51 protein-coding genes (2 of these 51 running past the window's edge) are annotated in these 57,671 nt (G+C 37.8%); 29 read left to right on the top strand and 22 right to left on the bottom strand.

Annotated elements, in window-relative coordinates:
- On the bottom strand, positions 1 to 140 hold the 5' end (the start) of the coding sequence (locus tag DRF60_RS09540; RefSeq protein ID WP_116011861.1) for a pyridoxal phosphate-dependent aminotransferase. 1,057 nt of this gene lie to the left of the window's left edge; only the first 140 of its 1,197 coding nucleotides appear in the window; it begins with the start codon at positions 138 to 140; its stop codon lies beyond the left edge, outside the window.
- A 224-nt stretch (positions 141 to 364) separates the two neighbouring features.
- Between DRF60_RS09540 and DRF60_RS21830 the strand changes: the two genes are divergently transcribed.
- From DRF60_RS21830 to DRF60_RS09515, 6 genes are all read left to right on the top strand, one after another.
- A complete protein-coding gene (locus DRF60_RS21830) occupies positions 365 to 673 on the top strand; it encodes a hypothetical protein (RefSeq protein ID WP_317125824.1) in 309 nt (102 codons plus the stop codon).
- Complete coding sequence (locus tag DRF60_RS09535; RefSeq protein WP_317125823.1) at positions 622 to 1,707, top strand: M20/M25/M40 family metallo-hydrolase; 1,086 nt, start codon at positions 622 to 624, stop codon at positions 1,705 to 1,707. Before DRF60_RS21830 ends, DRF60_RS09535 begins: the two co-directional genes overlap by 52 nt.
- 97 nt (positions 1,708 to 1,804) lie before the next feature.
- Positions 1,805 to 2,440 carry a 16S rRNA (guanine(527)-N(7))-methyltransferase RsmG gene (rsmG, locus tag DRF60_RS09530; RefSeq protein ID WP_116011860.1) on the top strand — a complete coding sequence of 212 codons (636 nt, stop codon included), beginning with the start codon at positions 1,805 to 1,807 and terminating at the stop codon, positions 2,438 to 2,440.
- 62 nt (positions 2,441 to 2,502) lie between these two features.
- Positions 2,503 to 2,907, top strand: coding sequence for a hypothetical protein (locus tag DRF60_RS09525; protein ID WP_116011859.1), 405 nt, complete (start codon positions 2,503 to 2,505; stop codon positions 2,905 to 2,907).
- Between the two features lie 6 nt (positions 2,908 to 2,913).
- Positions 2,914 to 3,450, top strand: coding sequence for a DUF922 domain-containing protein (locus DRF60_RS09520; protein WP_116011858.1), 537 nt, complete (start codon positions 2,914 to 2,916; stop codon positions 3,448 to 3,450).
- Positions 3,447 to 6,140, top strand: coding sequence for a PD-(D/E)XK nuclease family protein (locus DRF60_RS09515; RefSeq protein WP_116011857.1), 2,694 nt, complete (start codon positions 3,447 to 3,449; stop codon positions 6,138 to 6,140). The genes DRF60_RS09520 and DRF60_RS09515 overlap by 4 nt, the downstream gene beginning before the upstream one ends.
- Before the next feature lie 61 nt (positions 6,141 to 6,201).
- Here the strand turns inward: DRF60_RS09515 and DRF60_RS09510 are convergent, their stop codons facing one another.
- The 4 genes from DRF60_RS09510 to DRF60_RS09495 all read right to left on the bottom strand — a co-directional run bounded on the left by DRF60_RS09510 (position 6,202) and on the right by DRF60_RS09495 (position 11,612).
- On the bottom strand, positions 6,202 to 8,145 hold the full coding sequence (locus DRF60_RS09510; protein ID WP_116011856.1) for a T9SS type A sorting domain-containing protein: 1,944 nt from the start codon (positions 8,143 to 8,145) through the stop codon (positions 6,202 to 6,204).
- A gap of 163 nt (positions 8,146 to 8,308) precedes the next feature.
- The gene (locus DRF60_RS09505) at positions 8,309 to 9,487 is read right to left on the bottom strand and encodes an acyl-CoA dehydrogenase family protein (protein ID WP_111952994.1); all 1,179 of its coding nucleotides are present in this window, start codon (positions 9,485 to 9,487) and stop codon (positions 8,309 to 8,311) included.
- A gap of 126 nt (positions 9,488 to 9,613) precedes the next feature.
- Complete coding sequence (locus tag DRF60_RS09500; protein WP_116011855.1) at positions 9,614 to 10,402, bottom strand: NUDIX hydrolase; 789 nt, start codon at positions 10,400 to 10,402, stop codon at positions 9,614 to 9,616.
- A gap of 22 nt (positions 10,403 to 10,424) precedes the next feature.
- Positions 10,425 to 11,612 (bottom strand): MFS transporter, encoded by a 1,188-nt coding sequence (locus tag DRF60_RS09495; RefSeq protein ID WP_238640140.1) that lies wholly within the window; start codon positions 11,610 to 11,612, stop codon positions 10,425 to 10,427.
- A 175-nt stretch (positions 11,613 to 11,787) separates the two neighbouring features.
- On the opposite strand from DRF60_RS09495, the gene DRF60_RS09490 reads away from it, so the two are divergent.
- The 6 genes from DRF60_RS09490 to DRF60_RS09465 all read left to right on the top strand — a co-directional run bounded on the left by DRF60_RS09490 (position 11,788) and on the right by DRF60_RS09465 (position 22,464).
- Entirely contained in the window at positions 11,788 to 14,706 is a 2,919-nt protein-coding gene (locus tag DRF60_RS09490; RefSeq protein ID WP_116011854.1) for a SusC/RagA family TonB-linked outer membrane protein, read from the top strand.
- An 11-nt stretch (positions 14,707 to 14,717) separates the two neighbouring features.
- Positions 14,718 to 16,268, top strand: a complete 1,551-nt coding sequence (locus DRF60_RS09485; RefSeq protein ID WP_116011885.1) for a RagB/SusD family nutrient uptake outer membrane protein — start codon at positions 14,718 to 14,720, stop codon at positions 16,266 to 16,268.
- A gap of 3 nt (positions 16,269 to 16,271) precedes the next feature.
- The gene (locus DRF60_RS09480) at positions 16,272 to 17,699 is read left to right on the top strand and encodes a glycoside hydrolase family 30 protein (RefSeq protein WP_116011853.1); all 1,428 of its coding nucleotides are present in this window, start codon (positions 16,272 to 16,274) and stop codon (positions 17,697 to 17,699) included.
- Positions 17,700 to 17,708: 9 nt separating this feature from the next.
- Positions 17,709 to 19,931: a beta-glucosidase BglX gene (bglX, locus tag DRF60_RS09475; RefSeq protein WP_116011852.1), complete on the top strand. Its 2,223-nt coding sequence runs from the start codon at positions 17,709 to 17,711 to the stop codon at positions 19,929 to 19,931.
- Between the two features lie 240 nt (positions 19,932 to 20,171).
- Entirely contained in the window at positions 20,172 to 20,981 is an 810-nt protein-coding gene (locus DRF60_RS09470; protein ID WP_116011851.1) for a glycoside hydrolase family 16 protein, read from the top strand.
- Positions 20,982 to 21,024: 43 nt separating this feature from the next.
- The gene (locus tag DRF60_RS09465) at positions 21,025 to 22,464 is read left to right on the top strand and encodes a glycoside hydrolase family 30 protein (protein WP_116011850.1); all 1,440 of its coding nucleotides are present in this window, start codon (positions 21,025 to 21,027) and stop codon (positions 22,462 to 22,464) included.
- Positions 22,465 to 22,542: 78 nt separating this feature from the next.
- On the opposite strand, the gene DRF60_RS09460 is transcribed toward DRF60_RS09465, so the two are convergent.
- Together DRF60_RS09460 and DRF60_RS09455 are read right to left on the bottom strand one after the other, a co-directional pair.
- Positions 22,543 to 23,352 (bottom strand): enoyl-ACP reductase FabI, encoded by an 810-nt coding sequence (locus tag DRF60_RS09460; protein WP_116011849.1) that lies wholly within the window; start codon positions 23,350 to 23,352, stop codon positions 22,543 to 22,545.
- 120 nt (positions 23,353 to 23,472) lie between these two features.
- Entirely contained in the window at positions 23,473 to 23,772 is a 300-nt protein-coding gene (locus DRF60_RS09455) for a hypothetical protein (RefSeq protein ID WP_116011848.1), read from the bottom strand.
- A 140-nt stretch (positions 23,773 to 23,912) separates the two neighbouring features.
- On the opposite strand from DRF60_RS09455, the gene DRF60_RS09450 reads away from it, so the two are divergent.
- Positions 23,913 to 24,473 (top strand): DNA-3-methyladenine glycosylase I, encoded by a 561-nt coding sequence (locus DRF60_RS09450; protein ID WP_116011847.1) that lies wholly within the window; start codon positions 23,913 to 23,915, stop codon positions 24,471 to 24,473.
- 264 nt (positions 24,474 to 24,737) lie between these two features.
- Positions 24,738 to 26,117 carry a hypothetical protein gene (locus tag DRF60_RS09445; protein ID WP_116011846.1) on the top strand — a complete coding sequence of 460 codons (1,380 nt, stop codon included), beginning with the start codon at positions 24,738 to 24,740 and terminating at the stop codon, positions 26,115 to 26,117.
- A 140-nt stretch (positions 26,118 to 26,257) separates the two neighbouring features.
- Here the strand turns inward: DRF60_RS09445 and DRF60_RS09440 are convergent, their stop codons facing one another.
- From DRF60_RS09440 to DRF60_RS09410, 7 genes are all read right to left on the bottom strand, one after another.
- Positions 26,258 to 26,518: a DUF6630 family protein gene (locus DRF60_RS09440; RefSeq protein WP_116011845.1), complete on the bottom strand. Its 261-nt coding sequence runs from the start codon at positions 26,516 to 26,518 to the stop codon at positions 26,258 to 26,260.
- A 206-nt stretch (positions 26,519 to 26,724) separates the two neighbouring features.
- Complete coding sequence (locus DRF60_RS09435) at positions 26,725 to 27,132, bottom strand: hypothetical protein (protein WP_116011844.1); 408 nt, start codon at positions 27,130 to 27,132, stop codon at positions 26,725 to 26,727.
- A 4-nt stretch (positions 27,133 to 27,136) separates the two neighbouring features.
- On the bottom strand, positions 27,137 to 27,787 hold the full coding sequence (locus tag DRF60_RS09430) for a hypothetical protein (RefSeq protein ID WP_116011843.1): 651 nt from the start codon (positions 27,785 to 27,787) through the stop codon (positions 27,137 to 27,139).
- A 19-nt stretch (positions 27,788 to 27,806) separates the two neighbouring features.
- On the bottom strand, positions 27,807 to 29,738 hold the full coding sequence (locus DRF60_RS09425) for a PAAR-like protein (protein WP_116011842.1): 1,932 nt from the start codon (positions 29,736 to 29,738) through the stop codon (positions 27,807 to 27,809).
- Positions 29,739 to 29,749: 11 nt separating this feature from the next.
- Positions 29,750 to 30,022: a hypothetical protein gene (locus DRF60_RS09420; RefSeq protein WP_116011841.1), complete on the bottom strand. Its 273-nt coding sequence runs from the start codon at positions 30,020 to 30,022 to the stop codon at positions 29,750 to 29,752.
- Positions 30,003 to 30,845, bottom strand: coding sequence for a hypothetical protein (locus tag DRF60_RS09415; RefSeq protein WP_116011840.1), 843 nt, complete (start codon positions 30,843 to 30,845; stop codon positions 30,003 to 30,005). Before DRF60_RS09415 ends, DRF60_RS09420 begins: the two co-directional genes overlap by 20 nt.
- A gap of 2 nt (positions 30,846 to 30,847) precedes the next feature.
- Positions 30,848 to 33,037 (bottom strand): type VI secretion system Vgr family protein, encoded by a 2,190-nt coding sequence (locus DRF60_RS09410; protein WP_116011839.1) that lies wholly within the window; start codon positions 33,035 to 33,037, stop codon positions 30,848 to 30,850.
- Positions 33,038 to 33,754: 717 nt separating this feature from the next.
- Between DRF60_RS09410 and DRF60_RS09405 the strand changes: the two genes are divergently transcribed.
- Positions 33,755 to 34,513, top strand: a complete 759-nt coding sequence (locus tag DRF60_RS09405) for a Rossmann-fold NAD(P)-binding domain-containing protein (protein WP_116011838.1) — start codon at positions 33,755 to 33,757, stop codon at positions 34,511 to 34,513.
- 182 nt (positions 34,514 to 34,695) lie between these two features.
- Here DRF60_RS09405 and DRF60_RS09400 read toward each other — a convergent pair whose 3' ends face one another.
- Both DRF60_RS09400 and DRF60_RS09395 read right to left on the bottom strand, forming a co-directional pair.
- Positions 34,696 to 35,550 (bottom strand): nucleoside phosphorylase, encoded by an 855-nt coding sequence (locus tag DRF60_RS09400; protein WP_116011837.1) that lies wholly within the window; start codon positions 35,548 to 35,550, stop codon positions 34,696 to 34,698.
- Positions 35,551 to 35,567: 17 nt separating this feature from the next.
- Positions 35,568 to 36,023 carry a hypothetical protein gene (locus tag DRF60_RS09395; protein WP_116011836.1) on the bottom strand — a complete coding sequence of 152 codons (456 nt, stop codon included), beginning with the start codon at positions 36,021 to 36,023 and terminating at the stop codon, positions 35,568 to 35,570.
- A gap of 231 nt (positions 36,024 to 36,254) precedes the next feature.
- Here DRF60_RS09395 and DRF60_RS09390 point away from each other — a divergent pair, with 231 nt between their 5' ends.
- The 3 genes from DRF60_RS09390 to DRF60_RS09380 all read left to right on the top strand — a co-directional run bounded on the left by DRF60_RS09390 (position 36,255) and on the right by DRF60_RS09380 (position 41,436).
- On the top strand, positions 36,255 to 38,084 hold the full coding sequence (locus tag DRF60_RS09390; protein WP_116011835.1) for a cytochrome-c peroxidase: 1,830 nt from the start codon (positions 36,255 to 36,257) through the stop codon (positions 38,082 to 38,084).
- Positions 38,085 to 38,328: 244 nt separating this feature from the next.
- Positions 38,329 to 40,482: an alkaline phosphatase PhoX gene (locus tag DRF60_RS09385; protein WP_116011834.1), complete on the top strand. Its 2,154-nt coding sequence runs from the start codon at positions 38,329 to 38,331 to the stop codon at positions 40,480 to 40,482.
- A gap of 54 nt (positions 40,483 to 40,536) precedes the next feature.
- Positions 40,537 to 41,436 carry a leucine-rich repeat domain-containing protein gene (locus DRF60_RS09380; protein WP_116011833.1) on the top strand — a complete coding sequence of 300 codons (900 nt, stop codon included), beginning with the start codon at positions 40,537 to 40,539 and terminating at the stop codon, positions 41,434 to 41,436.
- Between the two features lie 2 nt (positions 41,437 to 41,438).
- On the opposite strand, the gene DRF60_RS09375 is transcribed toward DRF60_RS09380, so the two are convergent.
- A complete protein-coding gene (locus DRF60_RS09375; RefSeq protein ID WP_111953039.1) occupies positions 41,439 to 41,762 on the bottom strand; it encodes a translation initiation factor in 324 nt (107 codons plus the stop codon).
- A 120-nt stretch (positions 41,763 to 41,882) separates the two neighbouring features.
- Here DRF60_RS09375 and DRF60_RS09370 point away from each other — a divergent pair, with 120 nt between their 5' ends.
- From DRF60_RS09370 to DRF60_RS09345, 6 genes are all read left to right on the top strand, one after another.
- Positions 41,883 to 43,124: a DUF2268 domain-containing putative Zn-dependent protease gene (locus DRF60_RS09370; protein WP_116011832.1), complete on the top strand. Its 1,242-nt coding sequence runs from the start codon at positions 41,883 to 41,885 to the stop codon at positions 43,122 to 43,124.
- Positions 43,125 to 43,291: 167 nt separating this feature from the next.
- Positions 43,292 to 44,833 carry a 2,3-bisphosphoglycerate-independent phosphoglycerate mutase gene (gpmI, locus tag DRF60_RS09365; RefSeq protein ID WP_116011831.1) on the top strand — a complete coding sequence of 514 codons (1,542 nt, stop codon included), beginning with the start codon at positions 43,292 to 43,294 and terminating at the stop codon, positions 44,831 to 44,833.
- Positions 44,834 to 44,985: 152 nt separating this feature from the next.
- A complete protein-coding gene (locus DRF60_RS09360; RefSeq protein WP_116011830.1) occupies positions 44,986 to 45,966 on the top strand; it encodes an acyl-ACP desaturase in 981 nt (326 codons plus the stop codon).
- A 90-nt stretch (positions 45,967 to 46,056) separates the two neighbouring features.
- Positions 46,057 to 46,488 (top strand): BT0820 family HAD-type phosphatase, encoded by a 432-nt coding sequence (locus DRF60_RS09355; protein ID WP_116011829.1) that lies wholly within the window; start codon positions 46,057 to 46,059, stop codon positions 46,486 to 46,488.
- 178 nt (positions 46,489 to 46,666) lie between these two features.
- Entirely contained in the window at positions 46,667 to 47,476 is an 810-nt protein-coding gene (map, locus tag DRF60_RS09350; RefSeq protein WP_116011828.1) for a type I methionyl aminopeptidase, read from the top strand.
- Positions 47,476 to 48,243 carry a class I SAM-dependent methyltransferase gene (locus DRF60_RS09345; protein WP_116011827.1) on the top strand — a complete coding sequence of 256 codons (768 nt, stop codon included), beginning with the start codon at positions 47,476 to 47,478 and terminating at the stop codon, positions 48,241 to 48,243. The genes map and DRF60_RS09345 overlap by 1 nt, the downstream gene beginning before the upstream one ends.
- Positions 48,244 to 48,310: 67 nt before the next feature.
- On the opposite strand, the gene DRF60_RS09340 is transcribed toward DRF60_RS09345, so the two are convergent.
- Entirely contained in the window at positions 48,311 to 48,637 is a 327-nt protein-coding gene (locus DRF60_RS09340; RefSeq protein ID WP_111953059.1) for a DMT family transporter, read from the bottom strand.
- A gap of 148 nt (positions 48,638 to 48,785) precedes the next feature.
- A complete protein-coding gene (locus tag DRF60_RS09335; RefSeq protein ID WP_116011826.1) occupies positions 48,786 to 49,349 on the bottom strand; it encodes a Crp/Fnr family transcriptional regulator in 564 nt (187 codons plus the stop codon).
- A 300-nt stretch (positions 49,350 to 49,649) separates the two neighbouring features.
- On the opposite strand from DRF60_RS09335, the gene era reads away from it, so the two are divergent.
- The 3 genes from era (at position 49,650) to DRF60_RS09315 (ending at position 53,602) form a co-directional block, all read left to right on the top strand.
- Positions 49,650 to 50,525 (top strand): GTPase Era, encoded by an 876-nt coding sequence (gene era, locus DRF60_RS09325; RefSeq protein ID WP_116011824.1) that lies wholly within the window; start codon positions 49,650 to 49,652, stop codon positions 50,523 to 50,525.
- A gap of 67 nt (positions 50,526 to 50,592) precedes the next feature.
- Positions 50,593 to 51,021, top strand: coding sequence for a DoxX family protein (locus tag DRF60_RS09320; protein ID WP_116011823.1), 429 nt, complete (start codon positions 50,593 to 50,595; stop codon positions 51,019 to 51,021).
- Between the two features lie 178 nt (positions 51,022 to 51,199).
- Entirely contained in the window at positions 51,200 to 53,602 is a 2,403-nt protein-coding gene (locus DRF60_RS09315) for an alpha/beta hydrolase family protein (RefSeq protein WP_116011822.1), read from the top strand.
- Between the two features lie 43 nt (positions 53,603 to 53,645).
- On the opposite strand, the gene DRF60_RS09310 is transcribed toward DRF60_RS09315, so the two are convergent.
- Positions 53,646 to 54,335, bottom strand: a complete 690-nt coding sequence (locus DRF60_RS09310; protein ID WP_116011821.1) for an HAD family hydrolase — start codon at positions 54,333 to 54,335, stop codon at positions 53,646 to 53,648.
- 77 nt (positions 54,336 to 54,412) lie between these two features.
- Here DRF60_RS09310 and DRF60_RS09305 point away from each other — a divergent pair, with 77 nt between their 5' ends.
- Positions 54,413 to 54,979, top strand: coding sequence for a Crp/Fnr family transcriptional regulator (locus tag DRF60_RS09305; protein WP_116011820.1), 567 nt, complete (start codon positions 54,413 to 54,415; stop codon positions 54,977 to 54,979).
- 251 nt (positions 54,980 to 55,230) lie between these two features.
- On the top strand, positions 55,231 to 55,734 hold the full coding sequence (locus tag DRF60_RS09300; protein ID WP_167443721.1) for a GNAT family N-acetyltransferase: 504 nt from the start codon (positions 55,231 to 55,233) through the stop codon (positions 55,732 to 55,734).
- 393 nt (positions 55,735 to 56,127) lie between these two features.
- Here DRF60_RS09300 and DRF60_RS09295 read toward each other — a convergent pair whose 3' ends face one another.
- Together DRF60_RS09295 and DRF60_RS09290 are read right to left on the bottom strand one after the other, a co-directional pair.
- Complete coding sequence (locus DRF60_RS09295) at positions 56,128 to 57,141, bottom strand: terpene synthase family protein (RefSeq protein ID WP_116011819.1); 1,014 nt, start codon at positions 57,139 to 57,141, stop codon at positions 56,128 to 56,130.
- A 491-nt stretch (positions 57,142 to 57,632) separates the two neighbouring features.
- On the bottom strand, positions 57,633 to 57,671 hold the end of the coding sequence (locus DRF60_RS09290) for an MATE family efflux transporter (protein ID WP_116011818.1). 1,323 nt of this gene lie beyond the right edge of the window; only the last 39 of its 1,362 coding nucleotides appear in the window; the start codon falls outside the window, past its right edge; the stop codon is at positions 57,633 to 57,635.

The raw sequence follows: 57,671 nt of genomic DNA, 5'->3' as shown, positions 1-57,671 counted from the left end.
TCCGGAACATCGAAATCCGGTTCGCCAAGTGTCAGACTGATCACATCAATGCCGGCGGCCTTCATTTCTCTTGCTTTGTTGGACATTACGAAAGTCTGTGAGTAACCTAATCTCTTTACTCTATCTGAAAGTTTATCCATGTGGGTCTTTTTGAATTTTAACAAATATATAATAAAAACGTTTTGCCGGGAAATAAAAGTAGGACAGGAAAAAAGATTTTTGTCAGGTTTTTTAAATTTTAATCATTAAAGTATAGTCTTTTATACTTTTCTGCCAAAATATTCAGTTTTTAGAAACATGGAAATGGAAAGCTGTACTCAATATTATGTTTTTGTATATTTAGCTATCTAAATATTCAGTGGGTATGAAATATTCTCTCCTTTTATTGTTGGTTCCTTTTGTAAGTTTTTCCCAAACAAAAACAAAAGATGATGAAATAAAGAAATATGTTTCTGAAGTAAGTTCGGATTCTTTAAAATCCTATATCGGCAAGCTTGTAAGCTTTCATACCAGGCATACTTTGAGTTCTGTTGACGATAGAAATCAGGGAATAGGAGCGGCAAGGAACTGGGTGCTCGGGAAATTTAAAGATTATGCAAAGAATTCCGGAGGAAGAGAAGAATGGATGTTTACCTACAGCAGGAAGACATTCAGCCGGATGGAAAACGAATAGACAAAGTTACCAACCTTGGAAATCCTATAGCTTTTTTGAAAGGTACAGATCCCAACGATAAAAGAATTTTCCTGATTTCTGCACACCTGGATTCGCGGGTTACCGATGTAATGAACAGAACTTTATTTGCGCCGGGTGCCAACGATGATGGGAGCGGAGTGAGTGCTGTTATAGAAGCTGCACGAATTTTGAGCAGATCTTCTTTCCCAGCATCCGTGATTTTCGTTACTTTTTCCGGAGAAGAGCAGTCTTTGATTGGATCTAAGCTTCTGGCAGATAAAGCCAAAAAAGAAAACCTGCAGATAGAAGCAGTCCTGAACAATGACATGATCGGAAATCCTAAAGCAGGAGAATCAGGGGAAATCAATAACCGTATATTAAGGGTTTTTAGTGAAGGGCTTCCTTATGTAGAACTCGATAAAAAAGCAATAGGTATAAGAAATCTGGGACTTGAAAACGACAGTGAATCCCGGCAGCTGGCCCGGTACATCAAAGAAATTGCAGAACAATATATAAGAGGGCTAGAAGTGAAGCTTATCTACAGGAACGACAGGTTTTTACGTGGAGGTGATCATTCAAGTTTTATCAGTCAGGGATTTCCTTCCGTAAGGCTCACTGAATATTATGAAAACTACGACCACCAGCATCAGGATGTAAGAGTTGAAAATAATAAGCAATATGGAGACCTTCCCGAATTTATAGATTATAATTATCTGAAAAGAAATGTAGCTGCAAACATTGCTGTTCTGGCAAGTCTTGCCAAAGCCCCCTCAAAACCCGAACGGGTAGAAGTAATGGTTAAAGAGCTTACCAACTCCACCTCATTGCAATGGGAAAAGCCAAAATCCGGAACACCGGCGGGGTATTATATTCTGGTGAGAGAGACCGACAGCCCCGTGTGGCAAAAAAAGATCTTTACCAAAGAACTTTCCACTAAAATACCACTTTCAAAGGATAACTATATTTTTGCTGTTCAGAGCGTTAATCAGTCCGGAAATTTAAGCGTGCCTGTTATTCCGGGGATTGCGAGATAATATTACTTTACTGAAGCTTAATTTAAAGTCTGATCCTGACAACTTCATTTGAATACAACAGAAATAAAACTTATTTTTGTAGATTATAATAATTCATATGGCAGCACCGTTACTATTAAAATACTTTCCTGATCTTACGGAGAAGCAGATCGAGCAGTTTTCCCAGTTGGAGAAACTGTATAATGAGTGGAATGAAAAAATCAATGTGATCTCAAGAAAAGATATGGAATCGCTGTATGAGAAGCATGTTCTCCACTCCTTAGGAATTGCAAAAATAATGGAATTTGCACCCGGAACAAAGGTGCTGGACATTGGAACGGGAGGAGGTTTTCCGGGAATTCCCCTGGCGATTTTGTTTCCGGAGGCAGAATTTACTTTAGTTGATTCTATCGGAAAAAAGATTACTGTTGTAAAAGCAGTGGCAGAAGGAATCGGGCTAACGAATTTAACGGCCATTCACGGAAGAGCAGAAAAGGTAAAAGAAAAGTTCCATTTTGTGGTAAGCCGCGCTGTAACCCAGATGCCGGAATTCCTGAGATGGCTGAAAGGAAAGTTTGAAAAAGAACAGTTTAATCCCAAACACAACGGAGTTTTATATTTAAAAGGCGGCGACCTTGCAGAAGAATTAGCCGGAATTAAATGTGAAATCTTCAATCTTAAAAACTATTTTGATGAAGAATTTTTTGATACTAAAAAAGTGATTTATGTATCAAAAGGCAATTTTAATTCTTAATTTTTAAATATTTAGGAATAATTTTTGCTGAATTTTTGTTAATAATCAGTAAATTTAAGGTTATGAAAAAACTTTTAAATATTGGGTTTTCTGTATTGTTTTCAGGATTGATTTTTATTTCCTGTGAAGACGACGATTACCAGACTGTACAATCTGTAGAAAAAATCAGGATCGACAGTGTGAAGATTATGCAGGATACTATGGATGTGTATTCAATACAGAGCATTAAAACGTATTCTACCTATTCGTCCCAGTGTGAGGGCTTTTACGGATATGACTACATTCATAACAGCGACGTGGAAAGATCTGTTACTGCTTATAAATATACCACAGATGGGCCTTGTACACAGGGAACCCATGTGAGAGCCAACCAGATCAATTTCAGCCCGCGCCAGACAGGGAAGTATACTTTTAAATTCTGGAATGGCAACAGCAGCTGGATCACCAAAACAATTGTAGTTGAATAATAAATAATGAAATGGATTTCACTTTGCTTTTTTCTTTTTGCCAATGCTCTTTTTGGGCAGAAAATTATCTGGCAGGAAGATCGAAAGCTAGTCTGGGATAATTTTAAAAGCCCAGTAAACAGAAAAAACAGAGCTGATGTGGCTGCTTATACCCATTGCGGCTGGGAATATTCTGTAGTGAAATCTACCAATTCCAAATCCCCGGTTAAAATTGAGGTCACTGCTATTTTTAATGAAGACAGATCCTGGAAAGATGTCAAAAGAATAAATGATTATATCCTGCTGCATGAGCAGAAGCATTTTGACATTGCAGAATTGTTCGTCAGGAAATTCAGGAAAGAAATACAAGAGAAGATTAAAACTTCCGGTGATTATGATAAAAATTTTAACGCAGTTTACAGCAAAATATCAAACGATTACAAAAACTTTCAAATGTCCTATGACAGGATTACACAACATGGGATGAATAAAGAAAAGCAGGCAGAGTATAATGCCATTATTGCTGAAGAACTGGACCACTTAAAAAGCTATAAAGCCTCTTGAAATTTCTCAATAAAATCATTCACGAGCTGCTGGCCCAAAACCAGGATCTTTCGGAGTTCAATATTGTTCTGCCCGGAAAACGTCCCATTGTATTCATCAGGCAGATCCTGGAAGAAAACAATTACTCAGGATTTCTTCCCAATTTCTTTACCATAGAAGAGCTGATTGACAGGATTGCTGACAAACAGCCTGTCCAGGGAATTTCTCTGTGGCTTTTTGCCTTTGATGTCTACCGGAGTCTTGGTCTTATCCCGAAAGATGATTTTGCGGACTTTTTAAAGTGGTTTCCGACTCTTCAGAAGGACTGGGATGATATCCTGAAGTTCTCTGAAAGTGATGAAGCCGTTTTACAGTATATGTTTGATGAGGAAAGGATTAAAGAATGGGCTCAGGATCTGGGGGAAGATGATGATGTTCCCCGTAAAAAATTCCTTAATTTCTGGCGGAATATGAATGTTTTTCTCCCAATTCTAAAGAAAAAACTAGAGGAAAAGAATTGGGCCACTTCCGGGATGATCCATGAAACCGCCAAGGCTAAGATCGCTGATTTTGCTGAAAATACTTCCGAACATTTTGTATTCTGCGGCTTCAATGCTTTTACACCGGTGGAAGAGAAGCTAGTAAGGAGCTTGCTGCGTCGGAATAAAGGACAATGTTTCTTTCAGGCTGATCATTATTATTTTGATGATGAAAGACAGGAAGCCGGAAAATTCCTCAGGAACCACAAAACATGGAAAGAATTTGATGATAACAGGGCTTTTCAGTGGATAGAAGATGATTTTAACCAGCCTAAAAATATAAAAGTTTATGAGGTTTCCGGAAATGTGACGCAGACTAAAGTGCTGCCTGAAATATTTAAGGAAATTGAAAATAAGACTTATTCCAACACTGCTGTGGTATTGTTGGATGAAAATCTTCTCCCGGCAAGTCTGGATGTGATGTATGGCGTTGAAAACCTGAATATTACCATGGGTTTTCCTTTGAAGAATCTTTCTTTTTCCAATGCCGTAAAACAGCTTTTCTATCTTCAGAAACAGCTGGAGAAAAATAAATCTTCCTATTATTACAGAGATATTTTCCCAATCCTTGAAGAGCTTCCGAAATCTGCTGAAGATGAGTTGATTATCAGTAATTTCAGAACAAAAATAGAGGAGAGGAATATCGTTTACATATCAAAAAAGCTTTTAGATGAACTTTTGAGCGGACTTTCCTATTATGGACTTCTTAAAAAAGCTGATCATACGGGCATTTACCTGGATATGCTTATCGCTTTCTGTAAACGGATCAAATGGCTGGAGATAGATGATATCCAGTATGAAAACGTTTCTCACTTTGAAAATGCGTTCAGGATTATTAAAAACCAGCTCAGTCCATATGATTTTGAGATCAAAATGGAAACACTGGAAATCCTGATCAACCAGCACGTTAATTCGGAAAGTATAGATTTCCAGGGGGAGCCGCTCCGCGGACTGCAGATTATGGGTCTTCTGGAAACCCGTCTTTTGAATTTTGAAAATGTAATCATGCTTTCTGTGAATGAAGGAAAGCTTCCTTTGGGAAATTCACAGAATACCTATATTCCGTTCGATATCAGAAGGTATTTTGACTTGCATACATTCCTAGAAAATGACAGTATTTATGCCTATCACTTTTACAGGCTGATCCAGGATTCCCGAAATGTCCATCTTCTGTACAATGCACTCAGCTCCGGAGTCAATACCGGAGAGAAAAGCAGATTTATCACACAGATAGAAATGGAGAGCTCCCATAAGATAGAACACCTCATTATTGAAAATTCTTCCGAGCCTATTGCTTTGCAACCGATAGAAATTCTGAAGACGGAAATCGTGGTGGAAAGGCTTCAGAAATGGAAAGAAAAAGTATCTGCTTCACACCTTACCAGCTATCTTTATAATCCTATAGATTTTTATCTTTCCAAGATATTAAAGACTTCGGAAACGGATGAAATAGAAGAAGAATTATCGGTTAAAAATTACGGGAATCTGGTTCATTATTCACTTCAAGAAGTATATGAATTACTTAAATGTAAAGTTTTAAAAGAAAAGGATTTACAGGATTCAATTAAAGAAATAGATCAATATATAAATGTTGCCATTGAAAAGTTGAAACATCAGCCTGAATTCTATGAAAAAGGGATGAACTTTATTCACAGGGCTATTGCTAAAAAAGTGATTGAAAATGTTCTTAACCATGATCTTGAACTGGTGAGAAGCGGCAATACTCTGGAGATTCTGGACATTGAAAAAAGATTTGAAAATGTAGATTTTTATCTTGACGGCAACGACAAAATTTCTTTCTTTGGATTTATTGACAGAATAGACCGCCTGAACGGGACTTTAAGAATTATTGATTATAAAACGGCAAAAATCAAAAATCTCACAGTAAAAATAGATGAAAATAACGTAGATGAATATTTTCATAACAGCGAAAGAAAGCAAGCTCTACAGCTCTGCATTTATCATTATGTGGTACAGAATCTTCCGGAGTTTTGGGGACTTCCTATAGAAACGGGAATCTGGAGCTTTGCGGAGGCTAAAAAAGGAGTGGTTTCCCTGCAGTTTGACAAAGGAAATATTGATGATGCCATGCAGTCTGTAAAGAACCTTATTCTGGAAATATTGAACCCTGATCTCAGTTTTATTGAGAATATCAAGCCTTATTCCAATTAAAAATGCACTTCATTGCTGAAGTGCATCTCATTTGAAATGAAGATATACTAATACTATTGTCTTACAATTTTACTTTTTTATTCACCGTTTTCCCGTCGTTTCCGGTGAACTGAACTACATAAATGCCTGGTTCCAAGCTTTTTGATTCAAATTCTGATTTATTGACTTCCTGCTGAATAATCAATGCCCCCGAAATATTATAGATGCTGATGTTTTTAATGCCATTGCCTCCTCTGGCGATGATCTGGCGGTTTTTCGTAAATATCTCAGCCTTGTCAGATAATGAGCTGTTTTCCAGTGCTTTTCTGAACTGAAGATTATAAAATTGAGTGACCACTTCAAAAGTGTTCTGATTATTAAGACCTTTTATATCAATTCCATTGTTTTCAGCATATTCTTTCTGGGAAACTGTTCTTAAAAGATTTTTATTGCCATCAAAAATATTGATAGAGATCAATTCTTCCTCTGGTACTTTCAGTTTCAAGATACCGTTGTTTTCAGACTGTACAATTTCATTTTCAGGAACTTCTACGGGTGTGCTTTTAACGAATGGGATTAATTTCTGATTGTTATTTTCCTGTACTTTTAAAAGATAGACACCGTCTGTTAATGATGATAAACTGCCGTCTGTTCCTGATTTGCTTACTGCTTTTTCCTGATTGAAATCTGTAACTCCTACAAGCTGCATATTTCCCAGATCCGGCTTTAACTGGGAAGAATAGAGCGCATGGGTTACAGTTTGGCTGTTTGGCTGCTGTTTTGAAGTCAGTATGGCCCATTCATTCAGAAAACCTCCGCTTCTTAGGGTATTGAATTTAGCATTAGATGCCAGTGTAAAAGGAACAATTCCCCCTACATGTCCTAAAGGTCCCCAAAATAGCGATTCCAGCTTATATTTATTCAGATCCCACCATGCATAATATCCACGCTGCGCATTAATGGTTTTAGAGGTATTTTCCGGTGGGATAGCCAGGTCTACTGAAGAATGTCCTAACGTCATTGGTGTTTTGTTGTACCAGTCATACACATCCTTAGGTTTCATGCATCGTCTGAGGTTATTGTTGGGATTATTGGTAACATCATTGACGAAATTCTGAGTGAAAAGATTCCTCCAGATCACCGGTCCCCAAAGAAGACCTCCGTTGTCCTGAACGACATGATAATTGTATTTATCCAGATATTCCGGAGAAATGACCTCGGAAATACTGTTATTATACGTTTTATAGCCTGTATTGTTGCAGGTGTGCAATACATTGGCCAAGAAAGAGGTGAAAGGATAAAAATCTTTTTCCAGAACTCCTTTATTCAGAGTAACTCCTGAAAAATCATAAGGTCCGTCTCCCATATAAGCATACTTGAACTTCAGATTGGTAGGATTGGAAGCATTCAGGCTTTTTAAAGTGGACATAGCCGCGTGGGCACCTTGTGAATAGCCTGCCAGAAAGTATTCATCGTATCTTTTTATTCCTAACTGACCCAGCACTTTATTAGCTGCCTTTACAAAGTCTATCGTTGCGCCAGCTTCCGTAGCAGCGTCTACATATGGGTGAACGCCGTCTCCGCTTCCCATTCCTACGTAATCAGGTGCCATCAGAATATAGCCGTTGAGTACATATGATAATTCAACTACGAACCCTGCGGTTAAGGCTCCTTTGAAGTTAGAAGGGACATTATCTCTGCTGTCGGTCGTTCCGTGATCAGAGACCACCGTGGAAAGTTTAAAATTAACGTTTGGATACATCAAAAGTCCTGTAGCCTTTACTAAGACATTCTTTTCATTTTTGGTGTAATAAGTGATTTTATAGCCTTTAAGTCCCACATTGAACCCGTTAAGATAGCTGACGAAATCCGGAGCATTCTGTTCGCCCAGACTGTTGGCGATGAAATTGGTAACTCCCTGTGGAGTCAAATCTAATTTTTGTTCAAAACTCACAACATCTCCTGCCTGTTGGGCAAAAAAGAACGGAGCAGTGAAACTTAATAAAAGTGTAGATAATTTTCTCATATCAATATTTTTTGATGTTATTAAATTAATTGTTTTTAATAAAAAATGGATAATGTTAATACATCAATAATTATTCATTGAATATAAGTTCCCTGCAAAGTGAGTAAAAGAAGGAGTCCGGCCATTCGGCCGGACTCCTTTTCAGTATATTTTAAGCTTTTATTTAAAAAGCATTAATGCCTGTAATATCTAAACCGGTGATCAGTAAATGGACATCGTGTGTACCTTCATACGTGATCACAGATTCAAGATTGGCTGCGTGTCTCATCATTGGGAATTCACCCATGATTCCCATGCCGCCAAGGATCTGTCTGGATTCTCTTGCAATATCAATAGCCATTTTCACGTTGTTACGCTTAGCCATTGAGATCTGTGCAGGACTTGCTTTGTGGTCATTTTTAAGGTTTCCTAACTGAAGACATAATAACTGTGCCTTTGTGATCTCTGTTAAGAATTCAGCTAATTTCTTCTGCTGAAGCTGGAAAGAACCAATCGGCTTGCCAAACTGTTTTCTTTCTTTAGAATATTGAACAGCCGTACAGTAGCAGTCAATTGCTGCACCGATTACACCCCATGAAATTCCGTATCTCGCTGAGTTCAGACAAGATAAAGGTCCTTTTAATCCGGTTGCTCCCGGAAGTAGGTTTTCTTTAGGAACTTTTACATTATTAAATACCAGTTCTCCGGTTTTTGAAGCTCTCAAGCTCCATTTATTATGAGTTTCAGGCGTAGTAAAGCCTTCCATTCCTCTTTCAACGATTAATCCCTGTATTTTTCCTTCTTCATTTTTTGCCCAGACTACTGCGATATCGCACAGCGGAGAGTTCGTGATCCACATTTTGGCACCGTTCAGAAGGTAGTGGTCGCCCATATCTTTAAAATAAGTTTCCATAGAGCTTGGATCAGAACCGTGGTTAGGTTCAGTCAGTCCGAAAGAGCCGATCATTTCTCCTGCAGCAAGATGCGGAAGGTATTTTTTCTTCTGTTCCTCAGAACCGAATTCATTGATAGGGAACATCACCAGTGAGCTCTGTACCGAAGCAGCAGAACGTACCGCAGAATCTCCTCTTTCAAGCTCCTGCATAATCAGACCGTAAGAAATCTGATCTAACCCTGAACCACCGTATTCAACGGGAATATATGGACCTAAAGCACCAATTTTTCCCAATTCTTTCATTAAGCCCGGAATATCAGTATGATTTTGCGCGGCCTGGTCAATCTGCGGCATTACAAAACTTTCCACCCAATCTCTTACCGATTGACGGATCAGTTTATGTTCTTCAGTAAGTAAAGCATCAATTCCGTAGTAGTCTGGAATGCTTGTAAGAGGATAATATGACATGATTTTTTGATTTGCTTAAAAGTAATACTTTTCGTTGGTTTGAAAAATTTTTTTGTAAATCTTCGTTACCTTTGATTTCCAGTGAGATAAATGGAAATATGAAGATTTCAGTTAAAATACAGTTTCCTAAGACTCTTCATCATTAGAGATAGGGTACTGATTGGCAGCATTGTGTACCTTGTTTTTGAACTTATACAGATACGGAGCTTTATTGGCGGATCCGTCATACAGTTTCTCCATTCTGTCCAGAATATTTAAGCTTAATATTTTGCGCTGAAAGTTATTTCTCCTGAATTTCTGTCCTAAAATGGTTTCATACAATGACTGAAGATCTTTCATCGTAAATTTTTCAGGAAGAAGATTGCTGGCTGCCACTTCCGTATTGATATTCATACGAAGGTATTCAAGGCCTGTTTCTATAATCCGGTCGTGATCAAAGGCCATCTTGGGCAGTTTATTAACCTCAAACCACTCACAGCTTTCGTTGAATGCATCCGGAAAAGTATTGGCAACAGAAAAATCAATAAGGCTGCAGTAACCTACTGTAATAAATCTCTGGAAGATCCAGTGGTCTTTCGGAACTTCAATTCCTTTATTATTGAGAAGGATCTGGTGAACATTATTCTCCGTTCGGTCGATTCTCCCAAACGTGTGAAATTGTTTTAAAAAAAGGTTCTGAAGATGGGTTCTTTCATACAGTACTCTCGCAGCGGCTTCACGAAGGTCTTCATCATTGAAAACAAAACCGCCCGGAAGCGACCACAGATCCAGATCGTGGTACTTCAGAAGCAAAACCTTCAAAATATTATTGTGAAAACCAAATATTGTGCAGTCAACAGATACATGTGCTACAAAATCTTTTGTATCAATAAGTTCCTGAAGGGTTTCTTTATTTTTGGTGTCTTTGATTTTCATGGAGTAAAAATAAAATTATTTTCTATAATTTCTTTCCTGCAAGCCTAAAATATATTAAACTCACCATAAAAAGCACAGAAACAGCAAGTAATATGTAAAGAGGATAATAGTTTAACAGCTGTTTTCCGAACAATATTGCCATAATAATTGAACTGACAGAGCTGCCAAGCGATGAAAAAATTACAATCAGGGATGTAAACAGGTTGATTTTTTCCCTGTCGATCTGTGCAATCATCTTTGAATTGATGACAGGGTAGAGCGGCGAAAGGAAAAGTCCGATCACCGGAAATAAAAATAGAATAATACCGGAATTCATAGAATCAAAATACTGTATTCCCACGATAATTACCAGCACAGCAATAATTAAAGAAATGCACAGAATATAATATTTTGACAGTGAAAATCTGTGAATGATATTAGCTGTTGCTGTTCTGCCCGCATAAGAAAAAAGGGCCAGGAAAGAAGTGGCTTGTAAAGCAAAAAATGAATTGACATTCAGGTGGTTTTTATAGAAAGAGGGCAGCCATGAATTAAATCCCTGCTCTACAAAAACGATAAAAAAAACTACAGCAAGAAACATAATTGTTGCAGGCTTTGCAAATACTGAAAGCTCAGCAATAAGGCTTTTATTCTCGGTTTTTTTTGCTTCCGAGATAGTCAGCTTTGAAAACAGGAATATCGTTATTGCACAAAGTGCTGTAATAGACAGGAATCCAAACTTCCAATAGTCGGAATAGCGGCTGGAAATGAGCCATCCGAAACCGGTATTCACTACAAAAATGCCGACCATGAATGAGGCTTCCACACTGTTCATCATTTTCGCAAGAGATTTTTCATCTGAAACATTGTTTCGTATAATTCCGAAGACACAAATCTTTCCAACGGCAAAACAGGTCCCGATGATTGCAAACCATACTTTATAAAACCAGAAATCTTCTACAAAAGGAAGAAGACATGAACAGATTCCTACAATAACTAAAGCTGATATTAATGCTTTTTTTGCTCCTGTTCTGCTTATGAAATTTACTGCGAAAAGTGAAATAAATGCGATAGGAAGATCTTTAAACGATTCCAGAAATCCTAATTTCTCATAAGTGATTTTTGCTTCTGAAAGCTGAAGGATCACAATACCCATACAGTTCAGGACCATTGAAAAAATAAGAAAGGTCAGTTTTAAGGGAAGTGAGATTTTGGAAAGCTTGGCTGTCATTTTGGGGCTTTTTTTATTGTTTTTATATAATTTTTTTATGAATTATGAAGAAGATATAAGGCTTTAAACTCCCAAAAATAAACGAAAAATTAAAATATTTATGAATACAATGTTAATTTATTAAAAAAAAATATATTTTTATTGTCTCAATTTGAGAATTAAAAACTAACTGTATATGAATATAAGAGTATCAAGAAGCCTGGGGGTAGTTGCTGTGCTGTATTTTACAGCCAATTTCAGTGCACAGACCAGCGTACAAGACACTGTTCCGAAAGAGAATAAAATAGAAGAAGTTATCGTCATCGGTTATGGTACACAGAAAAAGAGTAATGTGACCGGAGCTATTGCAAGTATTAAAGCAAGTGATATAGAAAACATTCCGGCAGGTAAGCCTGAACAGGTATTACAGGGAAGAGCTGCAGGTGTTTCTGTAGTGACGAATTCCGGGCAACCCGGAGCTGCTGCTACGGTACGGGTACGTGGAATCACCAGTTTTGGTGCAGGTAGTAATAGTCCTTTATGGGTTGTAGATGGTATTGTAGTAGACAATATCGGATGGCTGAACCAGTCTGATATAGAAAGTATGGAAGTATTGAAGGACGGGGCATCATCTGCTATCTATGGGGTTTCTGCTGCAAAGGGTGTAATTCTGGTTACAACAAAAAAAGGAAAGAAAGGAAAACTGAGTCTTTCATATAATGGGTTTTACGGTTTTTCAAACGCTGCGAAAAAAATAGATCTTCTGGATGCCACTCAATATGCAAACATTATTAATGAAGGTTTTGTAAATGATGGTGGAGCACCCAGATATGCCAACCCCGGATCATTAGGAAGAGGAACCAACTGGCAGGATGCTATATTCGGAACCGGTGAAAAATCTTCTCACGAAATAAGTATTACCGGAGGTAATGAAAAGTCAACCTACTATACATCGTTTGGATATTTTGATCAAGCAGGTATTGTAATGAGTGATATTTCTTATTACAAAAGAATAAATGCCAGATTTAACTCAACCCATAAGGTTACCGATTTTTTAACTTTGGGACAAACCTTTGCTTATACACGAACAAAATCCCAGGGAATAAGTGCCAACGAGGAATTCGGGGGGCCATTGGCTTCAGCAGTTAATTTAGATCCTACAACTCCGGTAGTCGTTACAGACTGGTCTATGGTAGACCCAAGTGGTTATACCAATCCTTATATCATCCGTGATTCTGAGGGCCGTCCGTACGGAATTTCCAGATATGTAAACAATGAAATGACCAATCCTCAAGCTTTCCGTCACTTACAGCAGGGAAATTATAACTGGTCTGACGATTTCGTGGGAAATGTTTTTGCAGAGCTTAAGTTTCTTGATCACTTCACTTTCAAAACAAGTTTAAATGGGAAGAAATCCTATTGGGGTAGCCGTACTTTCACGCCTAAATATTATTTAAGCCCCAATTTTAACAATACCAGCTTCAACAGCCTGAATAAGGTAGACGAAAATAAATTCGAATGGAGCATGGAAAATACATTGACTTATCAGAACAAGTTCGGTGATCACAATATCAACATCATGGTTGGTCAGGGAGTTTACCGATACAACATTGCCGGCGGGGCAAGTTTGACCTATAGTAATCTGCCTATTGATAATTGGCAGGATGCTTCTTTCAACTTTGATATTCCTCAGGATGATATTATAGCAAAAGGATGGGATGGAATTGAGACCCGTAAAGCATCTTATTTTGGTAGAATCATTTACGATTATGCAGATAAATATTTATTTACAGGAACTATCCGTAGGGACGGTTCTTCAAAATTTGCCACGAATCAGCACTGGGGAACTTTTCCGTCCATGTCCTTAGGGTGGAATGTTCATAAAGAAAACTTCTGGCCGGAAAATAAGGTGGTTAATAACTTAAAACTTAGGGGAGGTTACGGAGTGTTGGGAAATGATGAAATGGATAACTTCAGATTTGCAAGTTTCATGGTTTCAGGAAGTAATTATACCAACTCCAGTAATAATATCATCATTGGTTATGCGCCAAGCACGCTGGAAAATCCAAACCTGAAATGGGAGCAGACCAGCCAGCTGAATATTGCTGCAGATTTAAAATTATTCAACAATTTTACCTTGTCAGCAGACTGGTACAAAAAGAAAACCACTGATATTCTCAGACAAATCAACATTCCTGGTTATGTAGGGGTTCCTAATTTACCTTGGTCAAATGTAGGGGATATGGAAAATTCAGGATTAGAACTTGAGCTGGGTTACAAAAAGAACTGGGAGGATTTCAGCATATCAGTTAACGGGAACTTTGCTACTATTAAAAATAAAGTTTTACGATTAGAAGATGATATAGACTATTTTAACCTTGCCTCTTTCCAGACAATGGGAGCAGTATCCAGAGTGGCAGTAGGACAGCCTTACGGATCATTTTACGGACAAACGTATAGTGGTGTCTTCCAGAATCAGACACAAGTCGACAATTATGTAAATGCCAACGGTGTAAAATTATTACCGGACGCAAGACCGGGAGACTTTATATGGCAGGATAATAATGGAGACGGAAAAATTGATGACAACGATAAAGTAAACTTAGGAAGCTCTATCCCGAAATATACTTTCGGGCTAACCGTGAATCTAAATTATAAAAATTTCGATTTTATGATGTTTGCCCAGGGACAGGCTGGTAACAAAATTTTCCAGGGTTTAAGAAGGTTGGATATTCCTGATGCCAATTACCAGACAAGAATCTTAGAAAGATGGACAGGAGAAGGATCTACCAATGATAACCCAAGAATTACCCGTAATGATCCTAACCATAACTATTCCTGGATGTCAAATTACTATCTTCAAAAAGGAGATTATGTCCGTTTGAAAATCATCCAGTTAGGCTACACACTTCCTCAGGATGTTACAAGCCGTTTTGGAATGACGAAAGTAAGACTTTATGTAACGGGAGAAAATGTCTTTACTTTCACAAAATATACGGGCTACGATCCGGAAATCGCAGGAAGAAACAATTCCGAACAGGACATAATAGGAGTTGACAGGGCTTACTATCCACAAGCAAGAACATTTTTGTTAGGCGCTAATATCCAATTTTAATAATGAATAAAATGAAAAATAAGAATATTATATATAAAGGACTTGCCGTTGTGTTTCTGACAGGTCTTAGTTTTACCAATATAAGCTGTAGTGATTCCTATTTGGATGATGTCCAGAATTCAGGATCTTTTAATACCGATCTGTATTTTCAGAATGAACAGCAGTCTTTTAGCGCACTGATTTCCGTTTATGATGGCTTAAGAAAATATTCGGCGGGATTCGAAAATACAGTTACTTTCTTTAATGCAGGATCTGATGATTTTTATTCCGGTGGAGGAAGTTCTAACGATGGTGCAGGTATCCAGGGAATTAATAATTATATGATCAATCCTAATACAATGCCTGCCAGCTACTGGAGAGACTATTATCAGGGAATTGCACGTGCTAACCTTTTAATAGAGAGAGTTCCGGGAGCTTCCATGAGTGAAGATCTTAAGAAAAGATATATGGCAGAAGCTAAAGTTCTCCGCTCTTTATATTATTTTGAGCTATTAAGAATGTTTGGAAATATTCCTTTAATTCTTAAATCTGTAAAATTTGATGATGACTATTGGAATATTCCACAGGCCAAGCCAAGTGATGTCTATGCCCAGATAGAAAGTGATATCAATGCTGCTATTCCGGATCTGATGATGACGCCAAGTACCAGTGATAAAGGACGAATAACGCAGGGAACCGCCAGAGCTATATTAGGTAAAATCTATCTTTATGATAAAAAAATGGCTGAATCTGCTGCACAATTTGCTCAAGTAAATGGTACGCCTGGAGGAACCAGCCAGTATGGATATAAACTTGTGGCCAACTATGCCGATCTATTCAAAGTGGGACCGGAAACGGCAGATCCATATAAATTTTCAACAGAATCCATTCTGGAAGTAATGCATACCAATAAAGGAAGCTCCGACTGGGGATTCTGGGGACAGGGCAAAGATGAAGGAAACTCTATCAACGTAATGGTGGGACCCCGTTCTTACTCTTTAAAAAATGTTCCGAATAATAATGCACCGGATATCTATTCGGGCTGGGCATTTAATACCGTAACAGAGAATTTTGTTACTTTTATGCAGGATGATCCAAGACTGGACGTGACTGTTTTCAATGCAAAAAAACTGGTGACAGAAGGTAAAATCACTTATGCGCCTGCTTTTGCAGATACCGGATACTTTCTTAATAAGTATTTACCTACGAATGCTTTAAAAAGCTCACTTCCAGGTCCTGCTGAACTTAACTTCAGACAAAACTATATCGCTATAAGGTTAGCAGATACTTATCTAATGGAAGCTGAAGCCTTGGGCGGTGCCGGAGGCAGAGCACAGGCTCTGTTGGATGCAGTAAGAGCAAGAGTCGGCCTAACACCGGTTCCTGTTTCTTTACAGGCTATTAAGGATGAAAGAAGAAGAGAGCTTGCAGGAGAAGGACATAGATGGTTTGATCTTGTCAGATGGGGAGATGCTCCATCAGTACTTACTTTTAAAGGTTTTAAGGCAAATAAAAATGAAATTCTTCCAATTCCGTTTAATGAATTGCCGAATACTGCTTTAAAACAAAACCCAGGCTACTAAAACATGAAGTTTCACAGTTTATATAGTTTCTTTTTTAAAGGTACCGCGCTGCTTTGCGGCGTGGTACTTTTTCCTTTATCATGCGCTTCGGTAGGTGCGGGAAAGGAAAGTAATGTTCAATCCTGGCTTACCAAAGGTAATGAAAGTGTAAAACTACAGCAGCAGAACCCTGTTAAATTTATAAAAAACTCCAATAACTGGCAGAATATTGAAATTGATGATACTCAAAAATTTCAATATGTTGACGGTTTTGGATATACCCTGACAGGAGGAAGCGTTGAGGTGATCAACCGCCTTTCATTTTCAAAATGGAAGGCACTTCTGAATGAACTTTTTGGGAAAGATAAAAATTCAATTTCCATAAGCTATCTACGGATAAGTATTGGAGCTTCCGATCTCGATGGTGAAGTTTTTTCATATGATGATCTTCCGGAGGGCCAGACAGATCCGACACTTTCAAAATTCAGCCTGGCAAAGGATAAAGATCTCATTGCAATGCTGAAAGAAATCCTGGCTATCAACCCCAATATTAAAATTATTGCTGCTCCATGGTCATCTCCGGTTTGGATGAAAAATAACGGAAAATCCAAAGGAGGAATTTTAAAGCCTGAATTTTATAAAGTCTATGCAGAATATTTTGTAAAATATATTCAGGGAATGCAAAAGGAAGGGATTACCATTGATGCCGTTACGCCTCAGAATGAACCTCTCCATCCCGGAAACAATCCGAGTCTGTATATGCCGTCTGAGCAGCAGAAAGATTTTATCAAAGATCATTTGGGTCCTGTTTTTAAAGCTAATAATATCAAAACAAAAATTGTAGTTTACGATCATAACTGCAACAAACCGGAATATGCCCTTGATATTCTGAAAGATCCCGAAGCCTATCAGTATATTGACGGTTCGGCTTTCCATTTGTACGAAGGAGATATTTCAGCTTTAAGCACAGTACACAACGCATTTCCGGATAAAAATTTGTATTTTACCGAGCAGTGGACGGGATCGAAGGGTACTTTTAATGAAGACCTGAACTGGCACATTAAAAATGTAATCATCGGTTCCATGAGAAACTGGAGCAGAATTGCTTTGGAATGGAATGTAGCGAATGATCCGCAATACAAACCTCATACAGATGGCGGATGTACAGAATGTAAAGGGGCTATAACAGTTTCCGATAGTGAAAATTTTACCAGAAATGTTTCCTATTATATCATCGCGCACGCTTCTAAATTTATCCCTGCAGGTTCACAGCGTATCGCTTCCACACAGACAGAAACACTTTCTACGGCAGCATTTAAAACTCCTGCCGGAAAAACAGTGCTTATTATCCAGAACGGAAACAGTACAGGCGAAAGTTTTAATATCAAATATAACGGAAAGACCGCTCCCGTGACCCTTTCAGGAAATTCGGCAGCGACTTATGTTTTTTAATTTAATATCATGAAAAAAGTTTATTTCTTACTTACAATTGCTGCATTGGGAATTAATGTCCACGGGCAGAAAACGGTTGATCAGAAAGTGGCTGAGCTGCTGTCTAAGATGACACTCGAAGAAAAAGTAGGGCAGATGGTCCAGTACAGCGGATTTGAATACGCTACAGGACCTCAGCAATCTAATTCTGCGGCTGTTTTAGAAGAAATAAAAAAAGGAAAAGTAGGCTCCATGCTCAATGTAGCGGGGGCTGATGAGACCAGGGCCTTCCAGAAACTGGCCCAGCAGTCAAGGTTGAAAATTCCTTTACTGTTCGGACAGGATGTTATCCATGGATATAGGACGACCTTTCCTGTCAATTTGGGTCAGGCAGCAAGCTGGGATCTGGCAATGATAGAAAAATCAGAAAGAATTGCAGCGACCGAAGCTTCAGCTTATGGTATTCACTGGACCTTTGCGCCTATGGTAGATATTGCCAGAGATCCAAGATGGGGAAGAGTAATGGAAGGTTCCGGTGAAGATACTTACCTGGGAACCCAGATTGGTCTGGCAAGAATTAAAGGTTTCCAGGGAAAGGGCTTAGGAAGCCTTGATGCGGTAATGGCCTGTGCCAAGCATTTTGCGGCCTATGGAGCAGCAGTCGGCGGAAGAGATTACAATTCTGTAGATATGAGCTTACGACAGCTCAATGAAACCTATCTGCCTCCATTTAAAGCTGCAGCCGAAGCAGGAGTAGCTACATTCATGAATTCATTTAACGATATCAACGGAATTCCTGCTACAGCCAATCAATATATCCAGAGAGAGCTTTTAAAAGGAAAGTGGAATTACAAAGGTTTTGTGGTGTCAGACTGGGGAAGCATCGGGGAAATGATTCCTCATGGTTATACCAAAGACGCTAACGAGGCCGCTGAAAAAGCTATATCAGGTGGAAGTGATATGGATATGGAAAGCCGTGTTTATATGGCTGAACTTCCAAAACTGGTTAAAGAAGGAAAAATAGATGTCAGATTAGTAGATGATGCAGCGGGAAGGATTTTAACCAAGAAATTCGAGATGGGACTTTTCGATGATCCTTACCGATTCAGCAATGAAAAAAGACAGAAAGAACAAACAGATAATCCTGAAAACAGGAAATTTGGAAGAGAATTCGGCTCAAAAAGTATTGTTCTTCTGAAAAATAAAGGAAATATCCTTCCGCTTTCAAAAAACGTTAAGACAGTGGCACTGATCGGACCTTTCGGGAAAGAAACAGTAGCCAACCACGGATTCTGGTCCATTGCATTTAAAGACGATAACCAAAGAATCATTTCCCAATTTGACGGAATTAAAAATCAACTCGGTAAAAATTCAACATTATTATACGCAAAAGGCTGTAACGTAGATGATCAGGACAAATCCATGTTTGCAGAAGCGGTGGAAACGGCGAAAAAAGCTGATGTAGTGATCATGACGTTAGGAGAAGGTCATGATATGAGCGGTGAAGCTAAAAGCAGAAGCAATATCGGTTTTTCCGGCGTACAGGAAGATTTATTGAAAGAAATAGCTAAAACAGGAAAACCTGTTGTTTTAATGATCAATGCAGGAAGACCTTTGATCTTCAATTGGGCAGCAGAAAATATTCCTGCCATAACCTATAACTGGTGGCTGGGAACCGAAGCCGGAAATTCTATTGCCGATGTTCTGTTCGGTGCAGTAAATCCCGGTGGAAAACTTCCAATGAGCTTCCCAAGAACCGAAGGACAAATTCCTATTTATTATAATCATTACAATACAGGAAGACCTGCGAAAAATAACACAGATAGAAATTATGTTTCAGCTTATATTGATCTGGATAATGATCCAAAATTTCCTTTTGGATACGGATTAAGCTATACGGATTTTAAATATTCTGACATGGTCTTAAGTTCAACCAGTCTTAAAGGAAACCAGACTTTAAATATCAGCGTAACAGTGTCCAATACTGGGAAATATGACGGAGAAGAAGTCGTACAGCTTTACATCAGAGATCTTTTTGGGAAAGTCGTACGGCCTGTAAAAGAACTGAAAGGTTTCCAAAAAATATTCATTAAAAAAGGAGAAAGCAAAAAAGTAGACTTCAAACTGACCCCGGAAGATCTGAAATTCTTTGATAACGACCTGAACTATGATTGGGAAAGTGGGGAATTCGATATTATGGTTGGAACCAATTCTCAGGATGTTCAGACAAAAAGAATTTCCTGGACGAAGTAAAAATGTTTCGGGCTGGGCTTTAGCCCAGCCCGAAACAAAAAAACAAAACTTTGAACAATAAGATTAAACATGATTCAAAGCTCAGAATTGAATAGAACACGAAAATATTCAATAGGGCCGGGCTTTAGCCCAGCCAAAACAAAAAACAAAAACATTCAATAGGGTTGGGCTTTAGCCCAACTCCATGTAAACCAAAAAAGAAAACGGCTTTAGCCAAAACCTAATCATAAACTACCATTCATGAAAATCAGATTCCTACTTATCGCCCAACTCTGTACCGCAGGAATATTAGTTCTTTCTGTGGCAAGCTGCGCCTCAAACAAAGCAGGCTCCGGTAGAAAACTGATCTGGAGCGATGAATTTAATGGGAAAGGCCTTCCTGATTCATTAAAATGGAACTATGATGTAGGCGGAGGCGGTTATGGCAACAACGAAGCCCAGTTTTATACAGAGAACAGATTGGAGAATGCCAGAATGGAAAACGGAAACCTTGTCATTGAAGCGAAAAAAGAAAACTGGGAAGAGAATAAATACACTTCTGCAAGACTTTTAACCAAAGGAAAATTTTCTTTTAAGTATGGAACCGTTGAAGTAAGGGCTAAACTTCCTAAAGGCCGTGGAACCTGGCCGGCGATCTGGATGATGAGTGAGAACATGAAAAAATGGCCGGATGACGGCGAACTGGATATCATGGAACATGTAGGTTTCAACCAGGGGTATATCCATGCTTCGGTTCATACCAAAAAATATAATCATATTCAGGGGACACAGAAAACAGATACTCTGGTTGTGAAGGATGCCAGTGAAAAATTCCATGTATATAAAGTAGACTGGACACCGGAAAAAATTGATGTCTATATTGACGACCAAAAGTTTTTCACGTATGAAAATAAAGAAAAAACTTATGAAGCATGGCCTTTCGACCAGCCTTATTTTATTATTTTAAATCTGGCAGTAGGCGGTTTCTGGGGCGGAAAAGAAGGAATAGATGACAGCATATTTCCGCAAAAATATTATATAGACTATGTAAGGGTTTATCAAAATAAATAATGAAGAGAGGGCAGTTACGTCCAAAAAACAGAAAGAAAAAATTATGAAAAAACTAATTGTAAGCTGTTTGGCAGTAGGAGCGTTTCTGAATGCTAATGCGCAGAACTATTGGAAAAAGAATGCAGGGAAAACAGCAAAGGTTATTCTTACCAACTCCAGGGCCAATGAGAAAATGGCAGATAAAGGAACGGTTAAGTTTGAGAAGTTTGGACAGCCCAAAGAAACAGATGCCTGTATCTTTGTAGATCCGGATTTTAAATATCAGAAGCTGATCGGAATTGGTGGTGCCATCACTGATGCGTCTGCAGAAACTTTTTATAAAATGCCGAAGGATAAGCAGAAAGAGATTATAGAGGCTTACTTTGGAAAAAACGGATTGGGATACACTGTAGTCCGTACCAATATGAACTCCTGCGATTTTTCCAGTGATTCTTATACTTATGTGGAAGATAATGATACGGCTTTGAGGACTTTCAATATTGCCCATGACGAAAAGTATAAGATCCCGATGATTAAAGAAGCTCAGAAAGCGATAGGGAAAGATTTCACGTTTTACTTCTCCCCATGGAGTCCACCAGCATGGATGAAATCTAATAAAAGTATGCTGAAAGGAGGGCGGTTGGAAAATGCATTTTATCAGACCTGGGCAAATTATTACATTAAATTCATCAAAGAATATGAAAAACGAGGAATCAACATCTGGGGACTGACTATACAGAATGAGCCTATGGCGACACAGACCTGGGAGTCCTGCATTTATTCAGCTGAAGAAGAAGGTGAATTTCTTAAGAACAACCTTGGGCCGACACTTTGGAAAAATGGTTACAAAGACAAAAAGGTAATGATCTGGGATCACAACCGGGATTTAATCTACCAGAGAGCAACAACAACTTTAAGTGATCCTGAAACCTCAAAATATGCCAGCGGAATCGGGTATCACTGGTATGAAACCTGGAATAATAAAACCCAGCTTTTCGACAATTTATCTGAAACCCAGAAAGCTTTCCCGGATATGTTTCTCGCTTTTACCGAAGGTTGTAAAGAACAGTTCAATATGTCCGGAATTTATGATGTGAGTCTGGGCGAACTTTACGGGAGAAATATGCTTAATGATTTCAATAAAGGAACCGCTTTATGGACAGACTGGAATGTATTGCTGGATGAAACCGGAGGTCCTAACCATGTCGGAAACTTCTGTTTTGCCCCAATCATTGCAGATACCAAAACAGGAGAGGTACATTATACCTATGAATATTATTATGTAGGCCACGTGTCAAAATTCATTAAGCCTAATGCCCGGAGAATCGGAAGTTCTTCAAACAGAGCCGCTCTTACGTCTACCACATTCATGAATGAAAACGGTCAGCTGATTACTGTGATCATGAATGATTCCGGGAATGATATTGAAACGAATCTGTGGATCGAAGGAATGGCTGCGAAATTATCTGCACCGGCGCATTCTATACAGACTGTTATCCTGTAACTTCATATTAACATTTTTATAGAACCGGCGGCCTCGAAGAGGCCGCCGGTTTATTGTTTACAATATCTTTTAGTGCAGTTATTCAACATCATATTTGCTGATGACTTTCTGAGTCACTCCGGAGCTGCTGAAGCCACCGTCATGGAAAAGATTCTGCATTGTTACTTTCTTGGTAAGGTCAGAGAAAAGAGTTACGCAATAGTCTGCACATTCTAAAGCTGTAGCATTCCCAAGCGGAGACATATCTTCCGCATATCCAAGGAATCCGCCGAAACCTTTCACACCGCTACCTGCAGTAGTCATTGTTGGAGACTGGGAAACTGTGTTGACACGTACTTTTCTTTCTCCCCAATAGTTTCCGAAAGTTCTTGCGATACTTTCCAGGTAAGCCTTGTTATCAGACATGTCATTGTAATCCGGGAATGTTCTTTGAGCAGCAATATAAGTAAGCGCCAAAATACTTCCCCACTCATTCATACAGTCTTTTTCCCAGGCTACACGCATTACCTTATGGAAAGAAACAGCTGAAATATCCCAACCTTTTTCTAACCAGTCGTAATTCATTTCTGTATAATGTTTTCCTTTTCTAACGTTGATAGACATTCCTATGGAGTGAAGAATAAAGTCGATTTTTCCAAATTTTGCAACAGCGGCATCGAAAAGTTTTTCAAGATCTTCAATAGAGGTAGCATCGGCAGCAATTACTTCAGAACCTGTTTTTTCCGCTAGACCATTAAGTTCTCCCATTCTCAAAGCAATAGGGGCATTTGATAAGATAAATTCAGCACCTTCTTCATGACATCTTTCTGCAACTTTCCATGCGATTGATTGCTCATTAAGGGCTCCAAAAATAATTCCCTTTTTGCCTTTAAGTAAACCGTATGACATAATTTTTTAATGTTTATTTAAATACAAATGTAGCAATAATTTGTGTTTGTGACATCATAAAAATGGAGCCTTATTGATTTAAGACTCCATTTTATTGAAAATATTTATATGACTGAAATTTTAATTGGTTTTCTTATTCCATTCTGCTTTCGCATCTTCTGCAGCATCTTTAGTTTTTTCCCAGGCTTCGCTCGCTTTGTCTTTTATGTCATCCCATGCATCAGCGGCATTATTTTTCACTCTTTCAAACCAGTCTTCCTGCTGTGCCTCTTCATCATTGTTCCTTTTTTCATTGATATAATCTTTTGCTCTGGCTGCAAGATCCTCAATTTTCCATTTAGCATTGTCTGCTGCATTCTTTAAGGAATTCTCTGTGTTATTTACTGCATTTTCGGCTTTGTTGTATTCTGAATTGTTCATAATATATAATATTTTATTGTTGTGTAGTAGTAAATAAACAATAACCATTCCTAAAATCCGGAACTGCTGTTAAACTTTTCTTAATCTTTGTTATACTTTTCCAAATCGGATTACCTTTAATACAGCATAAAATTACTGTTATGGAAAGAATCCGTTGCGGCTGGTGTGAAAAAGACGACCTTTACCGAAAATATCATGATGAAGAATGGGGAAGACCTGTTTACGATGATGAAACCATTTTTGAATTTCTGATACTTGAAAGCTTTCAGGCAGGGCTGAGCTGGTATACTATTCTGGCTAAAAGGGAGAATTTCAGAAAAGCTTTTGATAATTTTAATTATAAGAAAATTGCAGATTATACGGAAGAGAGGATAGAAGAGCTTATGAATGATCCTGGTATTATAAGAAACCGGCTTAAGATAAAAGCTACGGTAACCAATGCACAGAAGTTTCAGGAAATTCAGAAAGAGTTTGGGAGTTTTTCAGAATATATCTGGGCTTTTGTAGGGGGAAAGCCGTTAGACAACTGTCCTAAAACCTTAAGTGATGTTCCGGCTGTAACAGAGATTTCTGATGCTTTGTCTAAAGATCTTAAGAAAAGAGGTTTTAAATTTATGGGATCTACAGTGGTGTATGCTCATATGCAGGCCACCGGAATGGTGAATGATCATATTGAAAGCTGCTTCGTAAGACAAAAATAAATTTTATTTTATTCATTTTAATGTGATATTTTTTGTATATAATGTAATTTGTTTTCTAACACATAAGTTTACATAGGCTCTCTAATGCCGCATTATTATTAGTTTTAAAGTTTTTTAATGACTGATAATGTTTCAATTATATGTGATTAGCGGCTGGTTTAATCACTGTTGAGTGTTTATTTATTGATTTGACAAAAAATACAGCTATTTTATTGTAAATTCGTATATTTGCATTCTCAAAAAATAAACTATTACCATAAGACAATGCAAAGTAAACTCAAACTTCAACTCGTTCTTCTTTTCTCACTGATTACTCATTTTATTAGCGCACAGGTGGGGATTGGTTTGCCCGAGCCTGATTCTTCTGCTATGCTGCATATCTGGTCAAAAAATAAAGGCGTACTTTTTCCAAGTGTGTCTTTAGCTTCAAATATAGATCAGGTAACCATTCAAAATCCAGCGGAAGGGCTGATTGTCTGGAATAATGGACAAGGAAGTTTAACGGAGACCGGGTTTTATTACTGGAATAAGGGCAAATGGAATATGCTTGCCACCATTCCAGGAACGAACGGAAACGGAGCAGGCGGAGGAAGTGTGGCTCCATTTTCAGCATGGAGTAGCTCGGCAACAAACAGCGGTAATTCAGGTGGAGCCAATACCAATCTTTCTTTAGGAACCAATACTTCAGATGATCTTATTTTTAAAGTAAATTCTACCACAGTAGGACATTTGGGTGTAAATAACTCAATAAGTTTTGGTATGGCATCTCATGCAGCTCAGAATGGTATTGCCCTGGGTAATTCCAGCAGTGCTTACCAGGGAATTGCCATAGGAACAAATACATCTGTTACGGCCAATGAATCGGTAGCCTTGGGAGCCAATACTAAAATTTCCGGTTATCAGTCAACAGCAGTAGGATTCAATGCCAAAGTAACAATGAATGAAGCTACAGCAATAGGGAATAATGCGGAAGCATCAGGCTTTCAATCGATCGCAGCAGGGTATAATGCCAAAACAACAACAAATGATGCGACGGCTTTAGGGAAAAATTCAACAGCAGCCGGGTTTCAGTCTACTGCAATAGGGTATAATGCAAAAACAAGTTCTAACAGTGAAACGGCTGTAGGATATAATACAATGACCAATAATCAGAATTCTACGGCAATAGGATCGGGAGCGAATGCTTTGGGGCAGTTTTCTTCAGCGATTGGATATGGAGCGGCGACTTCCCAAGCTAATGCAATTGCCATTGGAAATAATAATGCTAATGTTGGAATAGGTACAGGATTCCCTAATACATCTGCTAAATTGGATGTAAATGGTGGATACAAATTGGGTGAAAAGGGGAGTGTACAAAAAAACCAGATCAGTTTTGAAGCCTGGCCATCGGTTTCTGTGAATAATCTGCCTCCCGGAAAATCTGTTACGCTCGAGATTCCTGTTCCTGCGAATATGCAGCCGGGTTCTGTAAGAGCAGCAATTATAGTTTCTCCGGCGGGCGATTTTGCAGGCAATACTTCTTTTTCGGTATCCAATCCAAGAATGACTTCTACTACGAGTGTTACGATTAATCTCACAAATATCTCAGGCGGACCTGAAAGTTTGTATTCCGGACATTTTTATGTGATGATTAATGAGTTTTAAATTGAAAAGTCTTACAAGCAATGCCATGGGTTCTACAATTTTTTTGATTTCAAAATGAAAAAACCGCCTTAAAGCGGTTAATAGTTATAGGTTATGTTAATTTAAAGTTTGATTGGTTTCTTTTATATTTAAGTGTCATATTAATATTTTTTTATTCTGGAATCCAAAGACGAGAAGTATTGTTCATTTGCGGTTAGAATCGTTACTGTAACATAGCTATCACTATTGATATCCAGACAAAAAATTGTATAGTTTAACTCCTTAAGAATAGCATTTACTTTCGGAAAAAATTGATCAGCATATTCGTCATATAAATTGTCATTATCTTGATATCTATTTGAAATATCCCATTTTGATAATAAATTTTCAATCCCTGATTTGGCAACACTGTAATTTTCCATTAGCATCAACTTTTCCCACAACTCTCTCGTAACCTGATTGTGTTATATTACGCAACTCTTGTCTAGAGACGGTATTACCTAATCTGTCCTGTATCCATTTATCGGACATCTGCCTAGTCCCGTCTGTCAGTGTTTTCTACTTCATGATGGTGTGATTATTAAAACAAAAAGGTTTCAATTTGAAACCTTTTCTACTATATTATTCTTTAACTTCCCTGTTGTAAAAAGTATAACGGAGTGTCAGGATAATTGGGATTTTCTCCCGTCCATAACTCTAATCCTTCAAAAAAATGATGGTCATCATCTTTCAATTTTTCATGGACCTGATTATGAATTTTAAACAATAGTTCAGCAGTTGTGAAAAATTGTCCGTTATCTGCATTCAATAGAAAATCTGGTTCAATAATGTCTTCAATATTTTCATCCCAATATTCATATTGTATAGCAACTTTATTGATTTTCAGAATAGGCTTATCCAGGTTTTCTGAAAATTTTTCATCCGTTATCTTTTCATTATAATCTTTCAAGGCGATCCTGAAATTTTCAATATCTGAAAATTTTTGTTCAGTAAAATTCCATAATATACTTTGTAAAATTTGGTTTTGAAATTCCATAAAGTTAACTGTAAAATCTTTTTAGGTCGAAACCGTGTTTTAATGCTAATTCATTGTATGACAAATTTGGATTTTCTCCAATAGCTTGATAAATTTCTTGTCTTGCCTCAGGACTTTCTCTCAAGTCTGAATCTTTGAAATATTTATCCATAACATCATCTTCATCTTCTATTAAATCTTTCCTGTCAGCAAAATCCAGTGTGGCAACAACTTCCCAATATCCACTGCCAAACGAGGGATAAACTCCACATTGATCTCTAAATGCCTCATCGAAAGAAGTTGCAATAGTAACTTCTCCTACACAGAAATAAATTTTCCCGTTTACGAATCTTAAAACTTCAGGAAATGTTAAATATTCTGTCGAAACAGGAAGATTCAAATCAGTAAGCTCCCATTCATCTTCATCAGAAAAAGTATCCATCGGAATAAAGCTGCTTTTAACTGCTACATTTTTCAAAAGGGTTTCATCAAATTCTTTAGTAACTTTTCCAAAGGTTTCTATCAAGACACATTTTTGATATACATCAAAGTAGTTCTGATTATTTTCGTTCTTACTCTTTTCCAGATATTCATCAACATTAAATAAGACTCTTCCAAAAATTTTTTCGTCAGTAGAAACATTTACCGAAAAGATAGTTCCGGGTTTAATATTCATATTTATAGATTTTTATGATTTAACAAGGATTATGTAAATTTTTATATTTATCAAATTTAGGTTTAGTAATTTCATTTCTTCCATTTTGAAGATTAGCTTTGCCTCCGTTTTTGTCAATATAATGCTGTTCCCAAACAGACGCTTCATAAGGGTCCCAATTTCCGCTTGCAACCTCACGGATTTTGTATTTCTTCCCCCAGTCTTTTTTATGGTTACCTTTCTTTTTACCTTCTGCTACATGTTCTTTAAAACGGTCTGCCACATTCGTTTTATCTGTTTGTCCCACATATACTGTTTTTCCTGTTTTGGGATCGTAAACTTCATAGATTTTGGTAGGCTTTTTAACAGTACTTTCAAATTTAGAAGGTTTATTATCATTATGAACAAGTATGCCTTGGTTTCCAACAAAATAATTGTGATTATTCTCAACTTCTATATTAAAAGTAGATAATTCCACATCTTTTTGATAATCAATTTTTTTAACTAAGATATTGTTTAATGACAAGGATTTTAAAATCATATCTGTTTTTAATTCCTTTGCCGTAATCCACTTACTTTCATCTTCAATCCAGAAAAGATGTTTAAATGTTGCGCTGATTATTTCTTTATCTGTAGTAATCTTAATAAATTTATCAGTCCAGTTGTTGTAGATACGGGTTACTTTATTTTTAGTTGTTACATTATTTATTTTATCATAACAAAATACAATATCACCAATCTGAATATTTTCAATAGGAATCAAACCGTCAATTGTATGAACAAAAGTTCCTGCCAAGAAACAAGGGGCAGTAGTGCCTAAATCATCATATCCTAATTTCGCCCATCGTTCAGCTGCCTCTTTTGCTGCTTGTTCAGCTGCTAATTCACCTGCGTCTTTTGTGATAACCTTAGCAATATCCCCACCTTCTTTTTTGGCAAGCTGTTCCATGGTTTCTGCAATTCCTTTTTTAGCTCCTGCTTCTGCCACATCATCTGCACCTTTTTTCACACCTTGTTCTACAGTTTCTTTAACTGTTTTTTCCACCACTGCTTCAGCACCTTCTTTTAAAGCTGTCTTTCCAGCAGTTACGGCCAATGATGTTCCTCCACTATATACGGCAGCTACAGCATCCGGGATAAATTCACCCGCAGTATTTCCTATCTTTCTTGGGTTTTCAGCTACCCAGCTTGCAGCATCTTTGGTGCCTTCCCAGGCTGCGCTTCCTGCATCTGCCCAGTTTTGTCCGTCACTGGCCCAGTTCCAGGCTCCTTCAGCGGCATTGCTCCAGTTATCTCCTTTGCTGGCCCAGTCCCAGGCATTTCCAACACCTTCGGTAGCTGCATTCCATCCATCACTTACCATTCCGCCCAATGCTTCAGCAGTACCCACGGGATCCTGGCCAACCTGATAAAGTGTTTCACCTAAGCCAACTACACCATTTACGGCTCCTTCTACCAGTCCTGTACCCAGATCACTGAACCAGTCTCCGACACCTGTTACAGGTTTCATCCAGTCAGGAAGCATCTGGTCCCGCATTTCCCGACCTTTTTTGTTTTGCTCGGCGATCCAGTCAAAGCCTTCCTTGATATAGTCGGAAGGCATTTTTCCTTCTCCGACGCCATATGATACGGCAGCTGCTCTATCAAAGAAGATGTTAATCTTTCCACCAAATATACAATTACAGAAAGAATCTTCCAATAGCATCCGGCTGCCATTGATCTTTACACCGTCCTTCGGCGCTTGCCATCCGGTAAGAATGGTGGGTAAACAAGAAGCTCCTGTTGCCCATTTCAAAGGGTTGGTACAAAACCCCATGGGCTTAATATTAAAAAAAGGAAGGAAATCCAGTTCAGAAGCCATGGGAACACTGTATATCGTCGTGTTCTTATTGTTGCTTACCCGCAGGGTAGAGGGGCTTGTTCCTTTGTCGCAAGCTAAAAAGGCACCTTCAGGTACGTATTTTTTTGCCATAATGCGATGATTTAGATGTTAATTTTATCTGAGCTCAGGGTTACATTTTTCAATCTTCTGAAACTATTTTCCAGCTTATTAAGGTTTTCCCGGGTTTCCAGAAAAAACTTACCTGGAACTTTCAACAGCTCCGAAACCTTACAATTTTTGATAGAGCAGGTATATTCTCCATCTGCATATACATGCCACTCTCTGGTAACCGGAGGCTCTAAGATCTTCTCATCATCGAAGAGAAGATAGTATCGGTCATTCTGAAATACAATATCAAGCAGGGGAACGGTCATGGGCTGCAGCTTTTAAGATGTTTTTCTCTTCACGGTATAATGTGCCGGGAATCTGTGCCAGGCTCATACACATGCTCTGTTCAGACCATGGCCATTCTTCAAGGAGATAACGTTCTATATAATTAAGTTGTAAGAGAGTAGGCACACGGGGTCGGTTCTTTAAAATGCGGATCATGGCTGTTACTTTATCCTGCTCAAAATTATCCTCATCTATGCTTCCTTTTACATCAATTTGGTATCTGCCGTCTTCTAATTCTGAAATTCTTTCTTCTGTAGTAATGGGAACAGATTTAGCGGCAATAAAGTTGGGAAGCTCGCGGTATCCGTTGATAATCTCATTTTTTTTGAACTCCTTGAAATGGATGCCGGGAAAAAGCAATTGATAAGGCATCGAAAAACGTAGGGCTTCTGCCAGACGTCCACCGTCCTCCAAAAGTTCTTCTACGCCCTTTATGAAAATTTCCCGGTATTTTTCACTTCTGTGCTTCAGTACAATTTTTGGCTTTATTTCTCTCCATTTATTCTGAATATCGGTTAAGTTGATAATTTTTCCAAGCTGACCGTTTTCATTCAAGGTACATACTATTTTTTCTCTCAACTCATGCAGATCTCCAACCCATTTGTACATGCCGTCCTTATTGGATTGCTTATAGAATGGCATTTCAACTGTAAAAACGGGCTTATCGTTTTCAATAGAAGTTAATGTAACCTTAAGTTCGGCTTCAATATAGTTTTCATTTCTGAGGCCCTGGAACTGATACCTTTCTTCTCTGAGAAAAGTATATTTCCGGAATTCGCCCTTGTTTTCTATATTAACCTGCATGATTATCCTTTATTGATTTCCACATCAGCTCCTTTGATATTGGTAGGTCCTGAAGATGAGGTATTAATTTTGGCTGCATTGACATTGATATCACTATCAATCTTGATTCCGGGGTTGGCAGCAGCTTTTCCAAGCTCCGTTGTTGTTTTTCCTACAACCTTTACATTGAGACCTTCTATGGTGATTTCTCCTCCTGTAGTCATTGTTATTGAGCTGCTTCCTGTTTTAATGGTAATGGTCGTGTCACATTCCAGGGTGATATTTCCGCCATTATCCATTTTAAGCATAGAATTGGCTCCGCCGCCTTCTTTTCCTCCTACATTAATAGAACTTACACTTCCAACATTTACTGTATTATTATTCCCAACAGTCACCGTTTTATCATTATTAGTATTTGTCGTTGCATTCCCCGCACCGTCAAACTTCATATTGGCTCCTCCTTGGTCGGTTAGGAATACTGATCCTGCACCGTCATCCAGTTCCAGTTTATTACCGCTTCGGCTGCTCAGGCTTTTAACGTTATTGTTTTGTCCGCCGCCGCCGCCAACACCTCCATGAAACATACCTCCCATTACAAAGGGACGGTCCGGATGCTGGTGTACAAAATTGACAACCACCTGATCTCCAACTTCAGGAATAGCCATAAAGCCGCGGTTTTTACTTACTTTATCGCTTCCGCCTGCATCAGGAGTCATAACGCGGATAAATTCAGTGGTATCCTGACCGTTTTGCCAGTCGAATTGGACCTGTATACGACCCTGGTTAAGAGGGTCGGTATTTGAAATAACTTTAGCGAACTGAGGATCTGCTTTAGGCATCTCAAATTCGGGACGTGGCATAAAGCCGGTATCTGCTGCTATTGCTTCAAAATTTCCGGTATAATGGCCTCTTGCATCTACCTCATGACTGATCTCTGTGATCATCAGCTTGGTAAAATAGGCGGTCTGATTGGTTTCAGCTTTCCGCATTTCTACATCTGCAGTACATCCCGGATATAAAAACGGGACGGAAGTGCTCCCGGAAGTGATGAATACATCAACAGCTTTACTTCCTGCGGTACCTTTCTGTGAAGCATCAATATCCATAAATGTAGATGCTTTGATTGGAGCTACTCTTAATGACGGGGTTGTAAAAGTTGCTTTCGATATTTCGTAAGCGCGTTTCGCAATGTCTGACTGATGGTTTATCTTTGAACTTCCCGTTGTAAGTTTTTCATTTTTGCTGCTGTTATAGCCGTAAAAAACAGGGTTTACATGCTGGGCTCTCATTTTGATTTTAATATCATGTACGCTGCTTCCATAAACCAGTTGTACCGGTTTTTCCGGTGGAGGCAGTTTTCCAAAATGAAGAACCTCGCCATCAAAATAAAACTGTTCCCCATAAGCTTCGGCCATTCTTGCGAGATAGTTGTAATGGGTTTCGTCATATTGTGAGCTGTAGGAAACATTTCCATGCTGAGAATCTACCCTGAAATCAAATTTATTGGAACCAAGTCCTTCTTTAATAACCCAGTCTGCGATGCTGTTCAGGCTGATTTCTTTTGTACCGCCAAAACTCTGAATATGTGGTGCTGCATCAAGAAGTACAGTTGGACTGTTTCCGGTAAGTACAATATTTCCCAGACTGCCTTTCTCCTGGCTGAATCCTACTTCCGTGATCACTCCTACAAAATTCCGTTCAGGACTTTCTTCTACGTCTTTATATTTAAATACTACCGTAATCCTCTTGCCCAGAAAGTTCTGTGCCTGTTCCAGATTATGATTTTCTGCGCCTCCCAAAGCATCATGGGCGAGCATAAGATTGAACTCGTGATGCTTAACAGCACTTTGAGTAAGTTTAAAATGTTTGAAATGCTTGATTATTTTACCTTCGACAATGATTTCCAGTTTAACGACACGATTGATTCCCAAAAGCTCACTTTTCGGAATGGATCCGGCATTGTATATTTTGGAAGTAGGTTGCTCGTTCCAGATTTTATTTTCAGAAACCAGAGCTGTATTAGGCTGTGCAGCTTTGTTCATGAAATTATTGGTATAGGAGACTGTCTGTCCAGCCGTCTGTACTGTTTTTTTTATTTTTTCAGCTTTTTTTTCAGTTTCCTTACCTAGGCCTGGATCTGCGGATTTTATACTGTCCAGATCTTTTTTAGATTTTGAAATCTGGTTTTTTGATGATTTGCTGTCCTGGAACATAACATATTTTTTCTGGTTAGTGTATGTAACAGCAGTCTGGCATAGCGGACTGCATTATAGCTGTTCTTATTACTCACTGCAGATCAAAATACTGTCTGGTTTATGTCAACAGAATAGTATCTTTTGTGAGGAGTTATCGTTCTGTTTTCACCTGATGTGGGAAATAGACCCTGTATATTTTTAAGTTTTAAAATGTAGTTAATACTTAGTTTTAATGAATTTAATATTCTGAATTACAGTTTTGTAATTCAATTTATTAAAATCACATCCACGTGAAACAAATATAAGAAGCAAAGAGATAAATGAGAAAAAAAAGAAAGGCTATTTTTCTTTTTGTCGTAGTTTTACTACTAACAGTTGTTAGGTCCAGAATGAGACAAAAACCGATGTATTTTATACGTTAGTTTGTATGGAGGTAAATATTGGTTATAGATAGTGGTAAAGCTTTATTTTTAGTTGATCTGACGGGATTTTAATTTTATTCCGCACATCTTTATATTTTTTTCAAATTCCAAAATATATGTATGAAAAAACAATGGTATAAATGTGAAAAAATTAACATTTCCTCTTAATAATTCCATAAATACTGTCTTCGATTTTTAAGAATATGACGGATGAAAAATTGCGGACAATATAAATTAATTTAATTTTGCTGATGTTATGCTTATAGAAGGGAGAGAGAAGATTTAGAGCATTAATGCATACACTTGAAAATTTATGAAGAAAATAGGAATTATAGGTTGCGGCTGGCTGGGTTCAAGGATTGCCGATTCAATGTCCGGGCAGTATAAAATATATACTACCACAACTACAAAAAACAAAGCTGATGAATTGGCTTCTAAAGGATTTAATACACATGTCGCCAGCTTCCCGGATTTTCAGCTGGAAGAAAAGATTTCCAAGTGGACCGAGATTAAAGACATAGATATCCTCATTATTACCATTCCGCTTTCCGGCAAAAGCTGCTGTGCAGGTTCGTTATACAACAGGATTCAGCATTTATTTTCATTTATAGGAGATTTTAAAGGCCAGATGTTCGTGATGAGTTCTACCGGTGTATATCCGGATATTCCGGGAGAATATGCAGAAGAAGACCTTTCTACGGATAATGTTCCCGGTGAGAGAATGATTAAAAACAGATATCCACAGGTTAATATTTTAAGATTATCCGGACTCATGGGAGATAACAGGCTTCTTAAAAACTATACGGTTTCAAATGCCGAAGCTCCTGTAAATCACATTCATTATGAAGATATCTGTAATGTGACTGAAAAAATGATCGAAATAGGATCAGAAGGGAAACTGTACAATGTGTCTGCGCCAGAACATCCGTCAAAAGCCCAGGTGATCAATGCTCAGAAAAATCTGCCATCTGCTGAAGAAATAATAGGTGAGGGGAAAATAATCCTGTCTTCAAAGCTAATTTCAGAACTGGATTTTATATTTAGATATCCGGATCCGAGGTATTTCCATTAAATACTTCTTTACTCTAATAAAACTTAGATGAAATAAAAAATCTGCTTGATCTGTTCAATCTGCGAGAGAAAAACCGCTCGCATATTGAGCAAATAAAGCAGATCTTGCTATAATTTACGCTAAACCTTATAGATTTTTAAAACCTATAAGGTTTGATTTTAAAGATAAAAATGTGAGTTATTTTACTTGATAATTCTTTCCAGTACCCAATCAATAAGGTTCTTTTCAGAAGCATGGTGGTCTGCAGAGAATTCCCCACGTCTTCTGTTGGCAATAACATTATTCACTGTAATTGCTTTGTGACCTAGTAATTTTGAAAGAGCATAGATTGCTGAGGTTTCCATTTCAAAGTTCGTTACTCCAAGATCATTTAATGTTTCCAGGAATTTATCATCAACTGCCTTTAAACGCAGCTGTCTTCCCTGAGGAGCGTAGAATCCTGGGAAAGTAGCTGTATTTCCATGGTATTTCGCATCTTTATAATAATCTCCCATTTCTTCTGCCCAGTCTGAGAAATAAAGCATAGGTTTGATCTTCTCATACGGGAATTTTTCCATGAATTTTTTGGAGAACTCATTCTCGAAGCTATAGTCCTGGTAAAAATGCATCAGTCCGTCCAATCCTACAACATTCTGGGTAACCAGCATATTATCAACCTGTACGTCCGGATTTACACTTCCACAGGTGCCCATACGGAAAAGTTCAAGGGCTTTATGATCAGTTTTAAACTCCTTGTTCCTAAGATCAATATTCACCAGGGCATCAAGCTCGTTCATCACGATATCAATATTCTCTGTTCCAATACCTGTAGACATTACGGTAATTCTTTCACCGCGAAGCGTTCCGGTATGGGTGTAGAACTCCCTTTTATTTTTTTTGATCTCTACTTTGTCAAAATATTTTGAAACTTTTGCCACTCTGTCCGGATCTCCCACAAGGATGATCTTATCAGCAATATCTTCAGGTAAAAGATTTAAGTGGTATACACTTCCGTCATCATTCAGTACCAGCTCTGAGGCAGCAAGTTTATTTAGCATAATTTATATTTTATTTTTTAATTAATGAAAATAGCTTCTTTGTAAGGTGATCCGGCAAGATCATAGATCGTATCATATTCTTCTACGATTCTTTTCTGTCCCTGGAAAATCTCATAAACCGTAATAATGGTTTTTTCAAAGTTTTTCGGATCCTTTCTTTGTGTGGTAATTTCGTAGAGCTTATCTCCCTTTTTTAGAACAGAGACCATTTCTTCCTTTGTTGAGTTGTTAGAGTCCATCATTCCCGGGAAATCCATAACAATATCCTTGAGATCAGTATAGTTCTTGTAAGGTTTGGTTATTCCGTTTGAATACACATAAACATTTGGAACCTGTTTACCTTCTTCCAGGCGCACCAGGTAATAATCGTTGCCTTTTTTCTCTGCATAAACGGCCATTTCTTTCTTTTTCTGTGAAAATGCACAAATCGAAAGAAAACTAACCGCAAAAGCGAATAATGCTTTTGTTTTCATAATAGTATTTTGTTTTTTTTACTTGATAAAAAATGATGTTGTAAATCCTCTCCCAATATCTTTCGTCATCTTTTTGAACAGGGCCTGTAGAAATCAGCCGTTCTTAAGTATAATGAATTTGATTTCGGGGTTTAAAATTAATAAAAATATTTCACCTAAAATATAAACATTTTTTAATCTCCAATTAATCTTAAGATAACATCGGAAAGTTACTTTTGCCACTAAAAATTCATGAGATTATATCCGCTGTTAGCTGTGATTGTTTTGATAGGTTTGGCTGTCATGTCCTTTAACCCGGTTGATAAAGGGGAAAAAAGCGAGAATACCTTTGTCAATAAAGGCCTATCAGATTTTAAAAGCAGACTTGACCGGCTGAAATCGGATGTCTATAAATTCTCAGAGAACAAGATCTCTATTGAAGAGCTTAGAAATTCTTTAAGGGAAACAAGAAATTCATTTAAAGAAATCGAATTTTATATTGCCTATCACTATCCGGAGTTTACAAAAACACATCTTAATGCCGCTCCGCTGTTTCATATTGAAGCTGCAGGAACTTCTGCCTTTACGCTGCCACCGGAAGGTCTCCAAGTTCTGGATGAACTGATATTTTCCGAAGAAGCCGGGGACGAGAAAGAAAAGATCAAAACCATTACGGATTTTCTCTACAATTCCTATTCAAGCTTTTATCTGAGTACTATAAAGAACGGTTTAAGCCGCGGAAACAACAAAACGCTGCCATTAAGGATAGAGCTGATAAGAATTTATACCCTTGGAGTTACAGGCTTCGATACACCGGGTTCTCTGAATATTTCTGAAGAAGCCAGCCATGCCTTGGTTGGAATAAAAGAATACATCAACGATGATGTGTATTTTAAAAACTATAATGTTCAGAAAGCCAATCAGATTCTTACTGAAGGAATCGGTTATCTTTCGGTAAACAAGGATTTTGAAACATTTGACAGAATTGAATTTTATAAAAAGTATATTCAGCCTCTGTATGAAGAATTTGGAAAATGGGACGGAAGAGCGGATGATCTTAAAGAATTTTCAGGCTGGAACGTAAAGAGTAAAAATCTTTTTAGCAGCGATTTTCTGGATCCGTATTTTTATACATTGCTGCAACCTTCTGAAGATAATAAAGAACTTCGCAGCTTGGGGAAATCTATTTTCTACGATCAGAATTTGAGTCAAAACGGTAAAATGAGTTGTGCGGCCTGCCATCTTCAGGAAAATGCTTTTACGGATCTTAAAGTGAAATCCCAGAGCAATGTAGAAGGAAAAACCGTTCTGAGAAATTCTCCATCCCTGTACAACGCTGTTTTTGCGAAAAGGTTTTTCTATGATCTGCGGGCATTTTACCTTGAACAACAGGCGGAACATGTAATTTACAATGATAATGAGTTTAATACCAGCTATGAGGACATCATCAAAAAACTGAAAACAAAACGTGAGTACAAAAAAGCTTTTCGTGCTGCTTTTAAGGATGGTAAAATAAGTAAAGAAAATTTTTCCAAAGCTTTAAGCTCATATGTTGCATCCCTGTATTCTTTTGATAGTGATTTTGACCGTTTTATGAGGAACGAAAAAGATGTTTCCGAAGATGTAAAAAAAGGATACAATCTGTTTATGGGAAAAGCCAATTGCGCAACCTGTCACTTTGCACCCCATTTTTCAGGCCTTGTACCACCGTTTTTCAATGAAAATGAATCTGAAGTTTTAGGCGTTACCATTAAACCTGTTAATCAGCTTCCGGTTCAGTTGGATCAGGATCTTGGAAGAGGAAACAGTCCTGTGAAAAAAGAAAAATCATGGATCTATGATTACTCTTTCAAAACGGTTACTGTAAGAAATATTGCTCTTACCAAACCCTACTTCCATAATGGCGCTTTCAATACCCTTGAAGAAGTTATGGATTTTTATAATGAAGGCGGAGGAGAAGGCCTTGGTTTAAAGATGAAAAACCAAACACTGCCACCGGATAAACTGGAACTTACCCAAACGGAGATCAAACAGGTTATTGCTTTTCTGAATTCCCTGACCGATATTAGTAAGGCGAAGTAAGAGTTTGAGAATCCCGGACAGTAGTAGGAAACCAACTAGTCTCTAATAAAGCTGTATAATAATACTTTGCCAAACTCTCAAACCCTGACACTTTCCAACATTTCTTTAATTTAACAATTATTTAATTCCCTTAACATTGGGTTATAAATTAATTAATATTCTCCACTCCATATTTAAACTCCTATTAACAGAGGTGCCGTGCCAAAAAAATAGCTTTGCAGAGTCTAATAAATCAATTAAAAAAATGAAGAGAAAATTACTTACAATTGCAGCGCTGGCAATGGTCGCTGGCTTTAGTGTACAGGCACAAACTTTTTTATTCAATAAAAACTCTTCCTGGAGCTATAAAGATAATAACCAGGCCCTGGCAGATTCATGGAAAGACCAGACATTTAATATCTCAACGTGGGCAGCAGGAAACGGACCTCTTGGTTATGGAGACCCTGTAACGACTACCATCAGCTCAGGTCTTACAGCTGCTTATTTTGCCAAAGATTTTACAGCAGACCTGTCAACCCTTTCAGACAATATGGAATTAGGAGTAATGAGAGACGATGGAATTGTGGTTTACCTTAACGGAGAGGAAGTAGTGAGAGACAATATGCCGGCAGGTACTATTAGTTTCAATACGCCTTCAAGCACCACGATAGATGGTTCAGCGGAGAATGTTTATAATATTTTTTCTATTCCGAAATCTAAATTTGTAAACGGAACAAACAGGATTTCTATTGAACTTCACAACAGAACCGGAACCAGCTCAGATCTTCGAATTGATGCTTATTTAAAAACAACAGCTACTGTTACACCTCCTCCGGCATGTACAGGAACTCATATCAGCTGTTTTACTTCCATTGTTCCTACTGCTCAGACCAGTAAACTGATCATCCCTGCTGAACATAAATACCAGCTTATCTTAAAAGAAGGTGACAGCTATACTGAAGGTGGTGGAATGGTAGGAGGCTTAAATGACTTTACTGCTTACGTAGCCAAAACAGGAAGCAGCACAAACGGATACCTTTCCGTAAACCATGAAACAAACCCGGGGGGTGTTACCATAGCTGAGGTTAACTACAATGCTTCTACCAAGCTTTGGCAGCTGACAAGATCAAGAGCGGTAAACTTCTCAGATCCAAGTTTAGTTCAAACAATCAGAAACTGTTCTGGTGGTATTACTCCTTGGGGAACCGTTGTTACAGCAGAAGAATCTGTTACTTCCAATGATGTGAACAATGATGGCTATAAAGATTACGGATGGTTAGTGGAAATTGATCCGGTCACAGCACAGGTCGTTTCCAAAAATGCGGATGGTTCCAAAGGAAAACTTTGGCAGATGGGAATTATGAATCACGAAAATGTAGTGGTTAATAATGCAGGAACTACAGCTTATTATGGAGAAGATGGAGGAACTCACATGGTTTATAAATATATCATGGATACACCGAACGATCTTTCTTCAGGAAACCTTTATGTGTTAAAGCTTGATCAGGGACTAACTACTTCCGGAGAGCCTGTGGGAACTACAGCTACATGGGTTCAGGTTCCTAATAAAGTGAAAGCAGATCAGAATAATACAACAGCTCTTGCTCAGTCATTAGGAGGAACAAGATTTAATGGAGTGGAAGATGTAGAGATCAGTCCTTTGGATGGAAAAATCTATTTTGCAGCAAAAGGATTAGACAAAGTATACCGTTTTCAGGATAACGGAACTACTGCTTCCCAGGTAGAGACTTTTGTAGGAGGTTCCTCTACATCTTATTCATTCAATACAGCACAAGGGATGAGAACTGAAGTGTGGGGTGACGGAAATGATAACCTTACCTTTGATGAACTTGGAAACCTTTGGGTGCTTCAGGATGGAGGGAAAAACTACATCTGGGTAATTGCTCCGGATCATACACCGGCTAATCCTAAAGTGAGGCTTTTCGCTTCTATGCCGGCGGGGTCAGAACCTACAGGACTGACGTTTACACCTGATCATAAATTTGGTTTCTTTTCAATTCAGCATCCAAGTTCTACGATTTCTACAGATATAGATGCAACAGGAAATACAATTGATTACAGAGGAAAATCAGCTACCATCGTTATTGCCTTAAAACAAAACTTAGGAACAGAAGGTGCGTTAAGTACTGTTGAAACCCACAATACGGAAAATACAGTTGATGTAGCACCGAATCCTACTTCAGGAATCGTTAAGATCAATTCACCAAAAGGATTGAAAGATATTTCAGTAACTGCATACAACATGGATGGAAAAATCGTTTATATGAAGAAATTCAGTGGACTCAACAGATCGTTGGATCTTGATTTTAGCCATCAGCTGGAAACATCACGTATCCTGGTTCTGAATATTGAAGCAGAAGGCGGTTTTCAGAAGACTGTGAAATTATTAAAAAAATAAATTATTAATACCCAGTTTCGGCGGCGGCTTTGCCGCCGCCGAAACTTTTACTCTATGAAAAAGCTTGTTGTATTTATTTCTATTCTTTCTCTCGGCTATGCTAAGGCACAGATCGATCCTGTAAAATATCCTACATTTACCAGTATCGATGAGGCTTTAAACAGTAAAAAGACTGTTTACAGCATAAGTTTCCGGGAAAAAGGATTGTTTAACCTTCCTCCACAGATTGTGAAGCTGAATTCTCTTTTTTTTCTGAATATTATGGGAAATAAGCTGGAGAAAATGGATCAGGAGATCTTTGCTTTAGCTGAACTGGAGATTTTAAATGTAAATGAAAACAGCATAAAGTACATCCCTGATGAAATAGGGAACCTGAAAAAGCTGAATAGCTTCTCAATGAATCTCAATGGCCTGACAAGCATCAATCCCAATGTTGCAAAACTTCAAAATTTAAAAGCAGTACATTTTGATGCCAATAACCTTAATGTTTTTCCCGAAGCCCTGATGGAAATACCGGCTTTGGAAGAAATTAACCTTCAGGGAAACCAGATCAGCAGTGTTGCTGCCCGTTTAGACAGAATCAAAAATCTTAAATTTTTAAACCTGTCTGAAAATCAGATCAACGACTTGGGAAACCTTTCTTTTCCTAAGCATTTAAAATATCTGGAGCTGCAGCAAAACGCTATTGTAAAGCTGCCGGAAAACCTGTTCAAGGCTCAAAATCTTGAATTTTTGAACGCAAGTGACAATCATATCTCAGAAATCTCTTCCGGAATAAAAGGACTGAAAAATATAGTCAGCATGAATCTGGCCAACAATAATCTGAAAGATATTCCTGCAGAGATTGGACAGCTGAAAAAGCTGAAAACCCTTATTCTAACGGGAAATCCTATAGAGAAAATAAAGATTGAACGATTGAAAAACCTGATGCCGGAAACCCAGATCTATTTCTAGGTCTATCCGCCGACTCTTTTGGTTTTATATCCCATTTCTTTAAGGATATTCATTATTTTATCACGGTTATCGCCCTGAATGATTATCGTTCCGTCTTTCTCTGAACCGCCTATTCCTAAGGTGGTTTTTATTTTTTTTGAGATTTTTTTTAAATCTTCCTCACTGCCTTCCCAGCCTTCAACAATCGTTACAGGCTTACCGTTTCTGCCTTTTTTCTCAAATTTGCACACCAAAGGTTCCTGCTGCTTAAATTCTTCTTTAGGCATTTCAAAATCCTTTTCCTCATGTTCAGGAAAAAGGTTCTTTAGCTGATCTCGTAAATCCATATAGCAAAATTAAATAATAATTTAGAAAAAAAAACATCACTGAGTCTGAAAATTAACGAAGATAGAAGATAATATTTTTCTTATTTTAGGGATTTAAATCTTAAAATATTTACTAAGACTATGAAAATTAGAATGAGCCATCTTTTTATTGCATTTGTAATAATTTCCGGAACATTAAAAGCACAGTCAGGCTTTTCCGGCGATCCGCTAAATGCTGTTTTCGAAACAAAAGATACAGAGAATTTTTGGAAAGCATTTGACAAAATGGAAACCTCACCCGGCAATCCGTTTGAAGAATATATGAAGAAGGGTTCCCCGGGGGTAAAAGGGTTTACGGAATTCAGGATCATCAATGCAGATTCATTATATTCAGTAGTGAAAAAAAGGAAAGAAGATTATCTGAAGACTAAAAATGTCCTCGCAGAAGTCGGTCAAAAAGAAAAGAAGATAAAAGCCATTTACAGCGCCCTGAAATATTGGTATCCTGAAGCAAAATATCCGCCCGTTTATTTTGTATATGGGAGATTCAATTCAGGCGGAACAGTTTCTAATGAAGGAATTATTATAGGTACTGAAATGCTGGGCAATTTGGATGGCGTCACCGGACTTATTGCCCATGAGCTGATCCATTTTCAACAGAACAATAAAGGAAATTCCAATTTGCTGCAGAAGTCTCTGATGGAAGGCAGTGCGGATTTTATCAGTGAACTTATATCGGGAGACAATATCAATACAAAATCTTTCAAATATGGCGAAACCCATTCTGAAAAGCTGTGCCGGGAGTTTGTAACAAGATTAAAAAGCGATGACAACACGGACTGGCTTTACGGAACCAGTAAAAAAGATGACCGTCCCAACGATCTGGGATATTGGATAGGATATAAAATTTCAGAAGCTTATTTCAATAAACAAACGGATAAACATAAAGCAATCCATGATATTCTTAATATAGAAAATCCACTTTTGTTTCTGAAAGAGAGTGCCTTCCTGGATCAGTACATTAAAGAATACATGGCAGCTCAAAAAATGAAATTTGAAGATTTTTTTAAAGAATATTCAGATGAACTTTATGAGGTAACCTTTATAGTAAGTGTACCCGATAAAAATGATGAAGTCTATATTACAGGAAATCAGCCGGAACTAGGCAGCTGGAATCCGACAGGTATAAAAATGAATAAAAAAACAGCACGTGAGAGAAGCATCAGTCTTAAAATTCATCTTCCTGCACAGTTCAAATTCACAAAAGGAAGCTGGGAAAAACAGGCAGAGATAAAAAGCGGATCAAAAGGAAGTAATATTATAGTACAAGGAAAACCCTCAAAAGCTCTACATTACGAAATCATCAGCTGGTTCGGAAAGTGATTTTTTATAATATTTTTAAAAATAGAAATCAGTCCGTCTGTAAAAGATAAAAGACAACCGGCTATACTCCGGCATATCTATTTCAGCTGATGTTTTCAAATTAAGCCTTTCAAATTCTTCCATTCATCGGAAATTAGGTAAATTTGTGTAACAAAAAGTTATAAGAAATGTCAAAAAAAGCAATATTAGCAATCCTTGACGGATGGGGACTGGGAACAAATCCAGAGGTGTCTGCCTTAGACAAAGCAAACACTCCATTTATAGACAGCTGTTATCAAAAATATCCACATACAACACTTGAAGCCAGCGGTCTGGCTGTAGGGCTTCCCGCAGGACAGATGGGAAATTCTGAAGTAGGACACATGAATTTAGGAGCGGGAAGAGTGGTCTATCAGAATCTTGTAAAACTGAATATGGCCATTGAGAACGGAACACTGGGACAGCAGCAGGTCATTCAGGATGCTTTCGAATACGCTAAAAGAGAAAATAAAAAGCTGCACTTCATCGGACTGGTTTCCAATGGAGGGGTACACTCGCATATCAATCACCTAAAAGGTTTGTTGACTGCTGCACATGAATTTGGACTGCACGAAAATGTCTTTGTACATGCCTTTACAGACGGAAGAGATTGTGATCCACATTCTGGGCTTGGGTTTATAGAAGAGCTTCAGAACCATATGGAGGTTACAGTAGGCAAGCTGGCAACGGTGATCGGAAGATATTATGCGATGGACCGTGATAAAAGATGGGAGCGTGTAAAACTGGCATACGATGCAATGGTGGAAGGAGTAGGGCTACAGACGACAGATGCTTTGACGGCGATTAAATCTTCCTATGATAATAATGTGACCGATGAATTTCTGAAGCCTATTATCCTTGTCAACAGCACGGAAACAGGAAATATTGTTCCTGTGGCTAAAATCGTAGACGGTGATGTAGTGATCTGTTTTAATTTCCGTACTGACAGAGGACGTGAGATCACAGAAGTTCTTTGCCAGAAAGATTTCCCTGAATATTTTATGCGTAAGCTGAGCCTTCATTATATTACTTTAACAAACTATGACAAGACCTTCCAGAATGTACAGGTTGTGTTTGATGAAGAAGTATTGAAGGAAACAATGGGCGAAATTCTTGAAAGAAACGGCAAAACACAGATCAGAATTGCGGAAACAGAAAAATATCCTCACGTAACGTTTTTCTTTTCCGGAGGAAGGGAGGAAGAATTCAACGGAGAAAGAAGACTCCTTTGTCCAAGTCCGAAAGATGTTCCCACTTATGACCTTAAGCCGGAAATGTCTGCTTATGACATCACCAATGCCATTGTGCCTGAGTTGGAAAACGGAACAGCGGATTTTGTCTGTTTGAATTTCGCCAATACTGATATGGTAGGTCATACCGGAGTTTTTGAAGCCGCAGTAAAAGCCGCTGAAACAGTAGATAAATGTATTGAAAAAGTGGCCACTACAGCTTATGAGCATGGCTATGCCGTATTTATCCTGGCTGACCACGGAAATTCAGACGTAATGATCAATTCCGATGGTACTCCCAATACTCAGCACTCTACGAACCTTGTTCCATTTATTGTGATGGATAAAGACCATACCTGGAATCTGAAACCCGGAAAATTGGGAGATGTAGCCCCAACTATCTTAAAAGTAATGGGAGTAGAGATTCCGGAAGTAATGACAGGAGATATCTTAGTTAGTTAAAAATTCAATAATATTGTCCGAAAAATGCCGTTATGATATAGATGGCGGCATTTTTGTATGATTTATATCAGTCATTGTATGAGTTGCATAGGTTATTATGCGGCAAATAATAAATAAATCATATCTTTGTAAATTAAAATCCATATAGTAAGATGTATCAAAAGCTTGTCAGAAAAGAAGTAATGGGAATATTGGAAAAGGAAGTAGGTTCTTTTCTGGATAAATTTTTAACGCCAATTGAAAAAATCTGGCAACCTTCCGATTATCTTCCGGATCCGTCAAGCTCTGATTTTAAATATGACTTGGAAGAAATTCAGACTTTTGCCCGTGAAATGCCTTATGATTTGTTTGTAACTCTTATTGGTGACTGTATTACAGAAGAAGCATTGCCTTCTTATGAATCATGGTTAATGGGAGTAGACGGAATAGATCAGGAACAGAAAGAAGTGGGCTGGGCCAACTGGATAAGAGCATGGACTGGTGAAGAAAACAGGCATGGAGACCTTTTGGGCAAATACCTTTATCTGTGCGGAAGAGTGAATATGAGAGAGCTTGAAGTGACCACTCAATATTTAATTAATGACGGTTTCGATTTAGGAACAAGCATGGATCCCTACAGAAACTTCGTTTATACAAGTTTTCAGGAAACAGCCACCAATATATCGCACAGAAGGGTGGGGACATTGGCAAAACAGTCCGGAAACGGAAAATTAGCAAAAATGTGTGGTGTAATTGCTGCAGACGAAGCCAGACACGCAAAAGCTTACAAACATTTTGTTGCTAAAATTTTAGAAATAGATCCATCAGAAATGATCCTCGCATTTGAAGATATGATGCGTAAAAAGATCGTAATGCCTGCTCACATGATGAGACAGTCCGGACAAAAAGCCGGAGAGCTTTGGGGACATTTCTCAGATGCAGCACAAAGATGCATGGTATATACAGGTCAGGATTATATCAATATTATGAAAGACTTATTGGATGAATGGAAGATAGAGCATGTAAAAGGACTTACTGAACAAGCTGAAAAAGCTCAGGAATACCTGATGAAACTGCCTGCGAGACTTCAGAAAATTACGGACAGAATTTCAACTCCGGATTTACAGTTTCAGTTCAAATGGGTAAAAGGTTAACTTTACAGCATTAAATTATAAAACTTAAGAGTGCCATCGTTTTTTGGCACTCTTTTTATTTCTTATCTTTGCAAAGCTAAAAAAGACAAAATGTTAAATAATAAGAAAATTGCTGTTGATTTCGACGGAACTATTGTTGATGATGCATATCCGGCAATTGGTAAAGCAAAAATCTTTGCTTTCGAAACATTAAAAAGACTTCAGGCAGAAGGGTACAGGTTAATTCTCTGGACATACAGACATGGAAAAACTTTGGATGAAGCTGTAGAATTTTGCAGAAATAATGGCGTAGAATTTTATGCGGTGAATTCCAGTTTTGAAGGAGAAGTTTTTAATCCTGAAAATCAGTCAAGAAAACTGGATGCGGACTGGTTCATCGATGACAGGAATCTAGGAGGGTTTCCGGGTTGGGGAGAAATTTACAATATTATCCAGGAAAGAATAGAATTCCGTGTAGAAGGAAAAGAGGTTCTGGCCTACTCAAAACTTAAAAAAGAAAAGAAAAAAGGACTTTTCTGGTAACAATTTAAAATAGAAGTTAGAAGCTAGAGATTAGAAATTAGTTTTTTAATGCTGCTGCTTCGTTTAAAACTTTATCAGAAAACCGTAGATGTTGGGAAGGCTATCATTTAATCTTACTTTAAAATATACATTAAGTTGTAGTCTAACTTCTAACATCTAATATCTAACATCTATAAAAATGATTCAATTAAAAACAATAGAGGAGCTCCGCCTGATGAAGGAGAGTGCACACCTGGTTTCAAAAACACTGGGAATGCTTGCAAAAGAAATAAAACCTGGAATCAATACTTTATATCTTGATAAGCTGGCTCATGATTTCATTAAAGATTATGGGGCAGAACCTGCTTTTTTAGGATATGGCGGTTTCCCGAATTCCTTATGTATTTCTCCTAATGATCAGGTTGTTCACGGTTTTCCCAATAATGATATTATCAAAGAAGGAGATATTCTTTCTGTAGACTGTGGGGTTATTCTCAACGGTTTTGTAGGAGACCATGCCTATACATTTGAGATCGGGGAAGTGAAGCCTGAGGTTAAAAAGCTGTTGCAGGTAACTAAAGAATCCCTTTACAAAGGAATTGAGCAATGTGTAAGAGGAAAAAGGATAGGGGATATTTCCCATGCGATCCAGGCACATTGTGAAAAAGAAGGATATGGAGTAGTGAAAGAACTTGTAGGGCATGGTCTTGGAAGAAAAATGCATGAAGATCCTCAGGTTCCAAATTATGGTAGACAGGGAAGCGGAAAAGTCATCAAAGACGGCCTTGCCATTGCGATTGAGCCGATGGTGAATCTTGGTACGGAAAAAGTAAAATTCCATAATGACGGCTGGACAGTAACAACTTTGGATAACCTGCCTTCTGCCCATTTTGAGCATGATGTAGCGGTAATCAATGGGAAACCGGTGCTGCTTTCCACATTCAAATATGTTTATGAGGCCCTGGGTATCGTAAGTGATGAAGAAAAGCCTTTCCAATTGGATTTTTAATGAAAAGAGTAGCCAAACTTTTACTCAATACCATACCTCGCCCAATGCTTATTAAATTGAGTATTTGGGCGAGGCCGCTTATTTATCAGTTTTTCAAAGGAGAGGAATTCTATGATCCTATCGACGGAAGATCTTACAGGAAATTCCTTCCTTACGGCTATGGAAAACAACGGGAAAATGCGCTTTCTCCTGGGACGCTGAGTTTAGAAAGACACCGCCAGATGTGGCTTTATCTTCAAAACGAGACCGATTTTTTTATTAAAAACGCCAAAGTACTGCATATCGCTCCCGAACAGGAATTCCTCAGAAAATTCAAGATGATGAAAAATCTGAATTATATTTCTGCAGATCTTTTTTCCCCCATCGTAGATGTGAAAGCGGATATTCTGGATCTACCTTTTCCTGATGAAAGTTTTGATATTGTTTTCTGTAATCATGTTCTGGAACATATTGAAGACGATGCAAAGGCGATCAGTGAATTGTATAGAGTAATGAAGCCCGGAGGCTGGGGGATTTTTCAGGTTCCCATGAGAAACTCTATGGAAAAAACCTATGAAGATTTTTCAATCAGGGATCCGAAAGAACGTCAGAAACATTTCGGGCAGTACGACCATGTCCGCTGGTACGGAATGGATTATTTCGACCGCTTGAGAAAGGCCGGCTTTGAAACAGAACCCAATTTCTATTCCCGGAATTTTTCAGAAGAAGAAATCAAAAAATACGGGCTGAGACAAAATGAGATCTTACCTGTAGTTTTCAAAAAATAATTACAATAAACCCGTCCTCATGTTGAAGACGGGTTTATTTAAATATAGATAGAAGTTGTTTTTGATCTTAGTGAGAAACAGATTTCAGTCCCACCACAGAACCAATTAAGGTTACGATAAAAAATACCCTCCAGAAGCTTACAGGATCTTTAAAAAAGAAAATTCCCATCAGCGCTGTTCCTACGGCTCCTATCCCTGTCCATACTGCATAAGCTGTCCCAATTGGAAGCGTTTGCGTAGCTTTGATCAGCAGTACCATACTGATTGTCATAGTCACCAGAAAACCGGCATACCAATAGTACATCTCAGATCCGGAAGTTTCTTTTGCTTTACCCAAACAAGATGCAAAAGCAACCTCAAACAATCCGGCGATGATTAAAATAATCCAATTCATTTCTTTAAATTTTCTCTCCTGCAAATTTCAGCTTTTAGAAAGAAACAAAATTATACATTTGTTAAAAAATGATTTTAGAATTAGGAAATTTGAAGCAAAAGAGGCGTTCAGTAGTGACTTCCAGCCTCCTCCTTCTATCTTCCATTCTTTACTTTATTTCCGCACGAATCCTGCTCAGGCTCACTTGTGTAATTCCAAGATAAGATGCGATATGCCCTAATTGAACTCTTTTTAAAAGATCAGGTTTATGGGTCATCAGGTCTTTATATCGCTCCAGGGAGGTTTTAAACTGTCTGGAAATGATCAGTTCTTCCGTTTTCACAAGTTCCTTTTCTGCAAATTTTCTTCCCCAATTGGCGATGTGAATGTCTGCATTAAAAAGCTTTCTCAGGCTTTCTGTTTCCAGAATGTACAGATCACAGTCTTCCAGAAGCTCAATGCTTTCATAGCCGGGTCTGTCTTCTACATAACTTTTCATGGAAACTATAGTTTCGCCCTCATTTCCGAACCAGAATGTAATATCATTCTCAGCAGTAGAAGCATAAGCACGTACAATACCTTTCCTGATAAAATAGATATGTGGGATAATTTTATCTGCTTCCATAAGGCAGAAATATTTGGGATGTGATACTTCTTGGATATGCTTTTTCAAAGCGTCTTTAGAAGCTTCGGGTAAAACATAAATACGGTCAAGGATTTGGTCTATATCCATAGATGAATTCTGAAAATATATGTTTAAGCTATAAAATTCAATGCTAATTTAATGTATTGAGAATATGCTTTATCATTGAAGTTTCAGGTAAAAGCACCAAACATTTTTCTCTGTCAAGCTTCCTGGACTTCTGCCGCTAATTCTGCAAAATGTTTTTCGGCTTCAGCCATAGATGAATTTTTCCATAAATATATTACTTTTTCAAAGGCTGTACTTACTTTTCATGGAAACAAAACCCAATTAAATTTTGTTTTCACTAACTTTGCAGCCCGGTTCAATTTTGAGCCTAAAAAATAATATATGCACAAAGCAGGATTCGTAAATATAGTCGGAAAGCCCAATGCGGGAAAATCTACCTTATTAAACCAATTAATGGGGGAGAAACTGGCTATCGTAACACAAAAGGCACAGACAACACGCCACAGGATTTTTGGAATTTATAATGAAGAGGATTTACAAATCGTATTTTCAGATACGCCCGGAGTTTTAGACGCAAAGTATGGTCTCCAGGAAAAAATGATGGATTTTGTGAAGGATTCTTTACAGGATGCTGATGTATTTTTATTTATTGTAGACGTCACAGACAAAGCCGAACCTTCGGAATTCTTAATTGATAAACTTAATAAGATCCCGGTTCCGGTACTGCTGCTGCTGAATAAAGTAGATCAGACTACACAGGAAGGACTTGAAAAACTGGTAGAAGAATGGCACAACAGGATCCCGAAAGCTGAGATCCTTCCTATCTCTGCCTTGAATGCCTTCAATACAGATATCATTCTGCCGAAATTAAGATCTCTGCTGCCGGAAAACCCTCCTTATTATGACAAGGAGCAATACACTGATAAACCTGAAAGATTTTTCGTCAATGAGGCGATCCGTGAAAAAATTCTTTTAAACTATGAGAAAGAGATTCCTTATTCTGTAGAAGTGGTTACCGAACAGTTTAAAGAAAAAGAAGGGATTATTTTTATTGATTCTATTATTTACGTGGAAAGAGATACCCAGAAAGGAATTATCATTGGACATAAGGGAGAAGCTATCAAAAAAGTAGGAACCGAAGCCAGGCTGGATCTGGAAAAATTCTTTGCCAAGAAAATTCACCTGAATCTTTTCGTAAAAGTGAAAAAGGACTGGCGTAAAAACGACAGAGATTTGAAAAATTTCGGATACAGATAAACTAAAAATGCCCGGGATTCCGTTCTATTAAAAGATTTTTATTAACTTTAATCTAAATTTTTAGTAAATGAACTATTTTAACTCAAATTCCAGCTCAGTACCTAAAGATATTATTTTATTGGCAGTAAGAGTATTTGTAGGTTTTGCTATGCTTTCTCACGGGTTTCCGAAGCTTCAGATGCTGCTTGAAGGCGGTAAAATTGAATTTTTTGACTTTATAGGGTTAGGCCCTACTGTGACCCTGGTTCTTGCGGTTATTGCTGAATTTGTTTGTTCAATACTTCTTATATTAGGTCTTTTTACAAGGATTTCTTTGGGATTTCTGATCTTTACAATGGCCATTGCAGCTTTTGTAGTTCACGGGGCAGATCCTTTTGAGAAAAGAGAAATGAGCCTTATCTATTTGTCTGTTTATCTTCTTCTCATGGCTTTTGGTGCAGGAAAAGTATCGGTAGACCATATGATAGAAAAAAGAAAAAGAGCTTCGGATTGGTAGTCTGGTTCAGATAAAACAATAAAGAGCATTAGAAATAGTGCTCTTTTTTTATTCTGGTGATAATTTTAATTTGATGTCAATGTCATGGAATTGTTTGGTTAATCTTATAATGTGTTTAACTATAAAGCAATTTTAGTTATATCTTAAAAATCACTAAATTCGTGGAAAACGAATTTATATGAAGATAAAACTGACCATTTGCCTTCTGGCATTTCTCAATTTCTATGATGCACAGGAAAATATTACTTATCAAAAACCATCTGCTGAAATTCTAAAGCTTGCAGATTATGAAAGGCCGCCAAGCGTTCTGATGAACAGCAAAAAAGATTGGGTGGTTTTCACTTACCGTCCGACTTATAAAACACTGGAAGACCTTAACCAGCAGGAAATGAAACTTGCCGGCTTAAGAATCAATCCGGTTACTAATATTTCAAGCAGTGTTACGTACTCCAATAATCTGAAAATCAGAAAGATTAATGATAAAAATGAGGTTCAGGTGAAAAACCTGCCTGCCAATGCCAAAATCACATATATTTCATTTTCACCGGACGAAAAAAAACTGGCATTTACCAATACAACTACGAAAGGAGTAGAACTTTGGACTGTAGATATGGAAACTGCTTCTGCAAAAAAAATTACCGGGGATAATCTGAATGCTAATTTAGGAACACCCTATACATGGTACAATGATTCCAAAAGTCTTCTGATCAGAACACTTCCCCAAAACAGACCTGCTCTGATAGATGCCAGCAAAGATCTTCCAACCGGACCCATCGTTTCTACGGCTGATGGTAAGGTTTCGCAAAACAGAACCTATCAGGATCTTCTGAAAAATCCTCAGGATGAAAAAAACTTTGAGGTTCTTACCGCTTCTGAAATTTATAATGTAGACCTGAACGGAAACCTTAAAAAAGTAAAAGATCAGGATATGTATTCCGGTTTAAGTTTTTCCCCGGACGGAAATTATTTGATGGCTACGGTGATCAAGAAACCATTCTCATATATCGTTCCTTTAAACAGGTTTCCGCAGACAGCTACAGTTTACGATATGAAAGGAAATGCAGTGAAAATGGTAAACGATGTTCCTCTGAATGAAATAATGCCAAAAGGATTTTCATCGGTAAGAACAGGAAAAAGAAGCATGGGCTGGAGAAGTGATGCACCCGCAACATTAATATTCGCTGAAGCGCTGGATGGAGGTGACCAGTCTAAATCCGTAGAGTACAGAGATGAGATCTTTACATGGGAAGCACCATTTACTGCTGCCCCAAAATCATTCTTTAAAACAAAGCAGAGATATGAAGGCGTAAGCTGGACCAATGACCATTATGCCGTAGTTTCTGAAGGCTGGTATGATACAAGAAATACCAAATCTTTCCTTGTGGATCTTAATAACGGCGAATCGAAAGTAATTGATGACAGAAATTACCAGGATGTTTACAGTGATCCGGGGAATTTCAATACCACGAAAAATCAGTACGGAAGATATGTAATTGATATGAAAGGAGGAAAGACTTACCTGATAGGAGACGGATTTACTAAAGACGGACAGCATCCTTTCATCGATGAAATGGATGTAAAGTCACTTAAAAAGAAAAGACTGTATACGTCTAACGTTAAGAACGGCAAGGAAGAGATCATTGATATCCTGAATCCTTCAAAAGGTGAAATACTGACGACCCAACAGTCTCCAAGCCTGTATCCGAACTATTTCAAAAAAAATATTAAATCCAATAAGGCAGAAGCTGTAACTCAATTTGTGAATCCTTTTGAAAGCATTAAAGATGTTTATAAAGAGGTAATTACGTACAAAAGAAATGACGGTGTTACTTTAACGGGAACACTTTATCTGCCTGCTAATTACGACAGAAAAGCTAAGAAAGAAAAACTTCCTTTACTGATCTGGGCTTATCCAACAGAATATAAGGATAAAAACACAGCAGGACAGAATACGCAGAATCCGAATGATTTTACATTCCCGTATTACGGATCTTTTGTGTACTGGACAACCAAAGGCTATGCTGTCTTGGATGATGCGTCGTTCCCAATTATCGGCGAGGGAAAAACAGAACCGAATGATACCTTCATTCCGCAATTGGTAGCGAATGGAAAAGCAGCTATAGATGCAGTAGATCAGTTGGGATATATTGACAGAACTAAAGTGGCTGTAGGAGGACATTCCTATGGTGCTTTTATGACGGCCAACCTTTTGACCCATTCTAAAGATTATGCCTGTGGTATTGCCAGAAGTGGGGCATATAACAGAACCCTGACTCCGTTTGGATTCCAGAGTGAGCAGAGAAATTACTGGGATGTTCCGGAGATCTACAACACGATGTCGCCATTCATGAATGCAGACAAAATGAAAACGCCATTGCTTTTGATTCACGGTGACGCGGATAACAATCCGGGAACCTTCACTTTACAGACGGAAAGATATTTCCAGGCATTGAAAAACCTGGGAGCTCCTGTGAAAATGGTTCTTCTTCCAAAAGAATCCCACGGATATGCTGCTAAAGAAAATATTCTTCACCTTTTATGGGAGCAGGATCAGTTCCTGGAGAAGTGTTTGAAGAAATAATAATTTGAAAGAAAGCCCGTTCTAAACCATGAACGGGCTTTTTTTATAAATACTTCAGCACTTCATCAATGTTCTTCAGTTCTATAAAGTTTTTATGTTCCAAGTGATGTTCATGCTGTTCATAGCTCCATGTTACATGATAAGGAATGTGTGCCGCAAAGCCTCCGATCTCCAGTACTGGAAGAATGTCCGATTTTATAGAATTTCCGAGCATTAGAAATTGCTCTGGCTTGCAGTCCAGGTGTTTCAACAGCTTCTGATAATCACTTTCCTTCTTGTCACTCATAATTTCTATATGATGAAAGTATTCCTGGAGCCCTGAATTTTTAAGCTTTCGCTCCTGATCCAGCAGGTCGCCTTTTGTGGCCACTACCAGTCTGTATTTTCCTTTTAAAGCATCTAACGTCTCTATGACTCCATCTAGCAATTCTATTGGTTTTTGCAGCAGTTCCTGGCCTATCTCGATGGTTCTGTTAATCAGCTGCATGGATGCTGTACCTTCTGAAATTCTGCTGACGGTTTCTATCATACAGAGCATAAAACCTTTTACACCATAACCGTAGAGATGAAGATTCTTCATTTCAGTTTTGAATAATTCCTGAGAAACAGAATGCTGGGGCAGATAATCTTCAAGTAGTGCACAGAATTCCTTTTCAGTTTCCTGAAAATAAGGTTCATTGATCCAAAGTGTATCATCTGCATCAAAAGCGATGGTCGTTATATGATTATTCATTTTACTTTTGTATTTTTCTCGTGACAAAATTCAATATAAAAATTTAAACAGAAAAGGACATTTGTCTCGGATAAAATATGTTACGGACCAATCAGTTATTTTTAAATTATCTGGAAGATTTATACGAAAAACAGAAACGCAAAGAAGATATCGTAGTAAGATCATTTTCCAAAGGCGATAGGATATTCACGCAGAGCGAAATGCCCTCTAAAGTAATGCTGATCAAAGAGGGAATTACCAAATGTTTTTTCGTTGAAGAGAACGACAAAGAATATATTGTTGAATTCCTGGGAAAAGGAGAGATCATAGGGGAAATAGAACTAATCCGCAATACTTCCTGCCTTTGCAGCATCGAAGCAGTTACGGATGTCATTGTTTATGCTGTGACTATACCATATTTCAGATCTTTGATCAAAACTGACCTCTCATTGAATAATCTGTTATTGGATGCATTTGCCGAACGTATAGTCAATACATCCAAAAGATCCTCCTATCAGCAATTGTATGCAGCGGAACATACTTTGTCCCAGCTTCTTGAATTGCAGAAACAGGAAGAAATTGATATTTCAAAAGAGGACATGGCTGCTTACCTGGGAATTACGGTGAGAAGTCTGAACCGGACATTGAAGAATTTAGGGAAGTAAACAAGTTAAGGATAGAAAATAGGAGAGGGAAGTTATTGAGTGTAAAAAGACAACCAGTATGTTTTCATAGGAGAACAATTAGATTACTTTTTTACTGTAAAAATATCGAGCAATAGCCTTGACAAGGCTATCTGGAAGACTAATAGTAACCATCTTTCATCCTTCCTATTAATTACAATTATTGATTGAATTTCTGCTCATAAAAATATTATCCTCCGTATTTTTGCACAGATAAAACCGGAATTTATAAAATGAAAGACCTGAAGTTCAGGAATGCTGACCTGAAAGATTTAGAAAGAATTGTTGAGATATACAATTCTACCATTCCGTCAAGAATGGTGACTGCCGATACTGAAAACGTTACTGTAGAAAGCAGGAAAAAATGGTTTGATGAACATAATCCTGAAACAAGACCGCTTTGGATCATTGAAAATAGTAATCATGAAACAGTAGGTTGGGTGAGCTTTTCTTCATTTTATGGAAGGCCTGCATACAATGGAACCGTTGAAATGAGTATCTACCTCGATGAATCCTGTAGAGGAAAAGGTTTTGGGAAAAAAGTAATGGAATACTGTATTGATAAGGCTCCAAGTTTAGGGATAAAAACACTTCTTGGATTTATCTTTTCACATAATGAAGCTAGCCTGAAACTTTTCAGGAATTTTGGATTTGAAGATTGGGGAATGTTTCCTGATGTGGCCATTTTGGATGGAATAGAAAGGAGCCTGACGATTTTAGGGAAAAAGGTGAGTTAAATCTCTTTATGTACAGAGTAGGGTGAATCCCTTTTAACTTCTAAAGGAAAATACAGATGAAAAATACAAGCTTTAAAGAATTTGTGGAAGGGGGACAAAGCTTAGTTATATGGAGGATTATAATTTAAGTTTGTAGAGTTCTTATTCTTGGATAAAAAAATTGCTGAAACGTTAAGCCAGGCCCCATACTAGCAGTACGCATGCAGTCTCTTTTTGTATATTTAGGCTATTGTTCTGTCAGGAAAATGTAGCCATTATCCATCCTGTACCTTTCCCATCTGCTCTGCATGTGAATGGATAAAGTCGGGCCAGGGTAATGGCTACATAGCATGTGATCTTTTGAATTATATTCTTCTGGTTAAGATTAAATTTGTAAAATATTAACTATCAGTCCTAGAAATATTTAATTTCTACTCTGTCCATTGTCTCACCTTTTCCATTGGGTGGCACAGCAAATCCACCAGGTTCATATCGTTCTGTTCCGCTTTTATAGTACCAATTATTTAACCCACTGATCATTTGTTTTATGTAATAAATAAATTCCTCTGTCTCCTTTTGATATGGACTGAAATCCGGTAGATGATTTGATAATGTTACAAATTCATTTACAAGCTCATCATGAATCCTCATTCCTTCTTTGCAGGCTTCATCAAAAGAAATTTTATTGTGATGCTGTAATAATTTGATGATATTGAAAATCTCTGATTCTATGGCGAGCTCTTTGCCAATAGTTGCAAAATCGTTCTGAAGAGCAACAATGATTGACTGTAGCATAATAATACGCTGTATAACGGTATGATTATAAATGTAATCAGGTAAAGCAAAACCAGTTGAAGGGCAAATTAAATCAACAAATGGAATCATTCCTATGGAATTTGCACGGATTAAATGAAAAAGAGGAATAGGAGGAATATCTTTACTGATTTTATATGGTGATTCTTCCATAATTCCATCAGTGACGAAACGGTATTTATAATTCTTAGCGATCCGCTCAAGCCAGAAGTCTGGCATCCCAAGCGCAATCCATTCCTTTCTATTTGTTTGCATTTGACGGAACATGCCTATTTCCCCCGGTTTTGGATCATCTCCCATCATCACCTCAAAAATACGGTCTCTGATTGCTGCAATTTCCTTTACGGGCAAAAGTTCAACATAATCATCAGTCACTGTCATATAAATAGCAAAACGCGTTGCATGGAGGATTCTGTCCTTTTCGGTAGCTGCAGGTACCATAAAGGGGCCTACATCAACTAACCGCATTTTTCTGTAACGGGTCATTGCCTCTTTTGATAAGAATTGATAATCCTGGTCATACCAACTGGTTTCTTCTTCATAGAAAATTCCAGCGAAGGGGCTTGAGAGGGTTTCCCAAGGGTATACTGGCTTGGGCACATTAAATTGATTCATAATATATGGTTTTAGTTTAAAATGAAAAAAAAATTGTATTTATACTCAATGTAGAAGTAAATCTTCAAGACAGGCTTCTTTCAGATGTTCATGCTGGATTACCTTAAGATATTGTCATGCATACAGTCTGGTTACCTCGTTTTGATTACCGATTGTACTTCATTGAAAAAAATACTAGGTTGGGGATTTTTAATGCTGGAAAAGGATATTGAAATTATTTGTAAAGCAGCTCAAGTGTGTTGAAATTTTCATATTCATATTGTGATGTTTTTTGGTTTAGTTTTGAATACTAAAATAAGAATTTATTATTCGTAATAAAATTTTATTTTAAAATATTCAATATTTATCAAATATAATTTCGTAGATGATGTGATTGTAGGTTAATTAATATTGATAATTTCTCCAATATTTTCTTATTCTTGGATAAAAAAGTTGCGCGAAGTCGAAGACTTCGCGCAACTTTTTTATCAGATTTTCTTATTTATATTTATTTAAGAATTTTGCTTTATTCTCTTCGCAGACATATTTAA

Source organism: Chryseobacterium elymi (assembly GCF_003385495.1).
Taxonomy (GTDB): Bacteria; Bacteroidota; Bacteroidia; order Flavobacteriales; family Weeksellaceae; genus Chryseobacterium; species Chryseobacterium elymi.
The sequence above is the reverse complement of the archived record's forward strand: the minus strand, read 5'-3'. Positions and strand labels throughout refer to the sequence as shown.

Bases quoted from the DNA above. Each gene is read 5' to 3' on its own strand.
- DRF60_RS21830 (WP_317125824.1), top strand. From the start codon at position 365: ATGAAATATTCTCTCCTTTTATTGTTGGTTCCTTTTGTAAGTTTTTCC.
- DRF60_RS09535 (WP_317125823.1), top strand. From the start codon at position 622: ATGGATGTTTACCTACAGCAGGAAGACATTCAGCCGGATGGAAAACGA.
- rsmG (WP_116011860.1), top strand. From the start codon at position 1,805: ATGGCAGCACCGTTACTATTAAAATACTTTCCTGATCTTACGGAGAAG.
- DRF60_RS09525 (WP_116011859.1), top strand. From the start codon at position 2,503: ATGAAAAAACTTTTAAATATTGGGTTTTCTGTATTGTTTTCAGGATTG.
- DRF60_RS09520 (WP_116011858.1), top strand. From the start codon at position 2,914: ATGAAATGGATTTCACTTTGCTTTTTTCTTTTTGCCAATGCTCTTTTT.
- DRF60_RS09510 (WP_116011856.1), bottom strand. From the start codon at position 8,145: ATGAGAAAATTATCTACACTTTTATTAAGTTTCACTGCTCCGTTCTTT.
- DRF60_RS09505 (WP_111952994.1), bottom strand. From the start codon at position 9,487: ATGTCATATTATCCTCTTACAAGCATTCCAGACTACTACGGAATTGAT.
- DRF60_RS09500 (WP_116011855.1), bottom strand. From the start codon at position 10,402: ATGAAAATCAAAGACACCAAAAATAAAGAAACCCTTCAGGAACTTATT.
- DRF60_RS09495 (WP_238640140.1), bottom strand. From the start codon at position 11,612: ATGACAGCCAAGCTTTCCAAAATCTCACTTCCCTTAAAACTGACCTTT.
- DRF60_RS09490 (WP_116011854.1), top strand. From the start codon at position 11,788: ATGAATATAAGAGTATCAAGAAGCCTGGGGGTAGTTGCTGTGCTGTAT.
- DRF60_RS09485 (WP_116011885.1), top strand. From the start codon at position 14,718: ATGAAAAATAAGAATATTATATATAAAGGACTTGCCGTTGTGTTTCTG.
- DRF60_RS09480 (WP_116011853.1), top strand. From the start codon at position 16,272: ATGAAGTTTCACAGTTTATATAGTTTCTTTTTTAAAGGTACCGCGCTG.
- bglX (WP_116011852.1), top strand. From the start codon at position 17,709: ATGAAAAAAGTTTATTTCTTACTTACAATTGCTGCATTGGGAATTAAT.
- DRF60_RS09470 (WP_116011851.1), top strand. From the start codon at position 20,172: ATGAAAATCAGATTCCTACTTATCGCCCAACTCTGTACCGCAGGAATA.
- DRF60_RS09465 (WP_116011850.1), top strand. From the start codon at position 21,025: ATGAAAAAACTAATTGTAAGCTGTTTGGCAGTAGGAGCGTTTCTGAAT.
- DRF60_RS09460 (WP_116011849.1), bottom strand. From the start codon at position 23,352: ATGTCATACGGTTTACTTAAAGGCAAAAAGGGAATTATTTTTGGAGCC.
- DRF60_RS09455 (WP_116011848.1), bottom strand. From the start codon at position 23,772: ATGAACAATTCAGAATACAACAAAGCCGAAAATGCAGTAAATAACACA.
- DRF60_RS09450 (WP_116011847.1), top strand. From the start codon at position 23,913: ATGGAAAGAATCCGTTGCGGCTGGTGTGAAAAAGACGACCTTTACCGA.
- DRF60_RS09445 (WP_116011846.1), top strand. From the start codon at position 24,738: ATGCAAAGTAAACTCAAACTTCAACTCGTTCTTCTTTTCTCACTGATT.
- DRF60_RS09440 (WP_116011845.1), bottom strand. From the start codon at position 26,518: ATGGAAAATTACAGTGTTGCCAAATCAGGGATTGAAAATTTATTATCA.
- DRF60_RS09435 (WP_116011844.1), bottom strand. From the start codon at position 27,132: ATGGAATTTCAAAACCAAATTTTACAAAGTATATTATGGAATTTTACT.
- DRF60_RS09430 (WP_116011843.1), bottom strand. From the start codon at position 27,787: ATGAATATTAAACCCGGAACTATCTTTTCGGTAAATGTTTCTACTGAC.
- DRF60_RS09425 (WP_116011842.1), bottom strand. From the start codon at position 29,738: ATGGCAAAAAAATACGTACCTGAAGGTGCCTTTTTAGCTTGCGACAAA.
- DRF60_RS09420 (WP_116011841.1), bottom strand. From the start codon at position 30,022: ATGACCGTTCCCCTGCTTGATATTGTATTTCAGAATGACCGATACTAT.
- DRF60_RS09415 (WP_116011840.1), bottom strand. From the start codon at position 30,845: ATGCAGGTTAATATAGAAAACAAGGGCGAATTCCGGAAATATACTTTT.
- DRF60_RS09410 (WP_116011839.1), bottom strand. From the start codon at position 33,037: ATGTTCCAGGACAGCAAATCATCAAAAAACCAGATTTCAAAATCTAAA.
- DRF60_RS09405 (WP_116011838.1), top strand. From the start codon at position 33,755: ATGAAGAAAATAGGAATTATAGGTTGCGGCTGGCTGGGTTCAAGGATT.
- DRF60_RS09400 (WP_116011837.1), bottom strand. From the start codon at position 35,550: ATGCTAAATAAACTTGCTGCCTCAGAGCTGGTACTGAATGATGACGGA.
- DRF60_RS09395 (WP_116011836.1), bottom strand. From the start codon at position 36,023: ATGAAAACAAAAGCATTATTCGCTTTTGCGGTTAGTTTTCTTTCGATT.
- DRF60_RS09390 (WP_116011835.1), top strand. From the start codon at position 36,255: ATGAGATTATATCCGCTGTTAGCTGTGATTGTTTTGATAGGTTTGGCT.
- DRF60_RS09385 (WP_116011834.1), top strand. From the start codon at position 38,329: ATGAAGAGAAAATTACTTACAATTGCAGCGCTGGCAATGGTCGCTGGC.
- DRF60_RS09380 (WP_116011833.1), top strand. From the start codon at position 40,537: ATGAAAAAGCTTGTTGTATTTATTTCTATTCTTTCTCTCGGCTATGCT.
- DRF60_RS09375 (WP_111953039.1), bottom strand. From the start codon at position 41,762: ATGGATTTACGAGATCAGCTAAAGAACCTTTTTCCTGAACATGAGGAA.
- DRF60_RS09370 (WP_116011832.1), top strand. From the start codon at position 41,883: ATGAAAATTAGAATGAGCCATCTTTTTATTGCATTTGTAATAATTTCC.
- gpmI (WP_116011831.1), top strand. From the start codon at position 43,292: ATGTCAAAAAAAGCAATATTAGCAATCCTTGACGGATGGGGACTGGGA.
- DRF60_RS09360 (WP_116011830.1), top strand. From the start codon at position 44,986: ATGTATCAAAAGCTTGTCAGAAAAGAAGTAATGGGAATATTGGAAAAG.
- DRF60_RS09355 (WP_116011829.1), top strand. From the start codon at position 46,057: ATGTTAAATAATAAGAAAATTGCTGTTGATTTCGACGGAACTATTGTT.
- map (WP_116011828.1), top strand. From the start codon at position 46,667: ATGATTCAATTAAAAACAATAGAGGAGCTCCGCCTGATGAAGGAGAGT.
- DRF60_RS09345 (WP_116011827.1), top strand. From the start codon at position 47,476: ATGAAAAGAGTAGCCAAACTTTTACTCAATACCATACCTCGCCCAATG.
- DRF60_RS09340 (WP_111953059.1), bottom strand. From the start codon at position 48,637: ATGAATTGGATTATTTTAATCATCGCCGGATTGTTTGAGGTTGCTTTT.
- DRF60_RS09335 (WP_116011826.1), bottom strand. From the start codon at position 49,349: ATGGATATAGACCAAATCCTTGACCGTATTTATGTTTTACCCGAAGCT.
- era (WP_116011824.1), top strand. From the start codon at position 49,650: ATGCACAAAGCAGGATTCGTAAATATAGTCGGAAAGCCCAATGCGGGA.
- DRF60_RS09320 (WP_116011823.1), top strand. From the start codon at position 50,593: ATGAACTATTTTAACTCAAATTCCAGCTCAGTACCTAAAGATATTATT.
- DRF60_RS09315 (WP_116011822.1), top strand. From the start codon at position 51,200: ATGAAGATAAAACTGACCATTTGCCTTCTGGCATTTCTCAATTTCTAT.
- DRF60_RS09310 (WP_116011821.1), bottom strand. From the start codon at position 54,335: ATGAATAATCATATAACGACCATCGCTTTTGATGCAGATGATACACTT.
- DRF60_RS09305 (WP_116011820.1), top strand. From the start codon at position 54,413: ATGTTACGGACCAATCAGTTATTTTTAAATTATCTGGAAGATTTATAC.
- DRF60_RS09300 (WP_167443721.1), top strand. From the start codon at position 55,231: ATGAAAGACCTGAAGTTCAGGAATGCTGACCTGAAAGATTTAGAAAGA.
- DRF60_RS09295 (WP_116011819.1), bottom strand. From the start codon at position 57,141: ATGAATCAATTTAATGTGCCCAAGCCAGTATACCCTTGGGAAACCCTC.